This window comes from Stenotrophomonas sp. DDT-1, from assembly GCF_001580555.1.
In the GTDB taxonomy this organism is placed as follows: Bacteria; Pseudomonadota; Gammaproteobacteria; order Xanthomonadales; family Xanthomonadaceae; genus Stenotrophomonas; species Stenotrophomonas sepilia.
In genome coordinates, this window is sequence record NZ_LEKR01000002.1 from 112621 (window position 1) to 166991 (window position 54371).

Consider the following 54371-nt stretch of genomic DNA (forward strand, 5'->3'; position numbering starts at 1 on the left):
CCTTCTTTACAGCGGCAGGCGTGGCGGCCGGTTTAGCCGCAGCGACCTTCTTTGCTACGGGCTTGGCGACCGGCTTGGGTGCAGCCTTCTTCACCACCGCCTTCGGCGCCGGTTTGGCGGCTGCCTTCTTGACCACCGGCTTGGCGGCGGCCTTCTTCACCGGCGCGACCTTGCTGACGGTCTTCTTCACCGGCGCCTTCTTGCTGGCGGCGGCTGGCTTGGCCTTGGCGGGCGCAGCGGCCTTCTTCGCCACCGGCTTGGTTGCCTTGACCGGCGTTTTCTTTGCGGTGGCCTTCCTGGCCGCCGGTTGCGAGGACGCTGCCTTGGTCGCCGGCTTGCTGGCCGGCTTCTTGGCAACGGGCTTTGCCGCCAACTTCTTCACAACAGGCTTGGCGGTTTTCTTGGCGGCCGTTGCGGCCTTCTTTGCAGTTTTTTTAGCAGCCACGAAACGCTCTTCCTTGGATTTCCCGGGGCCCGGGAAAGCGGGCCTTTATAGCCTACCCGACCCGCAGCAGCAACCTTGGCACCCTGCTCCATTCAGTCCTGGAGCCAAGGCGCCCTGGAGGGCAGTCCGACGAACACGGACCGCCTTGCGCGGTACGGAACCTGGCCAGCACCCGACGGTGCTGGTACCGGTCGCAGGCCATCGGCGACATGCGACCAACGCCCCATCCTGCACAAATGCGTCCTTCATGCCAACTGGCATAAGATGACTGGGTGATCTCGCGCCTGCTCATTGCCCTGCTGCGCTTCTACAAGCGCTTCATCAGCCCCCTGCTGGGGCCGCGCTGCCGTTTCGTGCCGAGCTGTTCTGAATACGCGATGGACGCCATCTCGCGGCACGGCCCGCTGCGCGGCAGCTGGTTGGCTGCGCGCCGGCTGGGCCGCTGCCATCCGTTCCATCCCGGCGGCTTCGATCCCGTGCCCGAGTCCCCCAACGCCCCCTCTTGCCGTTGCACAGGAAAACACTGACATGTCCTCCACCCTCATCACCAACGCCCGCATGGTCAACGAAGGCCGCACCTTCGATGGTGACCTGCGCATCGAGAACGGCCGCATCGCGCAGATCGGCAGTGGGCTGGCGCCGCGCGACGGCGAGCAGGTGGTGGACGCGGCCGGGCGCTGGCTGCTGCCCGGCATGATCGATGACCAGGTGCACTTCCGCGAACCGGGACTGACCCACAAGGGCGACATCGCCAGCGAATCGGCGGCCGCCGTGGCCGGTGGCCTGACCAGCTTCATGGACATGCCCAACACCAACCCGCCGACGCTGGATTCAACCATCCTGGAAGCCAAGTACGAGCTCGCGCGCGGCCGCGCCTGGGCCAACTACGGTTTCTACCACGGTGCCAGCAATGACAACCTGGACGCGATCCGTGCCCTGGACCCGAAGAAGGCCCCGGGCGTGAAGGTGTTCATGGGTGCTTCGACCGGCAACATGCTGGTCGACAACCCGGAAACGCTGGACGCGATCTTCCGCGAATGCCCGACCCCGATCATCACGCACTGCGAAGACACGCCGATGATCGATGCCAACCTCAAGGCCTTCCAGGAAAAGTACGGCGATGCGCTGACCCCGGACATGCACCCGGACATCCGTTCGCGCGAAGCCTGCATCAAGTCGACCCGCCTGGCGATGTCGCTGGCACGCAAGCACGGCACCCGCCTGCACGTACTGCACATCTCCACCGCCGATGAGCTGGCGCTGTTCGAGAAGGGCCCGCTGATCCGAGCCGATGGCAGCCGCAAGCAGATCACCGCCGAAACCTGCGTGCACTTCCTGCACTTCGCGCGCCCGGACTACGCGACCAAGGGCAACCTGATCAAGTGCAACCCGGCGATCAAGGAAGTGTCCGACCGCGAGGCAATCACCGCTGCCTTGGCCGATGACGTGCTGGACGTGCTGGCCACCGACCACGCGCCGCACACCTGGGAAGAGAAGCAGAAGCCCTACGCGCAGGCGCCGTCGGGCCTGCCGCTGGTGCAGTACGCGCTGGTGGCCGCGCTGGAGCGGGTGCACGAAGGCAAGCTGACCCGCGAGCAGGTGGTGCAGAAATTCGCACATGCGCCGGCGCAGCTGTTCGACGTGGAAGAACGCGGCTTCCTGCGCGAAGGCTACTTTGCCGACCTGGTGCTGGTGGAGGACGTGCCGTTCACCGTCAAGCGCGAGGACGTGCTGTCCAAGTGCGGCTGGTCGCCGTTCGAAGGCACCACTTTCCGCTCGCGCATCGCCTCCACCTGGGTCAACGGCCAGCTGGTGTGGGACGGCAGCAAGCTGGTGGGTGAGCCCGCCGGCCAGCGCATGACCTACGACCGCTGATGCGTTCGGCACTGATGATCGGGGCGCTGCTGCTGGCCGCGCCCCTGTTTTCCTCTTCCCCTGCGCAGGCGCAGGATGGCATCGGCAGCCTGATCGACAGCCGCGTGGTGTTCCCGGCCAGTGCCTCGCAGGGCGCGCTGGTGATCGGCAAGGTGCCCGCAGGCAGTCGCGTGCAGTACGCCGGCCGCCAGCTGCGGGTGAGCGGCTACGGCAGCGTGGTGTTCGGCATCGGCCGCGACGAGAAGGGTCCGCTGCGCGTACAGGTGCAGCGCCCCGATGGTGGCAGCGAGACAGCCACCATTGCGGTAACGCCGCGCGACTGGCCCACCGAGCGGGTGAACGGCGTGCCGCCGAAGACGGTCAACCCGCCGCCGGCGATTGCCGAGCGGATCAAGCGCGAACAGGCGCAGGTGACCGCCGCACGTGCCCGCGATGACGACCGCACCGACTTCACCCAGACCTTCATCTGGCCGGTACAGGGCCGCATCAGCGGCCGCTTCGGCAATGCGCGCGTCTACAACGGGCAGCCGGGGGCCGGCCATTCCGGCATGGACATCGCGGTGCCGACCGGCACCCCGGTGAAGGCGCCGGCGGCCGGCATCGTGACCTTCGCTGGGCCGGACCTGTACCTGACCGGTGGCACGCTGCTGCTCGACCACGGCTTCGGGGTCAGTTCCAATTTCCTGCACCTTTCGCGCATCGACGTAAAAGTTGGCGACCGTGTGGAGCAGGGCCAGGTGATCGCTGCCGTCGGCGCCACCGGCCGTGCCACCGGCCCGCACCTGCACTGGGGCATGAACTGGTTCGACACCCGCATCGATCCGTTGCTGGTGCTGGAGCGGAAGTAACGCCCATCGCCCGGTGCGGTGGTGAGCCGCTGTTGTAGAGCCGAGCCCACGCTCGGCTGTCGCGCAGAGATGAGTCGAGCATGGGCTCGGCTCTACAGACAGCATTCAATCAACCGCGCGAGGTAGCGCCGGGCCATGCCCGGCGGAGCGCGGGATCAACCGCGCGCTGCCCACCACACGCGCAGCAACGTGCGCACCGGGGTGGCTTCGATTGGCTTGCCTGCGGCCTGCGCGGCAACGCGGGCGCGCGCCAGGCTCGACCACACGCGCCGCGGGCGCGGGCCCGGCACGCGGCTGCCCCATCCTTTCAGCAGGTACTGGGCCCAGCGCTGCGCGGCCGTGCTGGAATCCTCATCCAACAGGCTGCGCGGCACACCGGCTACGCCGGCATCCTGCAGGCGCTGGGCCAGCGTCTGCAGCTGCACCGCACGACCGGCGCCGGTGCGCGGCTTGTCGGCAAACAAGGCCGCTTCCACTGCGGCCACGGCCTCGGCGTAATTGGCCAGCGCACGCTCGGCACCGGCTGCATCCAACGCAACGGTACGCGCTTCAACAAGGTCCGGCAGCGCTTCGGCCAGTTGCACCCACGGCGCACGCACCGGCTCCAGCAGACGGCCCAGTGGATGGCGCGAACGATGCCCTGCCCAGCTGCGCAGTTCCTCGCCCCACCACGCCAGCTTGGCATCGGCCGGCAGCGGATCGCCGCTGGTGTTGAGCATGTCGTCAAACTCCTGCAGCAGCGCAAACCACGCCACTGCGAGCTCGCGTTGCGGTTCGGCCACGAACGGAGCGGCCACCGACCATTCCGGCCAACGGCTGCGCCACTTGTCGAGGAAACTGTCCAGCGCGGTACTGCTCACTACGGGATTCCTTACGGCTGGGCCGGGGCTGCCGGCCGGGTCGGCCAGAGACTGGCCAGTTGCAGAAGTTCAGCGTTCTCGACCAGCACGTCGGCCTGCCAGGCCAGCGGATCGTCGCTGTGCAGGCGGTAGCCCCACAGCGCCGCCACCGACGGCATCGCGGCAGCACGTGCAGCGATGATGTCGCGCTCGTCATCGCCCACGTACACGCAGTCTTCGGCGGCCATGCCAATGGCCTGCGCAGCGTGCAGCAGTGGAAGCGGGTGCGGCTTGCGCTCGGCCAGGCTGTCACCGCCGACCAGCACCGCGCAGCGCTGCTGCCAACCATGCTGCGGCAGGATCAGGCGCGCCAGGTACTCCGGCTTGTTGGTGACGATGCCCCATACCGTACCGGCCTCATCCAGCGCGGCGAGCATGCCGGCCACGCCGTCGAACAGCACCGCGTGCTGGCCGATCAGCGCTTCGTAGCGCTGCAGGAATTCCGGGATCAATGCATCGCGCGCAGCGGCATCCAGGTCCGGGAAAGCGGTCCCGACCATCGCGCGCGAGCCCTTGGAGACCACCGGCCGCAGCTGCGCCGGATCGATCGCTGCCCGGCCCCGCTCGGCCAGCATCGCATTGCAGGTGGCGACGAAGTCCGGCGCGCTGTCCAGCAACGTGCCATCCAGGTCGAACAGCACCGCACGCGGGAAGCGGGCGGAGGTCATGCCGGCTTGACCGCGTAGGCCAGGTAGTTGATGTCGGTGCGGCTGCTCAGGCGGGCATGGTTGCGCCACGGCTCGTAGGCCATGCCGCTGACATCCACGAGCTGCAGGTCGGCCTCGCGCAGCCAGCGCGCCAGCTCGGCCGGCTTGATGAATTCCTGGTAGTGGTGGGTACCCCTGGGCAGCAGCCGCGCCACGTACTCGGCGCCGACAATCGCCACCGCGAAGGCGGCCGCGGTGCGGTTGATCGTCGACAGGAACAGGTGGCCGCCCGGCTTCAGCAGGCGCTTGCAGGCGTCGATGATCGCGCCCGGGTCTGGCACGTGCTCCAGCATTTCCATGCAGGTGACCACGTCGAAACTTCCCGGCTGCTCGGCGGCCAGATCCTCGGCGGCCTGCACGCGGTAGTCGACCTTGGCGCCGCTTTCCAGCGCATGCAGGCGCGCGACCTTCACCAGTTCCGGGGCCAGGTCGATGGCGGTGACGTCGGCGCCGGCCTGCGCCAGTGCTTCGCTCAGCAGCCCGCCACCGCAGCCGATGTCGAGCACGCGCGCGCCACGCAACGGCACGCGGTCGGTCACGTACTTCAGGCGCACCGGGTTCAGCGCATGCAGCGGCTTCTGCGGGCCGTCAGCGTCCCACCAGCGGTTGGCCAGCGCGGCGAACTTGTCCAGCTCGGCCTGATCGAAATTGGAGGAAGCGTGAGGGGCAGTCATGAGGGGTCCTTGCGGCGCCAGGGATCAGGCGCGGATATGACGGATGCGCTCGCGCCACTGGCGCGCGTTGGCGATGATGCCCGGCAGGTCCATGCCGACCAGCTCGCGCTGCACCAGCTTCGGCTTGCCGGCGATCCAGACGTCGCTGACCTGCTGGCGGCCGGTGGCATACACCAGCTGCGACAGCACGTTGTGCAGCGGCTGGGTTTCCAGCGCCGACAGGTCGACGCAGACCAGGTCGGCCTGCTTGCCGACTTCGATCGAACCGATGCGGTCAGCAAAGCCCAGCGCACGGGCGCCGCCCAGCGTCGCTGCGCGCAGCGTGGTCGCCGCGTCCAGCGCGGTGGCATCATCGGCCACGGCCTTGGCCAGGATCGCTGCGGTACGGTTCTCGCTGAACATGTCCAGGTCGTTGTTGCTGGCGCAGCCATCGGTGCCGATCGCCAGGTTCACGCCGGCGCGCTGCAGGGCGCAGGCCGGGCAGAAGCCGGAGGCCAGCTTCAGGTTCGATTCGGGGCAATGCACGACGCTGACGCCGCGTTCGGCGCACAGGTGGATTTCCGCATCGGTCAGCTGGGTCATGTGCACCGCGATCAGGCGGTCGTTGACCAGGCCGAGCCGATCCAGCCGCGCCAGCGGGCGCTGGCCGTGCAGCTTGATCGAATCGTTGATCTCCTGCGCGGTCTCGTGGGTATGCAGGTGCACCTGCATGTCGAGCTGGTCGGACAGCATCCGCACCCGCTCGAAGTTGGCATCGTTGACCGTGTACGGCGCATGCGGCGCGAACGCGGTGCCGATCAGCGGATCGGTGCGCCACTGGTCATGCAGTTCACCGGCCTTGGCGAAGTATTCGTCGTCGGTCCTGGCCCAGGCGGTGGGGAAATCGATGATGACCGCGCCAACCAGTGCGCGGAAACCGTGCTTCTTGTAGACCGCAGCCTGCACGTCGCCGAAGAAGTAGTTCTCGTTGGCACAGGTGGTGCCGCCGCGCAGCATCTCGGCGATGGCCAGGGTGGTGCCGTCGGCGACGAACTCGGGGCCGATCACCGCCGCTTCCACCGGCCAGATGTGCTGCTGCAGCCAGGTCATCAGCGGCAGGTCGTCGGCGACGCCGCGCAGCAGGGTCATCGGGTTGTGCGTGTGCGCGTTGACCAGGCCCGGCATCAGCGCCGACTCGGGGCGGCTGACCACCTGCGCGGCACGGAAGCGTGCGCGCGCCTCGGCACGCGGCAGGATGGCCACGATCTCGCTGCCACGCACGGCAACGGCATGGTCTTCCAGCACCACCGCATGCGGCTCGATGGGAACGACATGACCGGCTTCGATGAGCAGGTCGCAGGCTTCGGGGAGGTGCGGGCTATCGCTCATGCGGGCTCACTGGCTGTTGGAGAAGGGCCTGGCGGGAGGCGGTAGCGCCGGGCCATGCCCGGCGGCTGTCCGCTGCGGCGCCATGGGCGCCAGCAACGGGTCCGGGCGGCGCCCGGAAAGCCGAGCGCGGGCTCGGCTCTACAGTGAGGTCGGCCAACCGCCGGAACCTTATTTGACGCGTGCGGAGTATTCGCCCGAACGGGTGTCGACACGGATCACTTCGTCCTGGTTGACGAACAGCGGCACGCGGACCACGGCACCGGTTTCCAGGGTGGCCGGCTTGCCGCCGCCGCCCGAGGTGTCGCCACGGACGCCCGGATCGGTTTCGGTGATCTTCAGTTCGACGAAGTTCGGCGGCTGAACGAAGATCGGCTCGCCATTCCACAGGGTGACCACGCAGGACTCTTCGCCCTTCAGCCACTTCTCGGCGCCGCCCATGCCGGCCTTGGTGGCCTGGACCTGCTCGAAGGACTCCGGATCCATGAAGTGCCAGTATTCGCCGTCGCTGTACATGAAGTTCATGTCGGTATCGACGACGTCGGCTGCATCCAGCGAGTCGGTCGACTTCATGGTCACTTCCTGGGTACGCCCGTCCTTGATCAGGCGGTACTTCACGCGGGTGAAGGCCTGGCCCTTGCCCGGCTTGACGTATTCGGTGTCGATGATGACGGCCGGTTGGTTGTTGACCAGGATCTTCATCCCGTTCTTGACGTCGTTCATGCCGTAGCTGGCCATGCGTAAACTCCTGAGTGGCAGAAACGCCGCGGGTGCGGCGAGCCGTTAGAATGGAAAGCCCACCGGATGCCGGTGGGCGACTGTTTTTCTGCCCCCATGATAACCGCAGGCCCCCTCTCCATGCAGCTTTCCGCCTTCCCCCGGCCCCAGTCGCCAGGCGCGCCCGCGCGCTGGCAGCAGCTCTGGCGCCAGGCGCTGCGCGACCCGCACGCCCTGCTGGCCCGGCTGCAGCTGGACCCGGCGGCGCTGGGTGTCTCGGAGGCGGCCATGAACCAGTTCGCATTGCGCGTGCCCGAGGGCTTCGTGGCCCGCATGCGCGTGGGCGATGCGGCCGACCCGCTGCTGCGCCAGGTGCTGCCGATCGGCGAGGAAATGCGCCCGGCGCCCGGGTTCAGCTTCGACGCGGTGGGCGATGGTGCCGCCAGGAAGGCTACCGGGGTGATCCAGAAGTACCGTGGCCGTGCTCTGCTGGTCGCCACCGGCAGCTGCGCGATCAACTGCCGCTACTGCTTCCGCCGCCACTTCGACTATGCCGCGGAAAACGCTGCCAAGGGCGGCTGGCAGGAGGCCGTAGCCGCCATCGCGGCCGACCCGGACATCGACGAGGTGATCCTGTCCGGCGGTGACCCGTTGTCACTGGCCACGCACAAGCTGGTCGAGCTGACCGACGCCCTGCGCGCGATTCCGCATATCCGCCGCCTGCGCATCCATACCCGGCTGCCGATCGTGCTGCCGGAACGCGTGGACGATGAACTGGTGTGCTGGCTGGGCAGCCTGCCATGGCCGCTGGCGATCGTGGTCCACGCCAATCACGCCAATGAATTCGACGCCAGCGTGGACGCGGCGATGGCCCGCCTGCGCGGCGTCGGCGCCCAGCTGCTGAACCAGGCGGTACTGCTGCGCGGGGTCAACGACAGCGTGCGGGCACTGCAGGACCTGAGCGAGCGCAGCTTCGCCGCCGGCGTGCTGCCCTACTACCTGCACCAGCTGGACCGGGTCGAAGGCGTGGCCCACTTCGAAGTGGACGATGCCCAGGCCAAGGCGCTGATTGCCGGCCTGACCGCACGCCTGTCCGGCTATCTGATTCCGAAACTGGTGCGCGAACTGCCCGGCGACCCGAGCAAGCGCCCGCTGTAATCCGGGGGCGGGGTCAGATCCCTTTTCCTGCGGAAAAGGGATCTGACCCCAGGACAACGGCAGCAGGTCAGAGGCCCGACTCGATCATCCGCACCACTTCGGTGGCGGTCACCGGGTGGCTCAGCCAGTAGCCCTGGCCGAGATCGCAGCCGCGCTGCACCAGCAGTTCGAACTGCGCCTGCTGCTCGATGCCCTCGGCCACCACGGTGATGCCCAGTGCGTGGGCCATGGCGATGATCGCCGTGGTCAGCGCCAGATCGTCGGGATCGCGCTGCATGTCGGCCACGAAGCTCTTGTCGATCTTCACGCCGTCCACCGGTACCTGGCGAAGATGGCTGAGACCGGAGAAGCCGGTGCCAAAATCGTCCAGCCAGACCTTCACGCCGGTGCGGTGCAGCTTGTCCAGCAGCTGCGCGGCAACCATTTCGTCGCCGATCACCGCGGTTTCGGTCAACTCCAGGTGCAGGCGCGACGCCGGCAGCCCGGACTCGTGCAGGCACTGCGCGACCAATGCCGGCAGTTCACCGCCGCGCAGCTGCCGTGGCGACACATTCACCGACACGAACAGATCATCGCCGCCCGCCCCGCGTGGCCACTGCGAGGCTTCCATGCAGGCCGCACGCAGCACCTTCGGGCCGATGAGCTCGATCAGCCCGCTCTGCTCGGCCACTTCGATGAACACCGACGGCGGAATCGTGCCCAGGGTCGGATGCTGCCAGCGCAGCAGCACTTCCACGCCGACCATGCGCCGGTCGCGCATGCGGAAGATGGGCTGGTAGGCCAGGCGCAGCTCGCCGCGCTCCCAGGCCCCGCGCAGCTCCTGCTCCATGTGCACGCGGCGCTCGACCGCGTGGTCCATCGCACGGCTGTAATAGCGGTAGCAGTTCTTGCCGGCCATCTTGGCCTGGTACATGGCGATGTCGCCGTTCTTCAGCAGCGTGGTCGCATCAGCGGCATCGTCCGGGAACAGGGTCACGCCGATCGAAGTGCCCAGGAACAGTTCCCGGCCCTGCACCACCAGCGGCTTGCCCAGCTCGCGCACCAGCACTTCGGCCAGCAGCCGTGCGTTGGCCGCCACGTCGCCATCACCGACCAGGATCACGAACTCGTCGCCGCCAAAGCGGGCCAGCAGGGCTTCATCGCCACCGGCCTCGGCAACCGCACTGCCGATGCGCTGCGCGAACTGCAACAGCGCTTCGTCACCGGCCTCATGGCCCAGGGTGTCGTTGACGCGCTTGAAATCGTCGATATCGGCAAACAGCAGGCCCAGCCGATGATTGGATGCGCGCGCGGCCATCAGGCGATGGTCCAGCGCTTCCCGGAATGCCAGCCGGTTGGTCAGCCCGGTCAGCGCATCGGTATAGGCCATGCGCCGCACCTCGCGGTCATGCCGGGCGATGGCATCGCGCATTCGGGCGAAGCCGCGCACCAGCTCGCCGACCTCGTCGTCGCGGGTGTTCTCGGCCAGCGGCGCCTGGTAGTCACCAGCTTCGATGCGGCGCGCCGCAGCGGCCAGGTCCCGGATCGGCGCCACCAGGGTGCGCTGCACGTACAGGATCACCACCACGCCGATCACCACCAGCAGGCCCAGCATCAGCAGCAGCCAGCCCAGGTGGCGGCTGCCGACCTGCTGCAGGCGCTCGCCAAGCGTGGCATTGGCGGCCTGTTCGCGCTGCTGCACCTCGTCCAGCGCCATGCCGACGCGGACCCCGCCGATGCGCTGGTTGCCGACCATGATCGGCATGGTGTTGTCGAGCACCTTGGGCGATTCCTGCACCACCAGTGCCTGCGCCACCGCGGCCTTGGGGGCCAGCGGGTCGGTCATCGGCTGGCCGAAGCCGGACACCTCGATCGAGCCGTCATGCACCAGCCGGCCGCGTTCGTCGAACACCAGCACATAGCGCACGACCGGTTGCCGTGCGGAGTTGCGCACCAGCGCACCGACCTGAGCCAGGTCGCGGTAGTACAGCGGGTTGGCCAGCGCGTCGGACAGCTCGCGCGCCATTGCTTCGCCGCGGCTGCGCACGCTGCGGTCGAACAGTTCATGGATGACGCCACCACTGAGGTTGCGCACCTCGCCCTGCATCGCTGCCTGCCGCCCCAGCAACACCGCCAGGATCGCCACCACCACGACCATCGCCCCGCCCATCGCCAGCAGGAACCGGGCCTGCATTCCCGAGCCGAGCCACTTCATTCCACTTCCATCCGCACGCGCGTCAATCCTTGTTTCAATTCATCCAGCCGCTGCTGCGCATGCGCATCGACGCGGTGGAAACCGGAAGTGCCGAAAAACCGATGCAGCGCCCCCTGTGCCTGCGGGTCGCTGGCCGCCTGCAGCAGGACGTCCTGCAGCCGGTCACGCACCCGCGGGTCAAGGTCGGCGCGAACCATTTCCACCGCCCGCGGGTAGGGTTCGGTGCGCAGCAGTTCGCGGAAGTCGCGCCGGAATGCCGCAGGCATCCGTCGCTCGTCATTCCAGTCCACGCTGCTCACCGCCCCCACTTCGACCATGCCCTTGTGCACGAACGTGGCGATGTTCAACTCGCTACGTGCGAACACGTACCCCACGCTGTCCCGGCCCGGCACGTCCCACACACCGGCCAGGATCTGCGGCGCCAGCCCTTCCTGCAGCAGCGTCATCACCGGCACCAGGTAGGCACTGGTGGACGCCGTGTTCTGCAGCGCCAGGCGATGCCCGCGCAGGTCCTGGATCCGCTGGATCGGACTGTCGCGACGCACGAAGAACACGGTCTGGTACTCACGCACGCCGTTGCGCTCGGTCAGCAGCAGCGGCCGCGCGCCACTGCGCTGGCCCAGTGCCACCGCCGTACCCGACGTTTCCGTGACCCAGTCGACCCGCCCCCGCCGCAGATAGCTGGCCATCTGCTGCGGGTCGCGTGCCATCAGGATCCGCCCTTCGGTGATGCCGACGTCGTGCATGCGTGCCACTACATAGTCCAGCAACGGTTGCAGCTGCTCGTAATGGGCCTTGGGATCATCGCTGATCCGGCCCAGCACCAGCACCGGGTCCGGTGCTGCATGCACCGTCCCGGCCAGCAGGATCATGACCAGGCTCAGCAGTCCCCTCTGCACTGCCCTTCGCAGACCCGACACAGGCTTCATCCCCCCTGGGTATCCGGACAGACTACCCGAAAAAATGAGAACGTCGTCAGCTGTCCTTGTTGCCCGCCTGTGCCAGCCGCGCCATCCGCTGGGTGTCGGCAAGGATGCCGCGCAACAGGCGCACTTCCTGCTCGCTCGGCTCGCTGCGCAGGAACAGGCGGCGCAGCTTGCGCATCGCCGATTCCGGGGCGCGGCCCTTGTGGAAATCGATCTCGTCCAGCGTGTCACCGAGCTGGGCGAAGAAGCTCTCCATCTGTTCATGGCTTGCTGCCTGTTCGCGGAAGCCGGGCTCGGCATTGGGGGCCGGCTGCGCGCCCAGCAGCTGCATGCGCGTTTCATAGGCCAGCACCTGTACGGCGGCCGCCAGGTTGAGCGAGCTGAACGCCGGGTCTGACGGGATGTGCACTGCGGCGTGGCAGAGCTGCAGCTCCTCGTTGGTCAGGCCAGTGCGCTCACGGCCGAACACCAGCGCCACCTCGGCGCCCTCGCCCGCCTTGGCCACCGCGCGAGCGGCGGCATCGGCCGGCAGGTACTCCTCCAGCTGCACGCGGCGGGCACGCGCGGTGCAGCCCAGCACCAGGCGGCAATCGGCCACGGCCTCGGCCAGGGTGGCCACCACCGGGGCGTCCCCCAGCACATCTTCGGCACCGGCCGAGCGGCGGAAGGCCTCCTCGTCCAGCGGTTTCTCGGGGGCGACCAGCACCAGGCGGGCCAGGCCCATGGTCTTCAGGGCACGGGCGGCGGCCCCCATGTTGCCGGGGTGCTGGGTACCGACCAGGACGAATCGGAGGCGGGTGGCGGCGGGAAACTGGGACATGAACAGGGAAAAGGTCGAGCTGGACGATGACCAATGGTAAACTGTGCGGCCGGCCACTGCGCCGGACCCGCTCTTTTCCCCCGCCAGTCCATCTCTTCTGCCTTTCCGGGAGCCCACGCCATGCAGAAACCCGCCGTCACCGTCATGGTCAAGGCCGCCCGCCTCGCCGGCAACGTCCTGTTGCGCAACATCAACAAGCTCGAGGCACTGAACGTGGTGCAGAAGGGCCGGATGGACTACGCCAGCGAAGTGGATGCGGACGCGGAAAAGGTCATCGTCAAGGAACTCAAGCGCGCTTACCCGGACTACGGCATCTTCGGCGAAGAAGGTGGCGTGCAGGGCGAGCGCCGCCAGATGTGGGTCATCGACCCGCTGGACGGCACCAGCAACTACCTGCGTGGCGTGCCGCACTACTGCGTGTCGATCGCGCTGGTAGAGAACGGCGAGCCGACCGACGCGGTCATCTTCGACCCGCTGCGCAATGAACTGTTCACCGCCAGCCGGGGTGCCGGCGCCGTGCTGAACGACCGCCGCATCCGCGTGGCCGACCGCAAGGATCTGGAAGGCACGATGATCCACACCGGCTTCGCCCCGCGCGAGCGCAGCCGTGCCAGCGCCCAGCTGAAGGCGGTTGACGCCCTGCTGGTGCACGGCGAGGACATCCGCCGCACCGGCTCGGCCGCGCTGGACCTGGCCTACGTGGCCTGCGGCCGTGCCGACGCCTACTTCGAGGCCGGTGTGAAGGCGTGGGACATCGCCGCCGGCCTGCTGCTGGTCCGCGAAGCGGGCGGCAAGGTCTGTGACTTCAAGGGCGCCACCCTGGGCCGCATGGACAACCGCGGCCCGGAGACCCACCAGATCGTGGCCGGCAACCTGAAGGTGGCCGAGTCGCTGCAGAAGGTGCTGGTGAACACCGGTTACGCGGCGGAGTTTGACGCGAAGTTCTGAGATTCCGTGTAAAGCGGTTCATGGAGACGGCGCCTGCGAGGGTGCCGTTTTCGTTTGTGCGCACGGAGATTCGTTTCCGCGACCGCGGGGGGTGTCACTTTCTTTGCGCGCAAAGAAAGTAACCAAAGAAACGCTCCGCCAGCCGCGAGCCGTCGCTACGCGCCGGTACCCTGCGCTTCTCGGCGAATCAGGGGACGGCGCCGAACTCGCTGCGCTCAGACACCGGCGCCTCTTCGCCCCTGATTCGCCTGCGATGCTCGGCTCGCTCAAGGCGGACCCAAGGTCAAATGCTACAGCTGCACCCCGTAGATTCACGCCATGCGTGGATGCTGTTGCTCTTGATCTTGACCTTCCAGTCCGCCTTCAAGCGAGCCGAGCACCGCAGGTCCGGCGAGGGCGAAGAGGTGCGGGTGTCTGAGCGCAGCGAGTTCCCGCACCGTCCCTCGGCGGGCCGAGGAGCACAGGGTACCGATGCGCAGCATCGGCTCGCGCCCCGGCGGCGTGTTTCTTTGGTTACTTTCTTTGCACGAGCAAAGAAAGTGACACCCCTCCGCGGTCGCGGAAATGACTCTCCGTGCGCGCAAACAAAAACGCCCGGCGCGAGGCCAGGCGTTCCTGCACTATCTTGAAAGCAGAAGCTTACGCCACCGTCGACGCCCGCAGCGCGGCAATGCGCTCTTCCAGCGGCGGATGGCTCATGAACAGCTTCTTCGCCGTCGAACCGGCAATACCGAACGCGGCGATCTGGGTCGGCAGCGTGCTCTGGCCATGGTTGAGCTGCAGGCGCTCCAGCGCGGCGATCATCTTCTGGCGACCGGCCAGCGCGGCACCGCCGGCATCGGCGCGGAACTCGCGGTGGCGCGAGAACCACATCGAGATCATCGTGGCGAACAGGCCAAACACCATCTCCAGCACGAACACGATGATGTAGTAGGCGAAGCCACGGCCGCCGCCTTCGCGGTTGCCCGACAGCGCGCTGTCGATGATGCCGCCGACCACGCGGGCCAGCACGATCACGAAGGTGTTCAGCACGCCCTGCAGCAGCGCCATGGTGATCATGTCACCGTTGGCGACGTGGGCGATCTCGTGGCCCAGCACGGCTTCAGCCTCGTCTTCGCTCATGTTGTGCAGCAGGCCGGTGGACACCGCCACCAGCGCGTTGTTGCGGTTGGCACCGGTGGCGAAGGCGTTGATCTCCGGGCCGTCATAGACCGCCACTTCCGGCATGCCGATGCCGGCGGCCTTGGCCTGGCGCTCGACCGTGGCCAGCAGCCAGCGCTCGGTCTGGTTGCGCGGCTCGGTGATCACCACCGCACCGGTGGAGCGCTTGGCCATCCACTTGGACAGCAGCAGCGAGATGAAGGAGCCACCGAAACCGAAGATGCCGGCCATCACCAGCAGGCCGCTCATCGAACGCGCGTCCACGCCCAGGATCGACATGACGATGCCGGCCAGGATCAGGACCGCGAGGTTGGTCGCCAGGAACAGGGCAATACGGGTGAACATGGGAAAATCCGGCTCGGAAGGGATCGATATCCGTCAATTTGCGGTGCGCTCAGCTTGAATTCAAGCGCCAACCTGACCGACGATTCAGCCTGCATGACCGCCATTGTTCCCTGCGGCCGCTTCGCGCCCTCGCCGACCGGCCTGCTCCACCCCGGATCCCTGCTTGCCGCCTTCGGCAGCTGGCTGCTGGCCCGCCACCACGGCGGCCTATGGCGGCTGCGCATCGAAGACGTTGACCCGCCGCGTACCGTGCCCGGCGCCGCGCAGTCACAGCTGCAGGCACTGGCTGCGTTCGGCCTGGTCCACGACGGCCCGGTCCTGTGGCAGAGCGCTCGAGGCGAGGCCTACCAGGCCGCGCTGGACGTGCTGCAGGCCAGCGACCAGGCCTTCATCTGCCACTGCAGCCGCAGCGAACTGGCTGCCAGCGGCGGCATCCACCACCGCTGCGTTGCGCGGCAACCGCGACCGGACCCCGCCGTCCGCTTCCGCGTGCCACCGGGCAGCGTCGTGCACTTCGACGATGGCCTGCGTGGCCCGCAGCAGCAGGACGTGCATGCCGAAGTCGGCGACTTCGTGCTGCGCCGTGCCGACGGCTGCTGGGCCTACCAGCTGGCGGTGGTAGTCGATGACGCTGCGCAGGGGGTGACCGAAGTGGTGCGCGGCGCCGATCTGCTCGATTCCACCGCGCGGCAGATCCTGCTGCAGCAGGCGCTGGGCCTGGCCGTGCCGCGCTACTGGCACCTGCCGCTGCTGCTCGACGCCCCCGGCCACAAACTGTCCAAGTCGCTGGCGTCGCTGCCGGTGGACAGTACAAGGCCGGTGCCGGTACTGCGCGCGCTCTGGCAGCTGCTGGGCCAGGCCCCTGCCGCACTGGACGGCGCCGATGACCGGGATGCGCTGCTGCACGCTGCGCAACGGGCATTCGACCCGGTTCGACTGCCGCGGACCGACATCCTGTTGCCGGCCGGCGCACTTTCCGCGCCGATGTTGCAGAATCCCCCTTCCCCCATCTGATTCCCGGACAGCACTCCATGACATCTCGCGTCGCACTGGTCACCGGCGGAACCGGCGGCATCGGTACCGCCATCTGCCAACGCCTGGCCGACCAGGGCCACCGGGTCGCCACCAATTACCGCGACGAGGACAAGGCCCGCGCATGGCAGCAGGCGATGACCGAGCGCGGCTACAACGTGTCGATCTTCCCGGGCGATGTGTCCGATCCAGGCAGCGCCGAGGCGCTGGTGCGTGCGGTCGAGGCCGAGCTGGGCCCGGTCGAGATCCTGGTCAACAACGCCGGCATCACCCGCGACACGACGTTCCACCGCATGCGCGCGGACCAGTGGCACGATGTGATCAACACCAACCTCAATTCGGTGTTCAACGTCACCCGTCCGGTCATCGAAGGCATGCGGCGCCGCGGCTGGGGCCGGGTCATCCAGATCAGCTCGATCAACGGCCTGAAGGGCCAGTACGGCCAGGCCAACTACGCCGCGGCCAAGGCCGGCATGCACGGCTTCACCATTTCGCTGGCCCGCGAGAACGCCGGCTTCGGCATCACCGTGAACACCATTTCGCCCGGCTACGTCGCCACCGACATGGTGATGGCGGTTCCGGAGGACGTGCGCGCCAAGATCATCGCCGATATCCCCACCGGGCGCCTCGGCAAGCCGGAGGAAATCGCCTATGGCGTGGCCTTCCTGGTGGCCGAGGAGGCCTCATGGATCACCGGCAGCAACCTGGACATCAACGGCGGCCACCACATGGGCTGGTAAGCCGCGCAGGGGCCGCTGCGGCGTGCGCTGACGGCCCCTGCCGATGGTCATGCTGCGCAGCACGCAAACCCTTGCTGCGCAACATGATCGCTGCTGAAAGCCAAGCCTGGCGGGGGCTGGGGCGGTTGCAACCGCTGCTGCACTGCGCCATGCTGCGCGTCTACTGTGACGAGTACCGCTTCATGGCTGCGACCCGCATCATCAAGAAGTATCCGAACCGCCGTCTCTACGACACCGAGATCTCCAGCTACATCACCATCGAGGACGTGCGCCAGCTGATCCTGGACGGTGAAGACTTCGAAGTCCGCGACGCCAAGAGCGGCGACGACCTCACGCGGTCAGTCCTGCTGCAGATCATCGCCGACCAGGAACAGGACGGCGAACCGATGCTGTCCACCCAGCTGCTGAGCCAGCTGATCCGCTTCTACGGCGACTCCCTGCAGGGCTTCATGGGCAATTACCTGGAGCGCAGCATGCAGGTCTTCCTCGACCAGCAGCAGCAGTTCCGCCAGCAGATGGGCAACCTGCTGGGGCAGACCCCGTGGGCGATGATGAACCAGCTGACCGAGCGCAACCTGGAGCTGTGGCAGGAATTCCAGCGCAGCATGGGCAGCGGCTTCGGTGGCCCGCGCCCGGGCGGCACCGGAACGGGAACCGGCAACAAGCCCGGCGAACCCGGCACCGGTACCGGCAGCAAGACCCGCCGCTGAGCTGCAGCAACGGCTGATACGAAAACGGCGCGCCCCTGGCGCGCCGTCTTGTTTGGCATCGCGCCAACCGTGCGTCAGCGTTTGGCCTTGCACCCCGTGCACACGCGCTCGACCTTGTAGCCCTTCGCCCTCAGCTTCTCGACCACGCCATCACTGCCCAGCAGGTGCAGCGTGCCGACCACCACCAGCGTACCGCCCTGCCCGGCCTGCAGGTACGGCTGCAGCTTCGGCACCCAGGCATCGTTGCGACCGGTGTTGATGCGCTGGTACAGCTGCGGATACTGCTGGCGCATCTCTGCCGCCATCTTGGTCCACAGCAGGCGCTCGTCGCCGCGACGCCATGCATCATGCAGCAGCCGCGCCTGCTCATCGGCCTTGCCGGCCTGGTCCAGTGCTTCGGCCAGCATCTGCCGCTGTTCCTGCACCGTCATCCCGTCCAGCATGCCGATCTGGGTATCGATATCTTCCAGTCCCGCGGTCTTGCGGCCGGTCTTCTGCGCGCGTTCCATGAAGTGGCGGTCCAGGCCCAGCGCCGGGTCCAGGCCCAGCTTCTGCATCTGCCCGATCGAAATGCTCAGACCGACGAACCAGGGCTTCATGCCCTGCATCTGCGCCAGCGGCAACTGGTTCTGGGCAGCAAAGGCCTGCAGTTTCTGCCAGGTGGCCGCATCCAGATCACGCTTCAGCTCGCTGCCATCGGTGCGGGTCGCAGCCTGCACCATGCGGCTGGCCAGCTGGGGCGATTGCATGTCTTCCGGCGACAGTTCGAACACCACCCGCTGCGAGGCTTCGAACGCCTGCTCGACATCGGGCGACAGCGGGTAGTCCTGCGGCTTCAGCAGATGGAACGATCCCAGCAGGTATACGCGTGCGTCGCCCGGGCCGGTGACTTTCCACAACAGGGGCACCGGCGGCTTGGCCGCCGTTGCGGCCGCGGCCGCGGCAGGGCTGGCCTGGCCATCGCGGGCCGTGGCCAGTGGCGCCACTGCGCAGGCCGCCAGCAGCAGCGCGGTACGGAACAGGTGTTTGATCGGCATGGTCAGCCTTCTCCTTCAGGCAGGTGGTAGGCCTTCTCGCCCGCTTCCACGCGCAGGTCCAACCGGTTTTCCGGCGGCGCCAGCGGGCAGGTCGCGTAGGCGGTGAACGCGCACGGTGGGTTGTAGGCATGGTTGAAATCGATGCGCACCGTGCCGTCTGCAGCGGGGGCCTCGGTATCCAGATAGCGCCCGGCCGGATAGCTGCCGCGGCCGCTGGTGCGGTCGGCGAAGATCAGGAACAGTGGCTGCCCGGGCGCACCGATGGCCTCCAGGCGCCAGCTGCGGCCATCACGTTCGAACTCCACCGCACCGGCATTGGGCATCTCGGTGGTCAGGCCAGTGATGTCGACGATCGGCAAGGTCTTCCCCGGCGGATGCGCGATGAAGCGCGCCTGCACCTGCCAGTCCGCGCCGCCCGGCCAGTACTGCAGGCCGGCGAAATCACGCCGCGCAGGTGCCTCGGCATGCTTGATCCGCAGCGCGTCCCGTGGCCCCCGGCGGATGATGCTGAGCTGGCCCTTGCCGCCATCGAAGGCCAGCAGCGTCGGCTGCGCGTCCTTGTCGGTGTCGACGCGGATGCGGCCACGCACCGGCTGGCCGTCGTGGCTGACATCGACACCGGCTTCAGGCGTGAACCACCACTGCGCCCCGTCGCGACGCAGCAGGCCCAGCCTGTCCGGGCCAACCGTCAGGCGGATGCCGTTGGTGGCGCCGCTGCCAACGAAATGGGATTTGTTCTGCAGCCAGTGCAGGCCGACCAGGGCCGTCCAGCCATCGGGCCGGGTCAGGTCCTGGTAGCGCGCTACACGCCATTGCTGCTGCGCGGCCGCGTAGGCCGGATCTTCAGCGACCGTCGGCGCCGGCGGTGTTGCCGGGCTGCAGGCGGCCAATACCACGGCGGCCAGCAGGCCCGCCACTCCCCGATAACGCATCGATGCTCCCCTCAACGTCCGCGCAGGAACCAGCGGTCGATCTCCGCCAGCGAAAAACGGGCCCAGGTCGGTCGGCCGTGGTTGCACTGGCCGGACCGTTCGGTGATTTCCATGTCGCGCAGCAGCGCGTTCATTTCCGGCACGGTCAGGCGCCGGTTGGCACGCACCGCGCCATGGCAGGCCATGGTCGACAGCAGCTCGTCGCGTGCACTGGCCACGCGGCGGCTCTGGCCATGCTCGCGCAGGTCGGTCAGCACGTCGCGCAGCAGTCCTTCCGGTTCGGCATGCGCCAGCAGTGCCGGAATGCTGCGCACGTGCAGCGACCCGGGGCCGGCCCGGGTCACCTCGAAGCCGAGCGCCGCCAGTGTGTCGGCTTCGCTTTCGGCGGTGTCGGCCTCGCGCTCGCCCACCGCCAGCGTGATCGGCACCAGCAACGGCTGCGACTGCAGGCCGATGCCATCGTGCGCATTCTTCAGGCGCTCGTAGCCGATGCGTTCGTGGGCCGCATGCATGTCGACCACGATCAGGCCTTCAGCGTTCTCGGCCAGGATGTAGATGCCATGCAGCTGCGCGATCGCGTAGCCCAGCGGCGGTACACCCGCGTCGGCACTGGTCACCGGCAACCCGTTCTCGCTCGGCATCGGCGGCAACGCCGCTGCGCGTTCGGCACCGGCCGGCGTGGCATACAGCGCGGCGTAGGCGGCCGGTGCATCGGCCACCTGCAGGCCCAGCGGCTGCTGCGGACGCCAGCCTGAAAATCCGCCACCACCACCTCCCGAGCCGGGCGCAGCCCCACGCACCAGCCCGAACCCCGACGCGCCGGCGCTCGATGCCGTCGGGACGGCGGCGGCGTCCGCCGGATGTGCGGGGCCGGCACCGATCTCCTGCGCCGACATGCCTGCACGGGTATCGGCCAGCGCATCCTTCAACGTGCGATAGACGAAATCGTGGACCAGCCGCGAATCGCGGAAGCGCACCTCGTGCTTGGCCGGATGCACGTTGACGTCGACGCGGGTCGGATCCAGTTCGAGGAACAGCACATAGGCCGGCTGGCGGCCGTGATACAGCACGTCGCCGTAGGCCATCTTCACTGCGTGGGCGACGCTGCGGTCACGCACTGAGCGACCGTTGACGTACAGGTACTGCTGGTCGGCGCTCGCGCGCGAATAATGCGGCTGCGCAATCCAGCCATGCAGGCGCAGGCCGGCGCCGCTGTGGTCCACGCGCACGGCCTGGTTGGCGAAATCCTCGCCCAGCGTTTCGGCAAGGCGTGCATCGGAATACAGATCGCCCGGCTTGTAGCGCCGCGAGGCCTTGCCGTTGTGCGACACGCGCAGCTCGACATCCGGCCGCGCCAGCGCCAGCGAACGCAGCCACTCTTCGATATGGCCCAGTTCGGTACGCTCTGCGCGCAGGAACTTGCGCCGCGCCGGCACGTTGTAGAACAACTCACGCACTTCCACCGTGGTGCCCGGCGCATGCGCGCGCGGGGTCACCTCGCCGATCTTGCCGCCTTCGATCTGCAGTGCCGAACCGTGCTCGTCGTGCGCGCGGCGCGAGCACAGGGTGAAGCGGCTGACCGATGCGATCGACGGCAGCGCTTCTCCCCGGAAACCGAGCGTGGCCACCGATTCGAGATCGTCAAGATCGGCGATCTTGCTGGTGGCATGGCGCGATACCGCCAGCGGCAGCTGTTCCGGTGCGATGCCACTGCCGTTGTCGCGGATGCGGATCAGGCGTACACCGCCCTCTTCAAGATCGATATCAACGCGGCTGGCGCCGGCGTCGATCGCGTTCTCGACCAGCTCCTTGACCACCGACGCGGGTCGTTCGACCACTTCGCCGGCGGCGATCTGGTTGATCAGGATCTCCGGCAACGGCCGGATCGGGCGCGGATGGGTAGCAGACGTCATGCGGGGATGATAACGGAGCGGCCGAGGGTAGAGTCGAGCCATGCTCGACTGACGGGCTACCGGCAAGGCCCAGTCGAGCGCGGCTCGACTCTGCAGAAAGCAGAAACCCGCCTTCGGCGGGTTATTTGCTGCCGCCGGCCATGGTGGCTGCGGCGTCGATCTCGGCCTGCGCGCGGGCAGCATACAACGTGCCCGGCGGCGGTTGGCGGCTGAAGAAGGTGTGCACGCCATCCAGCACAGCGCCAGCGACCTTGCGCTGGTAAGCCGGGTCCGTCAGGCGGCGCTCTTCATCCGGATTGGAGATGAACGCCGTTTCCACCAGCATCGCTGGCATGTCCGACGTGCGCAGCACCGCGAAGTTCGCGCGCTCGATGTTCGGCTTGTGGTTGTTGCCGATCCGCTTCAGGCCGCCCAGCACGTGGCCGGCGGCGTCTTCGGACGCCTTCATGTAGCCGCTCTGCGCCAGGTCCAACAGCACATTGGCAAGCGTGCCCTCGGTCTGCTGCAGGCGAACGCCACCGACCAGATCGGCCGCGTTTTCCTTGTCTGCCAGCCAGCGGGCGCGCTGCGAAGAGGCACCCTTGGTCGACAGCACGTACACCGACGAACCCGTGGCCGAACGGTTCTCGGCCGCGTCGGCATGGATCGAAATGAAGATGTCCGCCTTGTTCGCACGCGCCTTCTGCGCACGCATCGGCAGCGGGATGAACACGTCGCTGTCGCGCGTCAGGTAGGCCTTCAGGCCCGGCGTGGCGTTGACCTGGCGGGCCAGCTCACGCGCCACGGCCAGGGTGACATCCTTCTCGCGCTTGCCGGTCGGGCCGATCGCACCCGGGTCCTGACCACCATGACCGGGATCGATCGCCACCACAAGGTGGCGCATGCCGGGCTGCATGCGGATGCGCGATGCATCGCTGGGCATGGCCGGACGCGGCGGCTCGGCCGGCGTCGGTGCCGGTGTAGGGGCCGTTGCCGGCGGCGTGGTCACCACCGCAGCAGTGCGCTGGCCGGCGAGGATTGCAGCCGGCGAGGATGAAGGCGTGCTGCTGGCCGCGACACCTGCCGCAGCAACCTGGGCCGGCGCGCTGGTCGGTGCGGGGGTCGGCGTGGCGGGTGCGGCAGCGCTGGCGCTGGCCTGCTGCTGCACCTGTGCGGTCAGCAGGGCGGTGGCCCGCGCAGCATCGGTGCGTGACTGCGCGTTCTCGGCCGGCGTGGGCGCGACTGAGCCCCCCGCAGCGGCCGCCTGCGGCTGCACGGCCGGTGGCGTCGCCGGGCGGCTGGTGGTGGCCACGGCAGGGCCATCACCCGGCCATTCGATCACCAGCTTGGATTCATTGCCCTCGCGCTGCATCTGCGGGCGGAACGGCGCCACCGATTCGGCAAGGTCGAACACGACACGGAAAGTGCCCGGGACCGGCTGTCCGGTACGCACCGCCGTGACCACGCCCTGCGCGGCCGGCATCTTCAGGTTGCGTACGGCGCTGGAGTCGGGGAAATCGACCACCAGGCGGTTCGGGCCGGCCAGCGACAGGGTCTTGTAGCCGCCACTGCCGACCAGTGAGATCTCGGCACGGGTGCCGGTCGCGCCGGTGTTCAGCAGCACCTGGCGGACTTCACCCGCCCACGCACTGACGCTCGCCAGACCCAGTCCGACGGCGGCACAGATGGCGATGAGACGGTTCCCCGGGCGCATGGCTCAGGATTCAATCACCGCGCTGAACGGAATGCAACACCTTTTTCCTTAATAATCCGTAACCTGCCGATCTTTGTTCTCGTCAGCCGACAGAAATGGCCTGCAAGTCGCCCCCTTGGGGCAGCCGTTTCAGCCATTCATGTCCAACGTCGCTGCCCGCGGTGAGACTGGCGCGGCGCCCATGTCCTTCGATCTCCAGTGCCACCACCAGGTCGGTCGGCGGCAGCGCGCCGGCGCCCCGTTCCGGCCATTCGACCAGCCACAGCACCGCGCTGCCTTCGTCCAGGCCGAGGAAATCCAGCTCACCGGCCTGGCCGATGCGGTACAGGTCCAGGTGCCACGCCTCACTGCCACTGGCCAGCGGATAGCGCTCGACCAGGGTGTAGGTGGGGCTGCGGATCGCGCCCTGCACGCCCAGCGCCCGCAGCAGCGCGCGGGCCGTGGTCGACTTGCCGGCGCCCAGGTCGCCGCGCAGTTCGATCAGCGCCTGCGGGGGCCGGGTGGCCGCCAGCCACTGCCCGAGCAGTTCGGTGGCGTCGCTGTCGGCAAGGAAGAAATCGGTCATGGGAAGCGTTCCGGGTTGGCCAGTCGCCGCAGCGGCGCCAGCAGATCAGTAGGAAGCAGGCCGCGTGCGCCGTCAGCGGCAGCCGCGTCGCCGGCCAGCGCATGCAGCAACGCGCCCGCCGCGGCGGCATCGAAGGCGGCCAGGCCCTGCGCACGCAGGCCGGCGATGATGCCGGTGAGCAGGTCGCCCATGCCCCCCACGGCCATGCCGGGATTGCCGGCGGCGATCAACCGGGGCGTTTGCCCGGGCGCCGCCACGATGCTGCCGGCGCCCTTCAACACCACCACCGCATGGAAACGCTCGGCGAGCGTCTGCGCACAGGCGTAGCGATCGGCCTGGATGTCGCTGGTGCTGCAGCCGAGCAGGCGTGCGGCCTCGCCCGGGTGCGGTGTGAGGACGGCGCCGGGCAAGGCACGCGGATCCTGCGTCAGCAGGTTCAGCGCGTCGGCATCGACCACCAGTGGTCTGGCGCTGGCCAGCACCCGCGCAAACAGTGCGCGTGCCCATTCGTCCTGGCCCAGACCGGGCCCGATCGCCACCACCTTGGCCCTGTCAAGCAAGGCCGGCAGCGCTTCGCCGTCTTCCAACGCGTGGGTCATCGCCTCGGGCAGCCGAGCCAGCAGTGGACCGACGTGGTCGCGGCGGGTGCCCAGGCTCAACAGCCCCGCCCCTGCGCGCAAGGCGGCCTCGGCTGCCATGGCGATGGCACCGCCGCTGCCGTGGTTGCCGCCGACGCACAGCACGTGGCCGGATTCACCCTTGTGGGTATTGGCGCGGCGCGGCGGCAACAGGGCCGGCAACCGTGCCTGCGTCCAGTACTCCACGGCAGGCGACACGCTTTGCCATGCGGCCGCGGGCAACTGCAGGGGTGCCAGGGCCTTGTGCCCGCAATGATCCAGCGCGTCGCCGGTGTACAGCCCGCGATGGGCCACGATGAACTGCAGGGTCCGCGCAGCGCGTACTGCCGCGCCGGGTACCGCACCGCGGTCGGCATCGACGCCACTGGGCACATCCAGGGCCAGCACAGGTGCCGCCTGCGCATTGATCGCAACGATCAGCGCCTGCGCCGCGCCCTCCGGCGCGCGATCGAAACCCAGCCCGAACAGGGCATCGACCCAGAGGTCGGCCTCGGGCAGCGCGCCGTCGAACTCGGTGATGGCGCCGCCGTCGGACCTGAATTCCGATGTTGCACGCTGCGCCAGCGCCGTCGATGGCGCCCGGCCCGGCAGGACGATCACCCTCACCTCGCGCCCGGCCTGCAACGCGTGGCGAGCCAGCACGAGGCCGTCGCCGCCATTGTTGCCCGCACCGACCACCACGCCGATGCGCTGCGCCTGCGGCCAATGCTGCAGCAGGCACTGCCAGGCGGCCTGGCCGGCCTGCGCCATCAGTCCCCAGCCAGCATCCCCCGCCAGGGTGGACGCCTGGGCATCCAGCGCACGCGCGGCAGCGGAATCGAACAGATCGGCGAGGTTGGCCATGCAGGGATTTTATACTGGTGCGCATGTCCCTCGCCCCCTCCCCCGTCGATCCAGCCCAGGCCGTGCAGCGCATCCGCGAACTGGCCCGCGCGCATGGCTTCCAGCGCTGCGGCATCGCCGGTATCGAGCTCGGCGAGGACGAGGCGCACCTGGCCGACTGGCTGGGCCAGGGCCTGTACGGCACGATGGACTGGATGGCGCGCCACGGCACCCTGCGCGCACGACCGGCCGAGCTGTTGCCCGGCACTGTGCGCGTGATCTCGGTGGGCATGGACTACAGCCACAAGGATGACACCGAAGCGTGGGCGACGCTGGCCGACCCGGGCCGCGCCTACGTGGCGCGCTATGCGCTGGGCCGCGACTACCACAAGCTGATGCGCAACCGCCTGCAGAAGCTGGCCACGCAGATCAACGACGAAGTCGCGCCACTGGGCTACCGCGTGTTCGTCGATTCCGCCCCCGTCCTGGAGCGCGCACTGGCCCGCAACGCCGGGCTCGGCTGGATCGGCAAACACACCTGCCTGATCGACCGCCATGGCGGTTCCTGGTTCTTCATCGGCGAGATCTACATCGACATCCCGCTGCCGATCGATACGCCGGCCACGGCGCACTGCGGCACCTGCACGCGCTGCATCGATGTCTGCCCGACCCAGGCCATCACCGGCCCGCAGCGGCTGGACGCGCGGCGCTGCATTTCCTACCTGACCATCGAACACGACGGCGCCATTCCCGAACAGATGCGCCCGCTGATCGGCAACCGCATCTATGGCTGCGACGACTGCCAGCTGGTCTGCCCCTGGAACAAGTTCGCCAAGCGCACCGACGAAGCCGATTTCCGTGCGCGCAACAACCTCGATACCGCGCGCCTGGACCAGCTGTTCGCCTGGGACGAAGCCGAGTTCCTGCGCCGCACTGAAGGCAGCCCGATCAGGCGCAGCGGCCATGAGCGCTGGCTACGCAACATCGCCGTGGCGCTGGGCAATGCGCCGTCCTCGGCCGAAGCGCTGGCTGCGCTGCAGACCCGCATCGACGATCCCTCGCCGCTGGTGCGTGAACACGTGCAGTGGGCACTGGGCCAGCACACAGCGCGCTGACGTGCGATCCTGAGCCCCCGTTCCGCCCGCAGCACGCCGTTTCCATGCAGCCACGCAACAACGACATCCTCACCCCCAGCCAGCTCAACACCCTGGCCCGCGACCTGCTGGAAGGCAGCTTCCCGGCGATCTGGGTCGAGGCCGAACTGGGCAGCGTGGCGCGTCCTGCCTCCGGACACCTCTACTTCACCCTGAAGGACGCGCGCGCGCAGCTGCGTGCGGCGATGTTCCGGATGAAGGCGCAGTACCTGAAGTTCGTGCCGCGCGAAGGCATGCGCGTGCTGGTGCGCGGCAAGGTGACCCTGTACGACGCCCGTGGCGAGTACCAGATGGTGCTGGACCACATGGAGGAAGCCGGCGAAGGCGCGCTGCGCCGCGCCTTCGAGGAGCTGAAGGCACGGCTGGAGGCCGAGGGCCTGTTCGACCCGGCACGCAAGCGGCCGCTGCCGGCGCACGTGCAGCGCCTGGCCGTGATCACCTCGCCCACCGGCGCCGCCGTGCGCGACGTGCTGAGCGTGCTCGGCCGGCGCTTCCCGCTGCTGGAAGTGGACCTGCTGCCAACCCTGGTACAGGGCAGCAGTGCCGCCGCGCAGATCACCCGGCTGCTGCAGGCCGCCGATGCCAGTGGCCGCTACGACGTGATCCTGCTGACCCGCGGTGGTGGTTCGCTGGAAGACCTGTGGGCCTTCAACGATGAAACACTGGCCCGTGCGATCGCCGCCAGCCGCACGCCGGTGGTCTCGGCGGTGGGCCACGAAACCGACTTCAGCCTGAGCGACTTCGCCGCCGACCTGCGTGCACCAACGCCCTCGGTGGCGGCCGAGCTGCTGGTACCCGACCAGCGCGAACTGGCCCTGCGCCTGCGCCGCACGGCCGCCCGCATGGTGCAGCTGCAACGGCATGCGATGCAGCAGGCGATGCAGCGCGCCGACCGCGCCCTGTTGCGCCTGAACGCCCAGAGCCCGCAGGCACGACTGGACCTGCTGCGTCGACGCCAGCTCGATCTGGGCCGGCGCCTGCATGCCGCGTTCAACCAGCAGCAGGAGCGCCGTGCCGCGCGGCTTCGCCATGCAGCGGCGGTCCTGCGCGGGCACCATCCACAGCGCCAGCTCGACACGATGCAACGCCGCCTGGCCACCCTGCGCGGACGACCGCAGGCAGCGATGCAGCGTCTGCTGGAGCGCGATGCACTGCGACTGCGCGGGCTGGCACGTTCACTTGAAGCAGTCAGCCCGCTGGCGACCGTGGCGCGTGGCTACAGCATCCTGACCCGCAGCGATGATGGCACCCTGGTGCGGAAGGTTGATCAGGTACAGCCCGGTGACGCCCTGCGGGCCCGCGTCGGCGACGGCGTGATCGACGTGCAGGTCAAGTAAAGGGGTTCGGCAGGGCTGCGCCCTGCACCTGCCGGAGCTTCAATCAAAGGTCGAAGCAACAGCAAAAGCCGGCTATCCGTGGATGGCGGGGCGATGTCGGAGTGCGGGGACGCCGCAAGTACATCCCTGTAGGCTTGGCAGCCGCTTGCTAGTGTGCGCTTTCCTGCGCACACGGCAAGACCAGGGTTGGGCGTCCTGCCCAACCCGCCCGAGGCATGCCTCGGGCCCATGCGGCTGACACCCCGCACTCCGACACCGCCCCACCTCTGACAGTTTTCCGCGATCGTGTAGATCCACGCCATGCTGGATGACTCTCCATCGGAATCGAATATTTCGAATCGAGATCGAAAAGCATCCACGCATCGCATGGATCTACCGTGTCGACCAAGGTCGACACCTACCAACAGCAGCAGAAATCTGTCGAAGGCGGGGTGGGTCCGGTTGCGGGGGCGTGAGCCGCATGGATGCGGCGACCGAGCTTACATGGGTGAGGGCGCTTTGCTTGCGAAGCACTGCTTCGCAAGCGCCCGAACGCACAGCCGCCCGCGGCTGGGCCGGGCCCCGGAGGGGGACTTGCAGCGGCCCCCGCAACCGGACCCACCCCGCCACCCCACGGAATGCACGCTGTTGCTGTTGCTGTTGCTGTTGCTCTGGCTTCGGCAGGTGCAGGGCGCAGCCCTGACGAACACCCCCCTACTTTGCCTGCTCGCAGAACTTCTGCCGGTACTCGAGCGCCTTCGGCATCAGTGCCTGCAGGTTCTGGATGCGGGTGCCCGGATTCGGGTGGGTGGAGGCGAACTCCGGCGGCGCCTGGCCGCCACTGGCCTGGCCCATGCGCTGCCACAATGGCACTGCCTCGCGGGGATCGAAGCACGCCGCTGCGGCCAGCATCAGCCCCACTTCGTCGGCCTGCGTCTCGTGGCTGCGCGCATAGGGCAGCAGATAGCCGTAGCCCATCGCCGACATCATCATCTGTTGCTGCTGCGCATCCATGCCGCTGGCGGCACCGGCCATCTGCCCGATCTGGGTCAGCTTCTGCTGCGCCATCCGCTGCGCACCATGGCGCAGCAGCGCGTGGGCGATCTCATGGCCCATCACCACCGCCATCGCATCACGCGTACGCGCCACCGGCACCAGGCCGGTGTAGACCGCCATCTTGCCGCCCGGCAGGCAGAACGCATTGGCCTGCTCGGACGGGATCACATTCACTTCCCACTGGAAATCCCGCGCGAAATGCGCCGGCTGCACGCCGTGCTCCTGTGCCAGCGCGGTCTCCACCACATCCACCTTGGCGATCAGGCGCTGCGCGATGTCGCGCACATCGCGCGCGATCGGCGCATTCGGATCCATCGGCCGTTCCTGTGAGAGGATCTGCTGGTAGGCCTGCAGACCGAGCGCGGTCTCCTGGCGCGCATCCAGGCTGCTGTCGATCATCACCTTCTCGCCGGTGTAGGGATCGACGGTGCGATTGGAGAACCAGTAGAACACCGCATAGCCCGCCGCCAGCAGCAGCACCCACCAGCGGATGTTGCCGAACAGGCCGCGTCGCTGCGGGCCTTGGGGCGAGCGGGAAAAGGGATCGTTGCGCATCGGTGGTCTTCCAGCAGACCCCGCCGGCTGGCGGGCACGGCGCAATCTTAGTGCGCGGACGCCAGCAGCGGGTGAAGCCCGATGCCGCTCAGATGCCGCGCACCAGACGGAAGCCGATGCGCGCATTGGTGGTGTCCGAATCCTGCGATTGCCGCCAGGCCGCACGGGTCTGCTCGGGCGCATTGGCCCAATTGCCGCCCCGGATCACCCGTGACCGGCAGCCCGGGTTGAACCAGGCGACACCGTCGGACGGCGCACGCCGGTAGCTGGCGTGCCAGCAGTCGGCCACCCATTCGCTCAGATTCCCGGCCATGTCGTGCAGGCCGAAAGCATTGGCCTGGAAACTGGCCACCGGCGCCGGTCCCCACCAGCCATCGCCATAGCCGATGAAAGCGTTGTGCCAGTGCCGACCCGAAGGCGAGACGTCCTTGCTGCCGGTGAAATTGCCGCTGCCCGGCGGCGGCGTACCCGCGTCTCCCCAGGGGTAGCGGCCACTGCTCCCGGCGCGCAGCGCATATTCGAATTCGGCCTCGCTCGGCAGCCGGTAGCTGCGTCCGGTCTGCTCGGACAGCCATGCCGCGTAGTTCTCGGCATCCCGCACGCTGACATGCATCACCGGCGAGTTGCCCAGTGCGCGCGCGCCATCGTAATCCGAACGCCAGTCGACGCCGCTGCGGCGGATGAAATTGCCGCTGCGCTCGTCATAGACCACCGAGTGGCCGCGCCGGGTCGCACGTGGTCGTGCATTGGTCGACTTCACATAGCGCTCGAAATCGCCGACGGTAACCTCGGTGATCGCCATCGCGAAGCCGCGGTCAAAGCGAACGTAATGGGAGGGGCGCTCGGCGTCGGTGGAGCCGGGCTCGGCATCACCCGCGCCCATCTGGAAGCCGCCATGCGGCACAACCACCATCTGCGGACCGCGCCCACCATCACGCATCGCGTCGCTGAACACCTGACCCGGGCGGAAGCTGCCATAATGGGTGGCCAGATCGATGCGTTCGCGCAGCTGGGCCACCACCGCATCCCCCGGCAAGGCGATGCGCAGGGCCTCGGCCAGCTTTTCGCGCGCCGGCTTCAGCCCCTGCGGCGTCGCCAGCTCGCGCAGGCCCTCATCACGCAGCTGCAGCAGCGCGGCGGCGCGGATCTGCTCGATGCGCTCGAAGGCATCGGCAATGGTCGGTGACGAGTCACGGACCTTGCTGGCTTCGGCCAGCCAGGTGCCCGCACTGGCAAAGTCGCGCACGCGCGCGGCGTCCTCGGCCCGGCGGATCAGGCCACTTTCGGCCGCCGCCAGGCCCTGCCGCGCCCGGCTGTTGTGTTCGTCCAGAGCCAGCGCTTCACGGAAGTTGCCGATCGCACCGTCGCCGTCCTCACCGATCCGCCCCGACCGCAGGTCTTCCTCGCCAGCACGGTTATAGGCCACCACGCGCTGGGCGAGCTCTACCCGGCCCTGCAGCGCGCGCACCTTCTCATCCTTCGGCGCCAGGGTCAGCAGCACCAGCGCCTGGCGACTCGCCTCGGCCAGCGCCTCGCGCTGCCGCAGTGGCCGAACCAGCAGGGCATCGGCCTGCTGCTGCAGGCGCTGGCGAGCACGCTGCAGGCCGCTGCGGGCGAGGCGGTCATCCGGGTCTTCCTCCTGCACCGCCAGCCACAGCGGAACCGCCGCGTCGGCGTCCTCGTACAGGTGCCCTTCGCTGAACGCCTTTTCGGCTGCGCGGCGCAGCTGGGCGACGCTGCGGCCCTGCCGGTCGACCCGCGGCGGTGTCCACCGCTGCACGTCCTCGGTGGCATCCTCACCGGCAATGGTGACGCTGCCCTGCCCGGTCCCCGGTGTCGGCTCCGCCAGTGAGCCTTCCTGCGGCCGCGCGTCTTCGCCAGCAGCCGGCCCCGGCTCCGGTGTCGCCGAGGGCGACGGTGTGCAACCGGCCAGGGCCACGGCCAGAGCGGTGCACAGCACGGACGACAGCGGAAAACGCAAGCAGGATCTCCTTCGGCACGGACGCGGACCGACGTTAGGCTATTCTCCCCTGCCTGAGCAAACCCGAGTAGTAGGCCCTGACCCGTGGCAACCTGGATCACCACCCCCGCCGAGCTGGATGCGTACTTCCAGCAGCGTCCGGCCCGCATCGGCCTGGACACCGAATTCATCCGTGAACGCACGTTCTGGCCGCAGTTGGCTCTGGTGCAGATGGCGGTCGGGCAGGACATCCTGCTGATCGATCCGCTGATTCCCGGTATGGCCGAGGCACTGGCGCCGTGGCTGGCCGATGAGTCGATCACCAAGGTGATGCACAGCGCCAGCGAAGACCTGGTTGCCTTCAAGTGGACCTGCGGCGTGTTGCCGCGACCGCTGTTCGACACACAGATCGGCGCCTCGCTGGCCGGCATTGGTGGCGGCATGGGCTACCAGAAGCTGGTCGCGGAAATCACCGGCGTGGCGCTGGCCAAGGGTGAAACGCGCTCGGACTGGATGCGCCGTCCGCTCTCGGAGTCGCAACTGCAGTACGCCGCCGACGACGTCGAGCATCTGTTCGCGCTGCATGACGCCATTGATGCCAAGTTGCAGGCGCTGGGCCGCCAGCAGTGGCTGCACGACGACGGCGAGCGCCTGCTGGCCAGCGTCGCCAATGACGAGGACCGCTGGCCGCATCTGGCGATGCGCTCAGCGCAGTTTCTCGATGCTCCCGCGCAGCGCCGCCTGCTGCGCCTGCTGCGCTGGCGTGATGTGCAGGCACGCAGCAGCGACCGCCCGCGCAGCTGGATCCTGGACAACGAACTGGCCGCCACGCTGGCACGCACGCCACCGGCCGATGCCGCCGCGCTGGCCACGCTGTTTGAACAGTTCCCGAAGGCACCGCGCAAACTCGCTGGCGCCGTGTGGCAGGCGCTGGACACACCGCTGGCCGATGAGGCCGAGGCACCGCTGGCGCTGCCGGCCAACGACAGCAACAAGCAGGCACTGAAGAAGCTGCAGGACGCGGTCGCCGAGCGCAGCCGCGAACTGGGCCTGCCGGATGGCGTGCTGGCCTCGCGCAAGCACCTGGAAAGCTATCTGGAACGTCGCCAGTGGCCGGCCGCACTGGCGGGCTGGCGCCAGCAGGAGCTGGAGTCGCGGCTGCAGGCGCTGCTGCCGGCACGTTGAAGCGCCGAGCACGGCGCCGGATTGCGATCCGGCTACCGTGGAAGGCCATGAAAAAGGGCGACCCGGATCACCGGGCCGCCCTTTGCATTCCAGCAGTGCGATGGCGGGAAGACCCGCCACCGTCGCAACGCCTTACCAGTTCATGTTCAGCGAGACACCGACGGTGCGCGGTTCGTTGTAGACCGCAGCCATATAGTTCTCGATCACACCCTTGAGGTTCTTCTCGTTGGTGATGTTGCGCGCGAACAGCGCCACTTCGTAGGCACCGTAGTTGCCCGAGTAGCCGATCTTCAGGCCGCCTTCGAAATCACCCTTGGAGTTGAACTCCTTGCTGTCGTACAGCACGAAGCTGGTGTAGCCCTGCTTGTTCCAGTCGGTGGAGACGAACATGGTGCCGGCGTCGCTGACCGGGAAGTCGTAGCGGGCGGCCAGGTTGACGTTGTACTTCGGCGCGTTCGGCAGCGGGTTGCCGTCGATCTGCGCGAAGGTGTTGGCACCGACCTTGATGGTCGGGTCATTCACCGTGCACACCACCTGGCCGTTGAGGCCGCAGACCTGCGCGTAGACGCGCTTGTCCTTGATCTCGCTGTGCAGCAGGCTCAGGCCGGCGCTCAGGGTCAGGTTCGGGATCGGGCGCAGCTCCATGTCCGCTTCGAAACCATAGGCCTTGGCCTTGTCGGCGTTGAACAGCACGCCGTTGCCGTCCGAATCGTTGCCGTTGAGCTGGATGTCGTTGACGGTGTAGGTGAACGCGGTGGCGTTCAGGCGCAGGCGGTTGTCCCACAGGCTGCTCTTCACGCCCGCTTCCCAGGACAGGATGGTCTCGGAATCGGCGGTGGTGAAGTCGGCATTGAACACGGCCGAGCGGCCCTGGATGGTCGGGCCGCGGAAGCCGCGGGCGACCTTGGCATAGACGCTCACGTCCGGCGTGATCTGATACATCGCGCTCAGATCCCAGCTCGGGGTGGTGTCGGACATCTTGACGTCGGTGCGGCCCTTGTAGGTGACCACGCCAGCGGCAGTGTCAGCCGTCTTCAGCAGGCGGGTGTGCTTCTCGTCCCGGGTCTGGCGCAGGCCGGCCGTGACGGTGAACTTGTCGGTGAAGGCATAGCTCAGCTGGCCGAAGCCGGCCCACGAGGTGTTCTTGTTGCGCAGGCGCACCCAGTTGTTCGGGTTGCGGGCCGCGCCCTGCAGGAACCAGGCGCGCTGGTAGAAGTCGGTGGTGTCGCTGCCGTTGAAGTAGAAGGCACCGGCCTGCCACTGCAGCGCGCTGTCGTCATGGCTGGCCAGGCGGAATTCCTGGGTCCACTGGTCCAGGTCACGGATGCGGCCCATCGACTGGCCGTAGCCGTTCGGCACGCCGTTCACCGGGAAGTTCACCGCGGCGCCACCGTCGGTGTCGCCACGGCTGTAACCGGAGGTGGTCTCGTAGGCGGTGATCGAGGTGAAGTCGATCGCGCCGAAGTCGTAACGCGCCTTCACCGAGCCGCCGTAGGTCTTGTAGGCCTGCGGGTTGTTGTCGGCTTCGTCGTAGGCGACCTGGTCGCGCGGCACGTCGGTCTTGTTCGAACCCTTGGTCAGCGCACCGCGCAGGAACAGGGTCGAGGTGCCTTCGTAGTCACGGGCGTGGGCCGAGGCCAGGATCGAGAACTGGTCGCTCGGGGTCAGCAGCAGCTGCGCGCGTACGTTGCGGTCATCGAAGCCGCCCATCGCGTTCTTCTTCGGGCTGACCGTGCCGTCGGCACTCGGGCCCTTGTAGGTGTTGTCGACGTAGTCATCGCGGTGCTGGTACAGCGCCGACACGCGGAACGAAGCGATGTCGTTGATCGGGCCGCCGAAGCCGCCGTCGATCGACACGCTGTTGTAGGTCGCGTAGCTGGCGCTGACCCGGCCGGTGTAGTCCTGGGTCGGCTTCAGGGTGTCGAACTTGACGATGCCGGCGGTGGTGTTGCGGCCGAACAGCGAGCCCTGCGGGCCACGCAGCACTTCCACCTGGTCCACGTCATAGACCGGGTTGGACTTCAGCACCACGTGCTCCAGCACCACATCGTCCTGGATGATCGACACCGGCTGCGAGGCACCCAGGTAGAAGTCGATATTGCCCAGGCCACGGATATAGAAGCGCGGGAAGATGCGGCCGGTGGTGGTTTCCGCATACAGGCTCGGCACGCGGCCGGACAGTGCCAGCAGGGTGTCGTCGCCGCCGGCGGTGAAGTCGCGCATGCGCTCGCCCTGCACCACGCCCACCGAAACCGGCACTTCCTGCAGGTTCTGCTCACGGTGTTCGGCGGTCACGGTGATCGTGTCCAGGCCGGTCGGGGTCGGCGCGCTGTCCTGCGCGGCGGCACCGAAGCTGCCGACCAGGGCCAGGCCGGCACAGGCCAGGGCCAGCGGATGGCGGCGGAAGGAAGCGAAGGAAGACGACAGACCCGACAGGCGGCGGGAATCGGAATGGGAGGGCATGGAATGCTCTGAGGAGGCGTCCGTGCGGCCTGCGCGAGCCGGGCGGCAAAAAGGGGGAAAACTGCGCAAGCGGCCATTATCCCCCAAATTGTTACGATTTCGTTGCGCGGCACCCGAACCCGGCGAAACAAGCGGTTTCGGCACAGTCCGCCGGCACCACCTTGGGGTCAGCTCCGTTCTCCCAAGGAAAACGGATCTGCCCCCGAAGCTCCTGGCAGCCGGGTCAGCGCGACATCGACCCTCGCAAGTCGCCCGCATGCGCGCTGCGAAACCAACTCTCGCCTTTACTTCTACGGCGCCACGGCTTCGCGGAACGACTGCTCATTGCTGCCGCCCCCGGCATTGCCTTGCGCAACGCCTGGTCTCTGTCGAATTCGCCCTGCTGCGCCAAGCACTGGCCCGAATCCGGCCGGCACGGCGGTGGATCCAGGCCTTGCGTCGTCCCTGCCCGGTGCTTGGCAAGCCCGGCAGGCAGCGCTACACTGCAGCCTTGCCGTGGGGCCATAGCTCAGCTGGGAGAGCGCGTCGTTCGCAATGACGAGGTCAGGAGTTCGATCCTCCTTGGCTCCACCACTATTCAGAAGAACCCGTAGATCCTGGCGATCTACGGGTTTTTTCTTGTCTGGAATCCGCCTAGCCGGGTTCCTGGCCGCCATCCTTGCGGCGCGGGCTGCGCGAATGCGCATCACGCACCTGTTGGTCGCACTGGCCCGGCCGCTGCTTCGCCACGTTGTCCTGCTTCCGGTCCTGGCGGCTTTCCTGGATGCCCTGCTTCGGGTCCTGATCCTTGTCTGGCTCGTTCATCTGATTACTCCCTCATCGGCATCAGGCCGACGTTCTGCCCCACGCTAGAGGCCGGCGGGTAATCCACAGGTCAGTCCCGCGCCAACAGCGTGTGCACGAACCCACTTGCTGCGACGGTGAACACACGCCCAGAATCCGATGCAGCACGAATTCCGCGGACACCCATGCCCCCGCCCGCCCAGCACGCGACGCCCACCGTGCCGATGAACTTCAATCCAACCGACGGCAGCATCCAGCTCGGCACGCTGCCGAACCTGATCCGTCCCAGCCTCTCACTGCAGGAGGCGCGCATCGCCTTCGCCACGCTGACGCATGGCGAGCGCGATGTCGGCACCGGCTACGTCTGGCTGAGCCTGCAGCGGCTCAGCCTGGGCGGTGCGCCCGCTGGCATCAGCCTGGGCTTCCACGGGCAACAGCTCGACAGGGTGACGATGGGTGTCGATCTGCCTGATGCGACACTGGAAGACGGCTGGCCGACCCAGGCCGCGATCGATGCCGAAGTGGCTTTCATGCGGCGCACGCTGGGTGCAGCGCTGGGTCGCACGTTGAGCGGCGGCCACGTCCGCTTCAGCTGGGGCGAGGCCTGGGCCCGGTTCGACCCGAAGGGATTCATGGCCAGCAGCGGCATCCGCTACTCGCCTCGCACGTGACGGCGCTCAGGTTCGGGTGATCGACACGCCGCCTTCAACGCGCATTGCGGTACCGGTAACGAAGCTGCTTTCATCGCTGGCCAGGAACAACGCCGCATTGGCGATCTCTTCCGGCTCGGCCATGCGCTTGAGTGCATGCAGCGAGCGCACGAAGTCGCGGGCATCGCCGGTCGGTGCGGCCTGCCGGCCCATTTCGGTATCGGTGCCCCCGGGCAGCAGCACGTTGCTGCGCACGCCGCGCGCGCCGTACTCGGCCGCAATCACCTGGCTCAGGCCGATCAGCCCCGCCTTGCTCGACGCATAGGCCGCCATGCCCGGGAAGCCGACGGTGTGGCCGACGAAGGTGCCGACAAACACCAGCGAGCCACCGCCGCGTGCCAGCAACGCCGGCAACTGGGCGCGTGCGGCGTGGAAGGCGGCATCGAGATTGGTGGCCATCACCTCGCGCCACGCATCCACCGGGAACTCTGCTGCCGGTGCACCGGGCCCGAGCATGCCGGCATTGTTGAGCGCGATGTCCAACCCACCGAATGACTGCTGGGCCAGTTCCACCAGCGCCGGTGCCGTGGCCGGATCAGCCACGTCCGCGGCATGCACCACCACCTCGCCACCGGCGGCGCGGATCTGCTCGGCCAGCACCTGCAGCGGCTGTGGGCGTCGTGCATTGAGCACCAGCTTTGCCCCTTCGGCAGCAAAGCGCAGCGCGCTGGCGCGGCCGATGCCAGCACTGGCACCGGTGATGAGGGCGATCTTGTTGTTCAGGCGCATGAGGGTGGTACCGGTTGTGGAGTGGCCACCACGATGCCGCGCCTCTCGCCTGCCGACACTCCGTTTCCGGGCCTCCCGACCCGGTGCAGGAAACGGAGTTTCCGTAGAACCGGCACGTGCCAGAATCCATCCATGGACAGCACCGCCACCACCGCTCCCGATGCCCGCGTCGAACGGGTCTGCCGCCATCTGCAGGCCAGCCTCGACGAGCCCTCGCTGCAGGCGTTGGCCGCCATCGCCGGCTGCAGCCCGACCCGGCTGCATCGCCTGTTCAAGCAGGCGACCGGGTTGACCCCGAAGCAGTACGCTGCAGCGCTGCGCGCCGATCGCCTGCGCAGCGAACTTCAGCAGAAGGAACGCATCACCGACGCCTTCCACGATGCCGGCTTCGGCTCCAGCGGACGCTTCTACGAGAACGCGCCGAAGCTGCTGGGCATGACGCCGAAGCAATGGCGTGCCGGTGGTCGCGGCGAAGTCATCCACTTCGCGCTTGCCGAAAGTTCGTTGGGCAGCGTGCTGGTGGCCAGCAGTGCCACCGGCGTGGTCGCGATCCTGCTCGGCGACGATCCGGAAGCGCTGCTGCAGTCACTGCAGCAGCGCTTCCGCCAGGCCGAACTGGTCGGGGCCGACAGCGGCTATGAGCAACTGGTGGCACAGGTGGTGGGCCTGGTCGAGGATCCCTCGCGGGGCGCCACGCTGCCGCTGGACATCCGCGGCACGGCTTTCCAGCAACGTGTATGGCAGGCGCTGCAGCAGATTCCGCGCGGACAGACGGCCTCATATGCCGAAATCGCCGCGCGTATCGGCGCGCCGCGATCAAGCCGCGCGGTGGCACGCGCCTGCGCAAGCAATCCGCTGGCCGTGGCGGTGCCCTGCCACCGGGTGGTGCGCCGCGACGGCGACCTGTCCGGCTATGCCTGGGGCGTGGCACGCAAGCGCGAACTGCTGCGCCGGGAAAAGGTCGCCAACGGCTGACGCGACCCGCAAGCCGCCGACCTTGTCCGGCACCGGCCAAGCCCTCAGTCCAGCTTCACCACCAGCTTGCCGAAGTTGTGCCCCAGCAGCAGCCCGAAGAACGCCTCCGGTGCATTTTCCAGCCCTTCCACTACATCCTCGCGGTACTGGATGCGGCCCTCACGCAGCCACTGCGCCATCTCGCGCTCGAAGTCCGGCCACAGGTGCTTGAAGTCATGCACGATGAAACCGCGCACGGTCAGGCGCTGGCGCAGGATCTGGCTGAACAGCGCCGGCAGGCGGTCCGGGCCAGGCTGCGTGACACCACGATCGTTGTAGGTGGCGATGGTGCCGCACACCGGAATGCGGGCGAAGTCGTTGAGCAACGGCAGCACCGCGTCCAGTACATGACCCCCGACGTTCTCGAAGTACACGTCGATACCCGCAGGTACCGCCGCGCGCAGCTGCTCGGCAAAATCAGCCGCGCGATGATCCAGCGCCACGTCCACGCCCAGCGTCTGCAGATAGGCACGCTTGGCCTCGCCACCGGCGATAGCCACTACGCGCGCGCCCTGCAGCTTGGCCAACTGCGCCACGGTCGCGCCGACCGGCCCTGTTGCGGCGGCCACCACCAGCGTCTCTCCCGGCTGCAGGCGGGCGATTTCATGAAGGCTGGAGTAGGCGGTGAAGCCCGGCATGCCATACACCCCCAGCGCCGTACTCAACGGCAGCCCGGCCGGGTCCAGGCGGCGGCCCAGCGCCTTGGCCGGCAGCACGGCGTGGGTCTGCCACCCGCCCGGCGCCAGCACCCGTTCGCCCACTGCGACCCCCTCGGCCCTGGATTGCACCACCTCGGCCACGGTCTGGCCTTCCATCACAGCCCCCACTGCCACCGGCGCGGCATACGACGGTCCCTCATCCATGCGTCCACGCATGTACGGGTCCAGTGAGAGATAGCGATTGCGCAGCAGCACCTCGCCGTCGCCCAAGGGCGGCAGCGCGGCCTGCTCCAGGCGGAAATTGGCTGCGGTGGGCGCCCCCTGCGGACGCGACGCCAGCACGATGCGGGTGGTGGTCGATGAGTCGGACATGACGACGGTCTCTGCTGTTGCCAGCATCAGGAAAGGAACGCCGACACTACGCTGCAGCGTTCCCCCATGGCGGTCACGAAAACAGCGTTCCATGTCCGGTATCGGTGCCGTCCACGCGCAGGCCGCGCCACGCCGCGTTTGTCGATCACCGTGGCCCGCTGAATTCCGCCGCACGCGATGATCACCGCGCCGCCGCGCCCGGTTGAATCGGCATCCAGCGCGCCCCCGCTCCGCGACGGCGGATCAAGTACTTGCGCCTGCGCAGACGGCAATGTGAAGGTTTTTTGCCAAAATGCTTGCCGTAGGCGGCTGACCTCCGTAATATGCGCGTCCTTGGCAGCGACCTCGCTGCAATGAACTACGTGGCCGAGTAGCTCAGTTGGTAGAGCAGGGGATTGAAAATCCCCGTGTCGGCGGTTCGATTCCGTCCTCGGCCACCACGTTCGACAGCCTGCAGAAATGCAGGTCTTTTTTTCGGGAATCACGGTTGATCGTGATTGCCACACAGTTTGGCCGAGTAGCTCAGTTGGTAGAGCAGGGGATTGAAAATCCCCGTGTCGGCGGTTCGATTCCGTCTTCGGCCACCATCTTTCGAGACCTGCAGAGATGCAGGTCTTTTTTTGTCCGTGCTTCGCGCACTGCACGAGTGGCGGATGCGGCGCCTGCGCACACGCCCGGTTGACGAAACATTTACACCGGCATGCGCGGCGGCACCTACGCTCCAGACTCCTGCCTGGAGCCTGACGATGCCTCTGCGCCCCGCCCTGTTCGCCTGCCTGCTGCTGGCCGCTTTCCCGGTGATCGCCACTGAACCTGTGCGCGCGGTCGAGCGCCTGGACATCGATCGCTACGCCGGCCAGTGGCACGAGATTGCGCATCTTCCGGTCTCGTTCCAGAAGCAGTGCGTGGGCGAGATCACCGCCAACTACGGACTGCGCAGCGATGGCCGCATCAGTGTCACCAACGCCTGCCGCAACGGCGACGGTGAGCGCGTGGTCGCCGAAGGCGTGGCTCGCGCGGTGGCCGGCCATCCCGGCCAGTTGCAGGTGCGCTTCGCGCCGGACTGGCTGAGCTGGGTCCCGCTGGTCTGGGCCGACTACTGGGTGCTGGCGCTGGATCCGGACTATCAGTGGGCGCTGGTCGGTGAACCGGACCGGAAGTACCTGTGGATCCTCTCGCGCCTGCCGGAAATGGATCGCGCACGCTTCGAAGCGCTGAAAGAAAAGGCCGAGGCCATGGGCTACGACCTGCGCCCGCTGCGCCTGATGGCCCCGCTTCGCGATACGCCCGCCGATTGAACCGCGTCGCAACCGCGGCGCCGCGCACGCCCGGCCACCATCTTCACGCGCTACCCTCTGCGACGGGTCGCCACAGGCGATCCAAACGACCATACGCCGTAGTATGCTTATCCAAACGCACCCCTCCAGAGGACTTGCGCCCATGCTCCACCGTTTCCGTATCGCCTTGATTGTCCTGTGCACCCTCGCCCTTGTTGCCTGCAACAACGGCATCGTCAAGCGTGTTTCGGAACCGGCGGCCAGCCTGCAGCAGCTGACCGTGCGTGCCGACGGCAACTGGACCGTGGCCCTGCGCCTGCAGAACTTCAGCTCGATGCCGATGACCTTCGATGACGTTTCGCTGGCGCTGACCGTCGGCGACAACGAAGCGGGCACCCTGCAGGCCAAGCCCGGCATCTCCATCGGCGGCACCTCCGCCGACGTCATCAATATCGACCTCGTGCCCAGCTCGGCCGCGCGCCTGGTGGTGGCCGATGCGCTGGCCAGCAACCGCACCCTGGCCTATGGCCTGAAGGGAACGGTGGCGGCCACGCCGCAGGAGAAGAAGCAGCGCAGCTTCGACATCAGCAGCCGCAGCACCCTCAACCAGGCCCCCGGCCTGCCCGGCGTGCTGCGCTGAACCCGCCTTTCGTGGCGGCGCCCGGCGCCGCTCTCCCCTGCCCTGATCAAATCGAGACGTACCGATGAGCAGCTACACCGCCCCGCTTTCCGACCTCCGTTTCGCCCTGCATGACGTGCTCAAGGTCGAACCCCTGTTCGCCCGCCTGGGCTTCACCGACGCCACCGCCGACGTGGTCGATGCCGTGCTGGAGGAAGCCGGCCGCTTCAGCGCCACCGTGCTGGCCCCGCTCAACAGCGTCGGCGACGAGATCGGCTGCGTGCTCGACCAGGCCACCGGTGAAGTGACCACCCCGCCCGGCTTCAAGCAGGCCTACGACCAGTTCGTCGATGGCGGCTGGACCGGCCTGACCGCCTCGCCGGAGCTGGGCGGCCAGGGCCTGCCGCACACCCTGGGCGTGCCGCTGAACGAAATGATCAACGCCGCCAACCTGGCGTGGGGCAACTTCCCGCTGCTCTCGCACGGCGCGATCGAAGCGCTGAAGCAGCACGGCGAGGCCTGGCAGCACGAGGCTTTCCTCAAGCCGCTGATCGAGGGCCGCTGGACCGGCACCATGTGCCTGACCGAACCGCACTGCGGTACCGACCTCGGCCTGCTCAAGACCAAGGCCGAGCCGAACGCCGATGGGAGCTATTCGATCACCGGCACCAAGATCTTCATCACCGCCGGCGAGCATGACCTGACCGGGAACATCGTGCACCTGGTGCTGGCCAAGCTGCCCGACGCTCCCCCGGGTGCCAAGGGCATCTCGCTGTTCGTCACCCCGAAGTTCAAGGTCGACCGCGACGGCAACGTCGGCGAGCGCAACGCACTGCGCTGCGGCTCGATCGAGCACAAGATGGGCATCAAGGGGTCGGTCACCTGCGTGATGAACTTCGATGGCGCGCAGGGCTACCTGGTTGGCCAGCCGCACAAGGGCCTGCAGGCGATGTTCACCATGATGAACACCGCGCGCCTGGGGGTCGGCCTGCAGGGCATCGGCCTGTCCGAGCGCGCCTACCAGAACGCGCTGAAGTACAGCCGTGAGCGCCTGCAGTCGCGCGCCCTGAGTGGTGCCAGGTTCCCTGACAAGCCGGCCGACCCGATCCTGGTCCACCCGGATGTGCGCCGCATGCTGCTGACGGTGAAGTCGCTGGTCGAAGGCAGCCGCCTGCTGGCGCTGCACGCCGCAACCCTGATCGACGTCGCCCACCATGCCGAAGATGCGGCCGAGCGCGAGCGCGCCGACACCCTGGTGAGCTTCCTGACCCCGATCTCCAAGGCCTGCCAGACCGAATGGGGCATCGAGAACACCTACAACGCCCTGCAGTGCTTCGGTGGCCACGGCTACATCCGCGAACACGGCATGGAACAGCTGGCCCGCGATGCCCGAATCACCACGCTGTATGAAGGCACCACCGGCATCCAGGCGCTGGACCTGATCGGCCGCAAGACCGCGTCCAGCCAGGGCGCCGGCCTGAAGCTGATGCTGGCCGAGATCGAAGCCTTCGCCAAGGAACACGAGGGCAACGAAGCGCTGGCCGAGTTCATTGGCCCGCTGCGCGCCAAGGCCGCCGAATGGGGCAAGCTGACGATGGACGTGCTCCAGCGCGCGGCCGGCAATCCGGACGAACTGGGCGCGGCCAGCTACGACTACCTGTTCTATTCGGGTTACGTGGTGCTGGCCTACTGGTGGGCCCGCAGCGTGGCCGCCGCCGATGCCAGCGCGCACGGCGCCGCCTTCGCCCAGGGCAAGCGCGAGACTGCGCGGTTCTACTTCGCCCGTGTGCTGCCGCGCACGCTCAGCCACGCCGCCGCGATCCAGTCCGGCGCCGCCCCGCTGATGGCGATGGACGACGAGCGATTCGGCGTCTGAGCCGGGCTGCCGCCCGGCACCCGCGGTAGTGCCGGCCGCTGGCCGGCAACCGCAACAGCAACAGCTGCATCCCGGTGGATGGCGGGGCGGTGTGGCCTGGCAGGACACACCGTAAACCCATCCATGGGGCTCGATGGCGCCATCCATGGCGCCAACGGTCCTGCCACCCCACACCGCCCCGCCTCTGACAGTTCCCCGCGAACTGCGTAGATCCACGCCATGCGTGGATGAGAACCACCGGAATCCATCTGGAGAAAAGCCCCCTTTGTTAAGGGGGCGCACCGACAGGTGCGGGGGATAGGAGGAATGCGCGGACCTGAATGTTGACGATTTGCGTATCGCCGACGGGCGATACACAAATCGTCAACATTCAGGTATAAGCTGTTCTCCCGATGGAGACAGACACTACACGCTTGGGTCTGATCGAAGCCGGAGCTCCGTTTTCTGCTCCGGGCGCCGAAGCATCGCCCAACGCCACGACGCTGCATCGCCCCGGTTCGGTCCGGCTGCTCTCGCTTGATGCCCACGGACGCGTACTGGACTGGATCACCTGGCAGGATGCGGCCTGCCTCTACGCCCGCGAGGCAGTGGCCTGGACGCTTGGCGATCCCTGCCTGCACATCCACGGTGGCACCAACCGCTTCAGCGGCCTGCAGAGCGGCATGGACCTGCACCCGATCATCGCTGCCCGCGGCCACGCCCGCTCCCGCGCGATCGACCCGACGCCGAACCTGACCAACCAGGCCCTGTTCGCCCGCGACGCCCATCTGTGCATGTACTGCGGCCAGCAGTTCACCCGCCCCACGCTCACCCGCGACCATGTCATGCCGCTGTCCAAAGGTGGCCTGGACTGCTGGGAAAACGTGGTCACCGCGTGCTTCCACTGCAATTCGCGCAAGAGCGACCGCACCCCGCAGCAGGCCGGCATGCCCCTGCTGGCAGTGCCCTACCGGCCCAGCTGGATCGAGCACCTGATCCTGTCCAACCGCAACATCCTGGCCGACCAGATGGCCTTCCTGAAGGCGCAGTTGCCCAAGCGCTCGAAACTGAGCACCTGAACGCCCGAACATGCAACCCTCACCGTCCTGTCACGGACGGCGGCGTTTGCTTGCCCCACCCCCGTTTGAGGGCGAAAATGGGCGTTCAGAAAAAGTGCGAACATGATGATCGACTCTGCCCGCTATCCCCGCCTCGCGCGCATCCAGACACCGGATGACCTGCGCACGTTCGACGAATCCGAATTGAGGGCGGTCGCCGACGAACTGCGCGCCTACCTCATCGAATCGGTGGGCAAGAGCGGAGGCCACTTCGCCGCCGGCCTGGGCGTCATCGAGCTCACCGTGGCCCTGCACTACCTGTACCAGACCCCGGTCGACCAGCTGGTGTGGGACGTCGGCCATCAGACCTACCCGCACAAGATCCTGACCGGTCGCCGCGACGAGATCCATACCGTCAAGCAGAAGGACGGTGTCGCGCCGTTCCCGAAGCGCGAGGAAAGCGAGTACGACACCTTCGGCGTCGGCCACTCCTCCACCTCGATCTCGGCCGCGCTCGGCATGGCCATCGCCCGCCAGTCCGAAGGCGACGACCGCAAGGTCGTGGCGGTGATCGGTGACGGCGCGATGACTGCCGGCATGGCGTTCGAGGCGCTGATGCACGCTGGTGGCATGGAGCCGGAGCCGAACCTGCTGGTGATCCTCAACGACAACAACATGTCGATCTCCGAGGCAGTGGGCGGCCTGACCAAGATGCTGGGCCGAGCGACCGGCAGCCGTACGCTCAACGCGCTGCGCGAAGGTGGCAAGAAGATCCTCGGTGACAAGAAGAACAACCCGGCGCGTTTCGTGAAGCGCTGGGAAGAACACTGGAAGGGCATGTTCGTGCCCTCCACGATGTTCGAGGAAATGGGCTTCCACTACACCGGCCCGATCGACGGCCACGACATGCCGGCGCTGTTGTCCACTCTGAAGACGCTGCGCGCCTCCAAGGGCCCGAAGCTGCTGCATGTGATGACCACCAAGGGCAAGGGCTACGAGCCGGCGGAAGGCGATCAGATCGGTTACCACGCCGTGGGCCCGTTCGATCCGGACAAGGGCCTGGTGGCCAAGGCCGGGGCCAAGAAGCCGACCTATACCGATGTATTCAGCGACTGGCTGTGCGATGCCGCCGCCGCCGAGCCGCGCCTCTACGGCATCACCCCGGCGATGCGCGAAGGCTCCGGCCTGGTGCGCTTCAGCAAGGAGTACCCCCAGCGCTATTTCGACGTGGCGATCGCCGAGCAGCACGCGGTCACCCTCGCCGCCGGCATGGCCACCCAGGGTGGCAAGCCGGTGGTGGCGATCTACTCCACTTTCCTGCAGCGTGCGTACGACCAGCTGGTGCACGACGTGGCGATCCAGGATCTGGACGTGCTGTTTGCGATCGACCGCGCTGGCGTGGTCGGTCCGGACGGCGCGACCCACGCCGGCAACCTCGACCTCAGCTTCCTGCGCTGCGTGCCGAACATGGTGGTGATGGCACCCTCCAATGAAGCCGAGTGCCGGCAGATGCTCAGCACCGGCCTGCAGCACCCGGGTCCGGCTGCCGTGCGCTACCCGCGCGGTACGGGTACCGGCGTTGCGGCCGGCACCGACCTGTCGACCCTGCCGATCGGCAAGGGCGAGCTGCGCCTGCAGGGCAACCGCATCGCCCTGCTTGCCTTCGGCAGCACCGTGCCCGCCGCCGAGCAGGTCGGCCGCGAACTGGGCCTGAGCGTGGTCAACATGCGCTTCATCAAGCCACTGGATCGCGAGCTGGTGCTGGCCATGGCCGCCCAACACGAGGGCCTGGTCACGATCGAAGACAACGTCGTGGCCGGCGGTGCCGGTTCCGGTGTCGGTGAACTGCTCAATGCCGAAGGCGTGCTGCGTCCGATCCTGCACCTGGGCCTGCCCGACAGCTACCAGCACCACGCCAGCCGCGAGGACCTGCTGGCCGAAGCCGGTATCGATGCGGCCGGCATCCGCGCCGCCGTGCTCAAGCGTTGGCCACAGCTGGCCGCAGGCAGCCCGCCGCTGAGTGCCGCGGGCTGAGGCCGATCAGGAATCCACGCATCACGGGAAGGTGCAGCCGAAGGCTCGCACCTTCCACGGTGGAAGCAGGTGGTTCCACGCCATGCGTGGATGGCCGAACCCCGCAGGCCTGCCCCGGCAGGCGCCCCACGCTCAACCGTAACTGACCGCTTCCACGAACGCCCCGCTGGCCTCCACGCGCACGGCGGCGCGCTGCCCGGTGTCGACGAAGTGCAGGCGGGCCAGGGTCTCGGCAAAGTCATAGGCTCGTGCGCCATCACGGAACTCGATCGGCTCCGGCCTATCCGGGTGCAGCACGCGCCACTGGCGCTGTTCGCATTGCAGGCGGATCAACATGCAGCTCACTCCTTGAGGCAGCGTATCGACGGCGGCGCGATGCTGATGCCGGCTACGGCAATCGACATCACCGGGTATCAGGGCACGCAGGGCGCCCTGGTCACAGACGATACGTCGTTCAAAATGTGAGCTGTATCAGATTATTCTGATTTTCACGGGTTGAACCCGTAAAGCTCAGTTCACCTGGAACTGCGCCCTGCAGCCATCGCTCACCCAGATGCCGCGGCGATCCCAGCCCCAGCTCTGACCTTCGATGCAGGCACTGCGCGAGTCCTGGCGGATCAGGCGCACGCCCCGGCGGATGCGGGCATCGCAGTACTCCTGCCGGTGGCCATTGGAATGGCAGGTGACCACATCGCCACCACCCCATCCATTGCCGTTGCCCCAGCCGCCGCCATTGCCGCCCCAGCCGCCGCCGCGGCGGTATTCACCGACGAATTCGGCACGGCACCCCTGTGTGACCCAGACGCCGTTGCGCGACTGGCCCCAGGTCTCACCTTCCACACAGGGCGAACCGGACAATTGGCGGATCAACCGCGCGCGGCCATCCAGGCGGCACTCATTGCTGCGGTTCTTGACCGACTCGCAGCGCACGATGCCACTGCCATCGCGGCCGCCGTAGCGGTCGTCGTCGTAGCCGTAGCCATAGCTCTGCGCCTGGGCGCCGCCGGCGGCCGCCAGCATCGGCAACAGGATGCAGGCCAGGGTGCGCCAGGTGAGTGCCTTGCCCATCGAGATCTCCAGATGAATACGATGGCGCAAGCATCCGGGATTCACGGCGCGGCGCACAGAGGGAGGCGCGATGGCAGTTGTTCCCCCATTCAAACAACTCAACCGGACCTGACTGGACCGCCGTGAACTCATGGGCCCCCGTTTGCTGCCCCACTGGCCATGCCACCGGCATTGCCCAGGCGTTCCTCGAACGCATAGGCGAACAGCTCGGCATCATTGCTGATGCCCAGTTTCCTCATCGCCGAAATGCGTTGCCGGCTGATGGTACTGACGGTGCGCCGCAGCTTCCCGGCGATCTCTGTGATCGAAGGTCCCGACACATACAGCCGCAGAACCTCCAGCTCCTTGGGCGACAACACCGAAAGCGATCGCTCACGCCCACCCTCCTGCAGGCAGTGCGCCAACTGGGGGTCCAGGTAGATCCCCCCGCTCAACACGGTATCGACCGCCTTGCGGGTGCCATCCACGCAACTGCACTTCCACACCAGTCCGCGCACACCGGTACGCATTGCCATGTTCAAGGTGGTGGCGTTGGTGACCATCGTGACCAGGATCACCGGCACCTTGGGGTAATTGCGACTCAGCGCCTGCAGCATCGCCTGACCGTCCGAGCGGCCGACATCCGGCATCGAAAAATCAGTCACCACCAGATCCACCGGCTCTTCGGCCAGGATGGCCAGCAGGCTTTCTGCACATCGCGCCTCCGCCACCACGCGATGCTGCCCACCGGCCTCGATCACGATGCGCGTGCCTAGCAAGACCAGTGGATGATCATCCGCAATGGCAATTCGAGTGAGCATGCTGATTACCCGTCAATAGTCACGCCGCAGTGCGCAGTGGAGACGCTAGTAATCATTCCAGGTTACGTCAACTTAATAATCGCTCACTGCAATTGATGTCATTGCAGCAGTAACTTCCGGCCAATTCCATTAATTGCAGAGAGCATCAAAAATACGAATTACACAGCAGTTTTCCCAATAGTTTCATTCCAGAAAGCCAGCGGGGCCGCTTACAAAGTCACCTCCGATCACTCGCCGCACTGGACACCCCATGGTCCGATTCCGTCGTCAATCGTTTGAGGATCTGCAAGAGCCCTTTGAAGCAGAGCCACTGGCGCCGGCCGCATTGCCAACTGCCGCATTGCCGTTCGTACAGCAGTTGCGACTGCATCTGGCGAGCGACAGCACGCCGTCGCGGCGGCCGGCCCATGCCGCGATCATTCACGACGGGGCCACCGTGTGCTGGCTGGACGCCAGGAACGACCGGATGATGACCACCGCACCCGCGCCGATCACGCTGACACTGCTGCAGAGACTACTGGGCGACGCAGACTCTCGACTGAGCCTAGTACCGGTGACACAGGAGGTCTTCGTGCAGCGTGCGACGGTGTGCAGCAATGTTCCGCTGCGCCTGACGCTGTGGAACGTTGCCCTGGTCACGGACGGGCCCGGCGTGCCGATCCCGCCCCTGCAAGACTGCACGAAGTTGCGCCTGCGGCGTTGGCCAGACTTCCGCATCCTGGCCCATCGTCCCGATCACTTCCGACTGTGCGCGCTGCTGATCAAGCAGGGCGCGTCCGTGCGCGCATGCTGCGACATCCTGGATCTGCCACGCCAAACCGTGCAGTCGTTCTTCAACGCAGCGTTCCTCACCGCCTATGCCTTTCCCGTTGTGGGCGAGGACGCACCTGTGCGCCCCTCGCCCGCCGACAGCCTCGTCAATCTGTGGCGACAACTTCGCATCCGCTGGAGTGCATGACCGTGCGTGAGCACAAGATCGTAGTGATGGGCCCACTCGGCGCGGGCAAGTCCACCCTCGTGCAGACCCTGACCCAGGGCACGGCGGTGGTGACGGAAGCCCGCAATACCGACCCTTCCGTGGGCAAGCAATACACCACCGTGGCCATGGACTATGGCGACATCGACCTGCCAGGCGGCGACCGCCTGCGCCTGTACGGATCGCCGGGGCAGGAACGTTTCTCCTACATCTGGCCGATCCTGCTGGCCGGTGCAGAAGGTGCCATCGTTCTGATCGATGGCAGCGCCAGCGTGGGCGCCACGCTGGCCGGGCGGCATCTGCGAGCTATCGCCGAAAGCGCACCGGGGCTGCCCGTCGTCATCGGCTTCACCCGATGCGGTAGCACCGATGATCCGGTACAGCCGCACTGGCAGGACTGGTTGCAGGACCATGCGCCACACCTGCCGGCATTGCCGCTGGACCCACGCGACATGGCGCAGGCCATCATGGCGATGGACCTGCTGATGAGTCAGATCGAATGCAATGCCACGGCGGCCGCCCATGAATGACATCGACCGCACATTGGCACTCGACGCGCTCGTACACGATGTCACCGGCATCCAGGCGCTCGTCGTTGCCAGCACTGATGGTTTCGCACTGGCCCAGGCCGGCCCGAAGGGCCATGTCGCCGATCGCCTGGCCGCGATGACCAGCTCGATGCTCGGCCTGGCCAGTGCGCTGGGTCGCGAACTGCACTTTGGTGAACTCGACACACTCATCCTCGATGCCGCCAACGGCAAGGTTTTGATGCTTGCCATTCCCGGAACACAGCCCCGCCTATTGATGACCGCATGCGACCACAGCTGTGTCATCGGCAACGTGCTGTGGCATGCCAAGCAGTGCGTACGGGCCCTGACCGACAACCCGAACTGATGCATGCCCTCTCACTGATCAGACGGCTCTTCAACTCCTCACACCCGCAACGGACCACTGAAATGAACATCGCCATCAACAAATGCCTGGACACGCTCATGCAGATCAACGGCGCACAAGCCGTTGCCCTGGTCGACTACGAAAGCGGCATGCTGCTGGGTGAGGCCGGCTCAGGCGTGGACATGGAGCTGGCGGCCGCAGGAAACACCGAGGTGCTGCGCGCCAAGATGAAAGCGGCTGAAGCGCTGAAGCTCAACGACAGCATCGAGGACGTGCTGATCACTCTGGGTCGCGCGTACCACGTGCTGCGCCCGGTGTCGGCCAAGAAGGGCCTGTTCTTCTATGTGGTACTGGATCGGCAGAAGGCCAATCTAGCTCTCGCCCGGCGCATGGTGCTGGACGTGGAAAGCTCGCTGGCGCTGTAGCGCACGACAACGATAGCCAGGGGATGCGAATGCCGGGGCTGCTCTGGGGAGAGCGGCCCCGGCCTGTGGTTGCACCGCGCGCCCTTCTCGACAACGGGAGCCGCCCTCCATGCGCCCTCGATCAACCACACAGGCGGCACCTCGCCGACGCCACTACCGGCCCTGGGCGTCGGTCTGCATCGTCGCCGGACTGACAGCCGTCTACGCGCTACTGTTGTGTGCGCCCTCGGCAGATGACGCTACCGGCCGCACCCGGCCGCGCGACGCGGCCAGCGTGCTGGGCGGCGCCATCGCCGCCGTGGAAAGCAGTTACGCCGAAGGTGATCTCACCGTGACCGACCAGCACCTGGGACTGCCTGCCAGCGCCGCGCATTGCGTGCACCTGCGCGCCTCGCTCCCCGACACCGGCCGCGCGGTGCTGACCTGCGATCTGCGCCAGGACGGCCGCCTGCAATGGTGGCGAACCCCTGCCGGAGAATGGCGATGCAATGCGGGCAAGGCCGATGTGCAGGCAGTGCCTGGGCCATGCCCAACGCAATTGCGGCGCACTTTCTGATTATTCGCAAAACAGTCGCGCGGCCATTCAACACGCTCGACTTTACCAGTTCTTGAATATACCCACTGCCGTGCACGTGATTTCCTATGACTGCGCCACGAATGCTTGTTTCCGGGCCAGACCAATGAAACCACCACGCCACAGAGGATTATCATGAACACCGCAATCGGCCGTACACGCCACGCAGGCAAAAGCGCATCCCGGCAGAAGGGCTTTTCCCTTATTGAACTCATGGTGGTGGTGGCGATCATCGGGATTCTGGGGATGATTGCCCTGCCGCAGTATCAGCGGTTCGCGGCCAAGGCAAAGTTGGCGGGCGCCCTCGCAGAAGTTGCCGGTGGAAAAGTTGGCGTTGAATCACTCCTCGCCGAGGGCAGCGAGGTCACCACGCCGGCATCGATTGGCCTGCCCGAGTCGAGCTCCCGCTGTACCTGGATTACGGTGACAAGCGATGTCACGAATGGAGCTACGAGCATCAACTGCGAGCTCAAGAGCGACGCTGCAATCGGCAGTGGTAGCCTGACCCTGGATCGCGACTCGCAGGGAGCTTGGCTCTGCAAGGGCGACATTCCGGACCGGAGCCTCCTTCCCCAGGTCTGCCTGAACTGATCGCACGCGCATGCCCCTACATAGATCGCCGGGCCTGTATACAGTTGCGCGCGTCTCTCCCATTGCGTGCGCCAGCCATGATTCAAAGTTGATTTCCTCATGGAGGAACCTATGAGAAAGAAAATCTCAAGGGCCGGTCACGCGTTGAGGCATACACGCCGGCAACGAGGATTCTCTCTGGTCGAACTCATGGTGGTCGTCGCCATCATTGCAGTTCTTTCCCTGATCGCAGTTCCGCAATACAAGAAGTTCTCTACCAAAGCCAAGCTGGCGGCGGCGTTGGCCGAACTGGCTGGCGGGAAGGCTGGAGTGGAGGCGTGGCTGGCCGAACGGGGGGATTTCTATGGCTCGGACAACCGCAAGCTGGGAGTACCGGAGAGCAGTGAGCGCTGTGAAACCATCACGGCAAAGTATCGTGCAGATGGCGGCTTCGAGATCGATTGCCTGCTGCGATTCGATGCTGGCTACAACGTGGGGACATGGCGGCGCAATCTGGTGCTGATCATGGACACGCGCAGCCGTGAATGGCGCTGCTGGACTGCCATCCCCTATTACGACCTCCTGCCCAAAGGCTGTGGCCCCGACAATCCATAGCCTGCTATGCAGATACTTCAAGCTGTTCACGCTTTGCCACTCCAGTCAGGCAGTGGCGCCTGCGAAAGCCGGCCGTCCCCCCTCCCCTCCCTCGTCATCGCCGATGCAAACCCCTGGATCCGACGCGAACTGATACGCAGACTCCAGCCCCATCTGGACGGCAGAACCCTCGGCGAAGCGCGTTCGCCCGCAGAGGTTCTGACCCAGATCGCCAGCCCGCGCTGCAACGCACTGATCATCGATCCCTGCATGCCGACTGTGGGCCAGGCTGACGGCATGCCACTGCTGCGCCGCATCTGCTGCCTGCGCAGGGATCTGCTCATCCTCGTGCTGGCCCAACAGCCCTTGCGCGTACTGCAGGATCGCGCCCTGCCGGCACAGATCGGTCATGTCTATGCCAAAACGGTGAATCCATCGTGGCTGCGCCATGTCGTAAGCCAGGCACTGCACGGGGGATCCTCCGGCGTTACGCCACCGGCGCAGGACGCAGGCCGGTAACCGGCCCCGAGGCGGTTGCCATCGCCTCGAAATGCACGGCATCCACGCTGCTACCCAGCGCCTCCACGCGCACCGTGCTGCCCTGGCCGGTCCGGCGATGGTGGGCGCTGGCCAGGCCAACCGCGGCATCGAACGCTGCGGCCCCGGAGTTGAATGCTTCGGCGACGCCTGCGGCCGGATCCAACAGGGACCACTGCGCGGCACTGCACTTGACGGTAATGACCATGGGACGCTCCTTCTGGGAAAGGCGCAGGGGGCACTAGACCCTCTGCTGATGCCGTCACCCTAGCCATGCCATCAGGGTGGTCCCATCAGAAAAGTACGAAAAGTCCGCGCCAGTGCGTCAGAACCCCACCCTCATCACATCCCTGAGTCCGTTTAGCCCGTTCATTCCGTGATCCTTGTCACGGAGTCAGGCTGGCTTCACACTACCGTCATCAACAGGGGCCCCTTCCACATGCGCACCTTCTTCTCGCACCAGCGTTCGACGTTGCTGAAGTTCTATTTCGTGGCCAGCTATCTGATCCTGATCGAAGAGTTGATCCGCGCCGCCGTGCATTGAGCGCTTGCTGGCGAGCTATTTGCGACAGAAAATGTCGCTTTACGCACGGAGCTCGCGCATGAAGGTGCTTCTTCTGATCCCGGCCCTGCTGGCTCTGGCCGGCTGTGCCAGCCAGGACACGGCGACCGCGCGCGCTGATGCGGCTGAGGCGTCGCCAGCGACACCGGTGGTGGGGGGCGACCGTGATGCGCACGGCTGTATCGGCTCTGCCGGCTATCAGTGGTGCGAACACAGCCAGCGCTGCGAGCGCCCCTGGGAACTGGCGCAGGCGCAGGGCCTGGCCAACACGGCCGAGGCCATCGACGCGTACTGCGCCAAGCCCGCCAGCCCGACGCGCAAGTGAGCACGCCCTGCCATGGCTGAGCTGACTCCCCTGCCCGATCTCGCCCGTGGCCGGTATCGCCACTTCAAGGGCGGCGAATACGAGGTGCTCGACATCGTCCGCAGCAGCGAGACGTTGGAACCGATGGTGCTTTATCGCGCACTCTATGGCGAAGGCGGCCTGTGGGTACGCCCCTACCCGATGTTCATCGAGCAGGTTCCGGGCGAACACGGCCCGCAGGCGCGCTTCGCTCGCATCGACGATTGATCCGGTGCGACCCGCAGTGACCCGGAGCCCGCGATGAACCCCTATATCTACCTGGCCGCCGCCATCGTGCTGGAAGTGATCGCCACGTCACTGCTGAAAGCCTCGGACGGCATGAGCCGGCTGTGGCCGACAGTGGGCGCACTGGTTGGCTATGGGCTGTGCTTCTACCTGCTATCGGTCACCATGAAGTCGGTGCCGACCGGCATCGCCTATGCAATCTGGTCCGGCGTCGGCATCGTGCTGATCTCGCTGATCGGCCTGGTGGTCTTCAAGCAGCGGCTGGATGCACCGGCATTGATCGGGATCGGCCTGATCTGCGCCGGCGTACTGGTGATCAATCTGTTCTCGCGCAGCAGCGCGCACTGAAGACGCTGCTGCGCGACTGGCGCTAGCTGACCTTCTTCGCCACGCTCATGCCGATCAGGAACAGGACCACGGCGATGATGATGCCTGCCCAGAACAGGAACTTGGCGATGCCCACGGCGGCGCCAGCGATGCCGCCGAAGCCCAGCACGCCAGCGATGATGCCGATGATGGCGAAGATGATGGCCCACTTGATCATGTCGATCCTTTCCCTGCAGGGAATGCAAACGGTGCGATCAGGCTAGGCCGCCACCGATGCGGCGCTCGTGAACGGGCCGCGTGTGCGGCGTGAATCAACGCGGCCGGAAGCGCAGCAGCGCCACTGCGAAGGCCAGGAACACGCTTCCCACCAGCCGCTCGAACCAGCGCCGTGCGAATGGCTTGGCAAGCCAACGGCGCAGGCCGTGGCCACCGGCCGCATACATCACGTACCAGAACAGTTCGCAGGCCGCGAAGGTCGCCACCAGCGCGCTG

57 protein-coding genes and 3 tRNA genes (2 of these 60 only partly in view) are annotated in these 54371 nt (G+C 67.2%); 31 read left to right on the forward strand and 29 right to left on the reverse strand.

The genetic code is table 11. The annotated features are described in order from the left end of the window. Positions 1-445 carry the beginning of an RNA polymerase-binding protein DksA gene (gene dksA / locus AB839_RS01560; protein ID WP_061478047.1) on the reverse strand. It extends 782 nt beyond the left edge of the window, so the window shows 445 of its 1227 coding nt (coding positions 1-445); it begins with the start codon at positions 443-445; its stop codon lies beyond the left edge, outside the window. A 272-nt stretch (positions 446-717) separates the two neighbouring features. Here dksA and yidD point away from each other — a divergent pair, with 272 nt between their 5' ends. Genes yidD through AB839_RS01575 form a run of 3 tightly spaced genes read left to right on the forward strand, consistent with a single transcriptional unit; the run spans position 718 to position 3168 of the window. Next, the gene (gene yidD / locus AB839_RS01565) at positions 718-972 is read left to right on the forward strand and encodes a membrane protein insertion efficiency factor YidD (protein WP_014037867.1); all 255 of its coding nucleotides are present in this window, start codon (positions 718-720) and stop codon (positions 970-972) included. Between the two features lies 1 nt (position 973). After that, complete coding sequence (locus tag AB839_RS01570) at positions 974-2320, forward strand: dihydroorotase (protein ID WP_061478048.1); 1347 nt, start codon at positions 974-976, stop codon at positions 2318-2320. Continuing rightward, on the forward strand, positions 2320-3168 hold the full coding sequence (locus AB839_RS01575) for a M23 family metallopeptidase (RefSeq protein WP_061478049.1): 849 nt from the start codon (positions 2320-2322) through the stop codon (positions 3166-3168). Before AB839_RS01570 ends, AB839_RS01575 begins: the two co-directional genes overlap by 1 nt. 155 nt (positions 3169-3323) lie before the next feature. Here the strand turns inward: AB839_RS01575 and AB839_RS01580 are convergent, their stop codons facing one another. The 5 genes from AB839_RS01580 to efp all read right to left on the reverse strand — a co-directional run bounded on the left by AB839_RS01580 (position 3324) and on the right by efp (position 7551). Continuing rightward, positions 3324-4028, reverse strand: coding sequence for a squalene/phytoene synthase family protein (locus AB839_RS01580; protein WP_061478050.1), 705 nt, complete (start codon positions 4026-4028; stop codon positions 3324-3326). A gap of 11 nt (positions 4029-4039) precedes the next feature. Then, on the reverse strand, positions 4040-4735 hold the full coding sequence (locus AB839_RS01585; protein ID WP_061478051.1) for a phosphoglycolate phosphatase: 696 nt from the start codon (positions 4733-4735) through the stop codon (positions 4040-4042). Further along, positions 4732-5448 (reverse strand): bifunctional 2-polyprenyl-6-hydroxyphenol methylase/3-demethylubiquinol 3-O-methyltransferase UbiG, encoded by a 717-nt coding sequence (ubiG, locus tag AB839_RS01590; protein WP_061478052.1) that lies wholly within the window; start codon positions 5446-5448, stop codon positions 4732-4734. The genes AB839_RS01585 and ubiG overlap by 4 nt, the downstream gene beginning before the upstream one ends. 24 nt (positions 5449-5472) lie before the next feature. Further along, the gene (locus AB839_RS01595; RefSeq protein WP_053500540.1) at positions 5473-6816 is read right to left on the reverse strand and encodes a TRZ/ATZ family hydrolase; all 1344 of its coding nucleotides are present in this window, start codon (positions 6814-6816) and stop codon (positions 5473-5475) included. A 168-nt stretch (positions 6817-6984) separates the two neighbouring features. Continuing rightward, positions 6985-7551: an elongation factor P gene (efp, locus tag AB839_RS01600; protein WP_005410381.1), complete on the reverse strand. Its 567-nt coding sequence runs from the start codon at positions 7549-7551 to the stop codon at positions 6985-6987. A 120-nt stretch (positions 7552-7671) separates the two neighbouring features. On the opposite strand from efp, the gene epmB reads away from it, so the two are divergent. Beyond that, positions 7672-8688 (forward strand): EF-P beta-lysylation protein EpmB, encoded by a 1017-nt coding sequence (epmB, locus tag AB839_RS01605; RefSeq protein WP_061478053.1) that lies wholly within the window; start codon positions 7672-7674, stop codon positions 8686-8688. A 67-nt stretch (positions 8689-8755) separates the two neighbouring features. On the opposite strand, the gene AB839_RS01610 is transcribed toward epmB, so the two are convergent. The 3 genes from AB839_RS01610 to AB839_RS01620 form a co-directional block, all read right to left on the reverse strand. Then, positions 8756-10882: an EAL domain-containing protein gene (locus AB839_RS01610; RefSeq protein ID WP_061478054.1), complete on the reverse strand. Its 2127-nt coding sequence runs from the start codon at positions 10880-10882 to the stop codon at positions 8756-8758. Next, the gene (locus AB839_RS01615; RefSeq protein WP_229298570.1) at positions 10879-11754 is read right to left on the reverse strand and encodes a phosphate/phosphite/phosphonate ABC transporter substrate-binding protein; all 876 of its coding nucleotides are present in this window, start codon (positions 11752-11754) and stop codon (positions 10879-10881) included. The genes AB839_RS01610 and AB839_RS01615 overlap by 4 nt, the downstream gene beginning before the upstream one ends. 103 nt (positions 11755-11857) lie before the next feature. After that, positions 11858-12628, reverse strand: a complete 771-nt coding sequence (locus AB839_RS01620; RefSeq protein ID WP_061478056.1) for an RNA methyltransferase — start codon at positions 12626-12628, stop codon at positions 11858-11860. A gap of 120 nt (positions 12629-12748) precedes the next feature. Here AB839_RS01620 and AB839_RS01625 point away from each other — a divergent pair, with 120 nt between their 5' ends. Continuing rightward, positions 12749-13576: an inositol monophosphatase family protein gene (locus AB839_RS01625; RefSeq protein ID WP_005417749.1), complete on the forward strand. Its 828-nt coding sequence runs from the start codon at positions 12749-12751 to the stop codon at positions 13574-13576. A 639-nt stretch (positions 13577-14215) separates the two neighbouring features. Here the strand turns inward: AB839_RS01625 and htpX are convergent. Further along, positions 14216-15082, reverse strand: coding sequence for a protease HtpX (htpX, locus tag AB839_RS01630; protein ID WP_061478057.1), 867 nt, complete (start codon positions 15080-15082; stop codon positions 14216-14218). Between the two features lie 93 nt (positions 15083-15175). On the opposite strand from htpX, the gene gluQRS reads away from it, so the two are divergent. The 3 genes from gluQRS (at position 15176) to phaR (ending at position 17564) form a co-directional block, all read left to right on the forward strand. Then, positions 15176-16096 carry a tRNA glutamyl-Q(34) synthetase GluQRS gene (gene gluQRS, locus AB839_RS01635; protein ID WP_061478058.1) on the forward strand — a complete coding sequence of 307 codons (921 nt, stop codon included), beginning with the start codon at positions 15176-15178 and terminating at the stop codon, positions 16094-16096. Between the two features lie 17 nt (positions 16097-16113). Continuing rightward, positions 16114-16854 carry an acetoacetyl-CoA reductase gene (gene phbB / locus AB839_RS01640; RefSeq protein WP_061478059.1) on the forward strand — a complete coding sequence of 247 codons (741 nt, stop codon included), beginning with the start codon at positions 16114-16116 and terminating at the stop codon, positions 16852-16854. A gap of 182 nt (positions 16855-17036) precedes the next feature. Further along, positions 17037-17564 carry a polyhydroxyalkanoate synthesis repressor PhaR gene (phaR, locus tag AB839_RS01645; RefSeq protein WP_061478101.1) on the forward strand — a complete coding sequence of 176 codons (528 nt, stop codon included), beginning with the start codon at positions 17037-17039 and terminating at the stop codon, positions 17562-17564. Between the two features lie 74 nt (positions 17565-17638). On the opposite strand, the gene AB839_RS01650 is transcribed toward phaR, so the two are convergent. From AB839_RS01650 to AB839_RS01675, 6 genes are all read right to left on the reverse strand, one after another. After that, positions 17639-18601, reverse strand: a complete 963-nt coding sequence (locus tag AB839_RS01650; RefSeq protein WP_005417757.1) for a TraB/GumN family protein — start codon at positions 18599-18601, stop codon at positions 17639-17641. A 2-nt stretch (positions 18602-18603) separates the two neighbouring features. Then, complete coding sequence (locus AB839_RS01655) at positions 18604-19533, reverse strand: DUF1684 domain-containing protein (RefSeq protein ID WP_061478060.1); 930 nt, start codon at positions 19531-19533, stop codon at positions 18604-18606. 11 nt (positions 19534-19544) lie between these two features. Beyond that, positions 19545-21446, reverse strand: coding sequence for a DNA mismatch repair endonuclease MutL (mutL, locus tag AB839_RS01660; RefSeq protein ID WP_061478061.1), 1902 nt, complete (start codon positions 21444-21446; stop codon positions 19545-19547). Positions 21447-21567: 121 nt separating this feature from the next. Next, the gene (locus tag AB839_RS01665) at positions 21568-23139 is read right to left on the reverse strand and encodes an N-acetylmuramoyl-L-alanine amidase (protein ID WP_061478062.1); all 1572 of its coding nucleotides are present in this window, start codon (positions 23137-23139) and stop codon (positions 21568-21570) included. A gap of 82 nt (positions 23140-23221) precedes the next feature. Then, positions 23222-23704, reverse strand: a complete 483-nt coding sequence (gene tsaE, locus AB839_RS01670; RefSeq protein WP_061478063.1) for a tRNA (adenosine(37)-N6)-threonylcarbamoyltransferase complex ATPase subunit type 1 TsaE — start codon at positions 23702-23704, stop codon at positions 23222-23224. Further along, the gene (locus AB839_RS01675) at positions 23701-25185 is read right to left on the reverse strand and encodes a bifunctional ADP-dependent NAD(P)H-hydrate dehydratase/NAD(P)H-hydrate epimerase (RefSeq protein WP_061478064.1); all 1485 of its coding nucleotides are present in this window, start codon (positions 25183-25185) and stop codon (positions 23701-23703) included. Before AB839_RS01675 ends, tsaE begins: the two co-directional genes overlap by 4 nt. Positions 25186-25208: 23 nt before the next feature. Between AB839_RS01675 and queG the strand changes: the two genes are divergently transcribed. Further along, positions 25209-26279, forward strand: coding sequence for a tRNA epoxyqueuosine(34) reductase QueG (queG, locus tag AB839_RS01680; RefSeq protein WP_061478065.1), 1071 nt, complete (start codon positions 25209-25211; stop codon positions 26277-26279). A 44-nt stretch (positions 26280-26323) separates the two neighbouring features. Then, a complete protein-coding gene (xseA, locus tag AB839_RS01685) occupies positions 26324-27655 on the forward strand; it encodes an exodeoxyribonuclease VII large subunit (RefSeq protein WP_061478066.1) in 1332 nt (443 codons plus the stop codon). 693 nt (positions 27656-28348) lie between these two features. Here the strand turns inward: xseA and AB839_RS01690 are convergent. Further along, a complete protein-coding gene (locus AB839_RS01690) occupies positions 28349-29245 on the reverse strand; it encodes a M48 family metallopeptidase (RefSeq protein WP_005417787.1) in 897 nt (298 codons plus the stop codon). A gap of 88 nt (positions 29246-29333) precedes the next feature. Then, on the reverse strand, positions 29334-31226 hold the full coding sequence (locus AB839_RS01695; RefSeq protein ID WP_061478067.1) for a formylglycine-generating enzyme family protein: 1893 nt from the start codon (positions 31224-31226) through the stop codon (positions 29334-29336). A gap of 84 nt (positions 31227-31310) precedes the next feature. Between AB839_RS01695 and rnd the strand changes: the two genes are divergently transcribed. Continuing rightward, a complete protein-coding gene (gene rnd, locus AB839_RS01700) occupies positions 31311-32390 on the forward strand; it encodes a ribonuclease D (RefSeq protein ID WP_061478068.1) in 1080 nt (359 codons plus the stop codon). 132 nt (positions 32391-32522) lie between these two features. Here the strand turns inward: rnd and AB839_RS01705 are convergent, their stop codons facing one another. Beyond that, positions 32523-34853 (reverse strand): TonB-dependent receptor, encoded by a 2331-nt coding sequence (locus AB839_RS01705; RefSeq protein WP_061478069.1) that lies wholly within the window; start codon positions 34851-34853, stop codon positions 32523-32525. A 497-nt stretch (positions 34854-35350) separates the two neighbouring features. On the opposite strand from AB839_RS01705, the gene AB839_RS01710 reads away from it, so the two are divergent. Beyond that, positions 35351-35426, forward strand: a tRNA-Ala gene (locus tag AB839_RS01710). Positions 35427-35486: 60 nt separating this feature from the next. Here the strand turns inward: AB839_RS01710 and AB839_RS21650 are convergent. Further along, on the reverse strand, positions 35487-35657 hold the full coding sequence (locus tag AB839_RS21650) for a hypothetical protein (protein ID WP_005417792.1): 171 nt from the start codon (positions 35655-35657) through the stop codon (positions 35487-35489). 164 nt (positions 35658-35821) lie between these two features. On the opposite strand from AB839_RS21650, the gene AB839_RS01715 reads away from it, so the two are divergent. Continuing rightward, entirely contained in the window at positions 35822-36307 is a 486-nt protein-coding gene (locus tag AB839_RS01715) for a hypothetical protein (RefSeq protein WP_061478070.1), read from the forward strand. A gap of 6 nt (positions 36308-36313) precedes the next feature. Here the strand turns inward: AB839_RS01715 and AB839_RS01720 are convergent, their stop codons facing one another. Then, the gene (locus AB839_RS01720) at positions 36314-37075 is read right to left on the reverse strand and encodes an SDR family oxidoreductase (RefSeq protein WP_061478071.1); all 762 of its coding nucleotides are present in this window, start codon (positions 37073-37075) and stop codon (positions 36314-36316) included. 132 nt (positions 37076-37207) lie between these two features. Here AB839_RS01720 and AB839_RS01725 point away from each other — a divergent pair, with 132 nt between their 5' ends. Beyond that, positions 37208-38050, forward strand: a complete 843-nt coding sequence (locus tag AB839_RS01725) for a methylated-DNA--[protein]-cysteine S-methyltransferase (protein ID WP_061478072.1) — start codon at positions 37208-37210, stop codon at positions 38048-38050. A gap of 44 nt (positions 38051-38094) precedes the next feature. Here the strand turns inward: AB839_RS01725 and AB839_RS01730 are convergent, their stop codons facing one another. After that, positions 38095-39120: an NADP-dependent oxidoreductase gene (locus tag AB839_RS01730; protein WP_061478073.1), complete on the reverse strand. Its 1026-nt coding sequence runs from the start codon at positions 39118-39120 to the stop codon at positions 38095-38097. A gap of 364 nt (positions 39121-39484) precedes the next feature. Here AB839_RS01730 and AB839_RS01735 point away from each other — a divergent pair. From AB839_RS01735 to dxs, 7 genes are all read left to right on the forward strand, one after another. Continuing rightward, positions 39485-39560 (forward strand) — tRNA-Phe (locus AB839_RS01735). Positions 39561-39631: 71 nt separating this feature from the next. Continuing rightward, positions 39632-39707, forward strand: a tRNA-Phe gene (locus tag AB839_RS01740). Positions 39708-39866: 159 nt separating this feature from the next. After that, the gene (locus tag AB839_RS01745) at positions 39867-40418 is read left to right on the forward strand and encodes a lipocalin family protein (protein ID WP_005417806.1); all 552 of its coding nucleotides are present in this window, start codon (positions 39867-39869) and stop codon (positions 40416-40418) included. A gap of 142 nt (positions 40419-40560) precedes the next feature. Then, complete coding sequence (locus AB839_RS01750; protein ID WP_061478074.1) at positions 40561-41037, forward strand: LEA type 2 family protein; 477 nt, start codon at positions 40561-40563, stop codon at positions 41035-41037. 64 nt (positions 41038-41101) lie between these two features. Then, positions 41102-42892, forward strand: coding sequence for an acyl-CoA dehydrogenase C-terminal domain-containing protein (locus AB839_RS01755; RefSeq protein WP_061478075.1), 1791 nt, complete (start codon positions 41102-41104; stop codon positions 42890-42892). A gap of 392 nt (positions 42893-43284) precedes the next feature. Further along, entirely contained in the window at positions 43285-43950 is a 666-nt protein-coding gene (locus AB839_RS01760; protein ID WP_032954353.1) for an HNH endonuclease, read from the forward strand. Between the two features lie 105 nt (positions 43951-44055). Further along, positions 44056-45963, forward strand: a complete 1908-nt coding sequence (gene dxs / locus AB839_RS01765) for a 1-deoxy-D-xylulose-5-phosphate synthase (protein WP_061478102.1) — start codon at positions 44056-44058, stop codon at positions 45961-45963. A gap of 132 nt (positions 45964-46095) precedes the next feature. Here the strand turns inward: dxs and AB839_RS01770 are convergent, their stop codons facing one another. From AB839_RS01770 to AB839_RS01780, 3 genes are all read right to left on the reverse strand, one after another. Beyond that, entirely contained in the window at positions 46096-46299 is a 204-nt protein-coding gene (locus AB839_RS01770) for a hypothetical protein (protein ID WP_005417823.1), read from the reverse strand. Positions 46300-46473: 174 nt separating this feature from the next. Then, positions 46474-47031: a DUF3011 domain-containing protein gene (locus tag AB839_RS01775; RefSeq protein ID WP_061478076.1), complete on the reverse strand. Its 558-nt coding sequence runs from the start codon at positions 47029-47031 to the stop codon at positions 46474-46476. Between the two features lie 128 nt (positions 47032-47159). Further along, entirely contained in the window at positions 47160-47831 is a 672-nt protein-coding gene (locus AB839_RS01780) for a response regulator transcription factor (RefSeq protein ID WP_049413639.1), read from the reverse strand. A 250-nt stretch (positions 47832-48081) separates the two neighbouring features. Between AB839_RS01780 and AB839_RS01785 the strand changes: the two genes are divergently transcribed. From AB839_RS01785 to AB839_RS01815, 7 genes are all read left to right on the forward strand, one after another. Continuing rightward, positions 48082-48789 carry a hypothetical protein gene (locus tag AB839_RS01785; RefSeq protein ID WP_061478077.1) on the forward strand — a complete coding sequence of 236 codons (708 nt, stop codon included), beginning with the start codon at positions 48082-48084 and terminating at the stop codon, positions 48787-48789. Continuing rightward, positions 48786-49337, forward strand: a complete 552-nt coding sequence (locus AB839_RS01790) for a GTP-binding protein (RefSeq protein WP_049413642.1) — start codon at positions 48786-48788, stop codon at positions 49335-49337. The genes AB839_RS01785 and AB839_RS01790 overlap by 4 nt, the downstream gene beginning before the upstream one ends. Beyond that, positions 49330-49701 (forward strand): roadblock/LC7 domain-containing protein, encoded by a 372-nt coding sequence (locus AB839_RS01795; RefSeq protein WP_061478078.1) that lies wholly within the window; start codon positions 49330-49332, stop codon positions 49699-49701. Before AB839_RS01790 ends, AB839_RS01795 begins: the two co-directional genes overlap by 8 nt. A gap of 98 nt (positions 49702-49799) precedes the next feature. Beyond that, entirely contained in the window at positions 49800-50126 is a 327-nt protein-coding gene (locus AB839_RS01800) for a hypothetical protein (protein WP_197467660.1), read from the forward strand. Between the two features lie 109 nt (positions 50127-50235). Continuing rightward, positions 50236-50682: a pilin gene (locus AB839_RS01805; protein ID WP_061478079.1), complete on the forward strand. Its 447-nt coding sequence runs from the start codon at positions 50236-50238 to the stop codon at positions 50680-50682. Positions 50683-50835: 153 nt separating this feature from the next. Continuing rightward, positions 50836-51291 carry a pilin gene (locus tag AB839_RS01810; RefSeq protein WP_061478080.1) on the forward strand — a complete coding sequence of 152 codons (456 nt, stop codon included), beginning with the start codon at positions 50836-50838 and terminating at the stop codon, positions 51289-51291. Positions 51292-51402: 111 nt separating this feature from the next. Further along, a complete protein-coding gene (locus AB839_RS01815) occupies positions 51403-51885 on the forward strand; it encodes a prepilin-type N-terminal cleavage/methylation domain-containing protein (RefSeq protein WP_082783263.1) in 483 nt (160 codons plus the stop codon). A 45-nt stretch (positions 51886-51930) separates the two neighbouring features. Here AB839_RS01815 and AB839_RS21655 read toward each other — a convergent pair whose 3' ends face one another. Then, positions 51931-52335 (reverse strand): hypothetical protein, encoded by a 405-nt coding sequence (locus tag AB839_RS21655; protein WP_061478082.1) that lies wholly within the window; start codon positions 52333-52335, stop codon positions 51931-51933. Positions 52336-52351: 16 nt separating this feature from the next. Beyond that, a complete protein-coding gene (locus tag AB839_RS01825; RefSeq protein WP_061478083.1) occupies positions 52352-52609 on the reverse strand; it encodes a hypothetical protein in 258 nt (85 codons plus the stop codon). Between the two features lie 394 nt (positions 52610-53003). On the opposite strand from AB839_RS01825, the gene AB839_RS01830 reads away from it, so the two are divergent. From AB839_RS01830 to AB839_RS01840, 3 genes are read left to right on the forward strand one after another with little or no spacing between them, the layout of a single operon-like run. Beyond that, the gene (locus AB839_RS01830) at positions 53004-53288 is read left to right on the forward strand and encodes a hypothetical protein (protein WP_061478084.1); all 285 of its coding nucleotides are present in this window, start codon (positions 53004-53006) and stop codon (positions 53286-53288) included. 12 nt (positions 53289-53300) lie between these two features. Next, entirely contained in the window at positions 53301-53534 is a 234-nt protein-coding gene (locus tag AB839_RS01835) for a DUF1653 domain-containing protein (RefSeq protein WP_061478085.1), read from the forward strand. A 33-nt stretch (positions 53535-53567) separates the two neighbouring features. Next, complete coding sequence (locus AB839_RS01840) at positions 53568-53900, forward strand: SMR family transporter (protein WP_053499229.1); 333 nt, start codon at positions 53568-53570, stop codon at positions 53898-53900. A gap of 22 nt (positions 53901-53922) precedes the next feature. Here the strand turns inward: AB839_RS01840 and AB839_RS20905 are convergent, their stop codons facing one another. Then, a complete protein-coding gene (locus AB839_RS20905; RefSeq protein WP_005417836.1) occupies positions 53923-54096 on the reverse strand; it encodes a DUF1328 domain-containing protein in 174 nt (57 codons plus the stop codon). Between the two features lie 94 nt (positions 54097-54190). Beyond that, on the reverse strand, positions 54191-54371 hold the 3' end of the coding sequence (locus tag AB839_RS01845) for a LysE family translocator (RefSeq protein ID WP_061478086.1). Its footprint extends 461 nt past the window's final position; the window shows 181 of its 642 coding nt (coding positions 462-642); the start codon falls outside the window, past its right edge; the stop codon is at positions 54191-54193.

Bases quoted from the DNA above. Each gene is read 5' to 3' on its own strand.
- AB839_RS01570 (WP_061478048.1), top strand. From the start codon at position 974: ATGTCCTCCACCCTCATCACCAACGCCCGCATGGTCAACGAAGGCCGC.
- AB839_RS01575 (WP_061478049.1), top strand. From the start codon at position 2,320: ATGCGTTCGGCACTGATGATCGGGGCGCTGCTGCTGGCCGCGCCCCTG.
- AB839_RS01585 (WP_061478051.1), bottom strand. From the start codon at position 4,735: ATGACCTCCGCCCGCTTCCCGCGTGCGGTGCTGTTCGACCTGGATGGC.
- ubiG (WP_061478052.1), bottom strand. From the start codon at position 5,448: ATGACTGCCCCTCACGCTTCCTCCAATTTCGATCAGGCCGAGCTGGAC.
- AB839_RS01595 (WP_053500540.1), bottom strand. From the start codon at position 6,816: ATGAGCGATAGCCCGCACCTCCCCGAAGCCTGCGACCTGCTCATCGAA.
- efp (WP_005410381.1), bottom strand. From the start codon at position 7,551: ATGGCCAGCTACGGCATGAACGACGTCAAGAACGGGATGAAGATCCTG.
- epmB (WP_061478053.1), top strand. From the start codon at position 7,672: ATGCAGCTTTCCGCCTTCCCCCGGCCCCAGTCGCCAGGCGCGCCCGCG.
- AB839_RS01610 (WP_061478054.1), bottom strand. From the start codon at position 10,882: ATGAAGTGGCTCGGCTCGGGAATGCAGGCCCGGTTCCTGCTGGCGATG.
- AB839_RS01615 (WP_229298570.1), bottom strand. From the start codon at position 11,754: ATGATCCTGCTGGCCGGGACGGTGCATGCAGCACCGGACCCGGTGCTG.
- AB839_RS01620 (WP_061478056.1), bottom strand. From the start codon at position 12,628: ATGTCCCAGTTTCCCGCCGCCACCCGCCTCCGATTCGTCCTGGTCGGT.
- AB839_RS01625 (WP_005417749.1), top strand. From the start codon at position 12,749: ATGCAGAAACCCGCCGTCACCGTCATGGTCAAGGCCGCCCGCCTCGCC.
- htpX (WP_061478057.1), bottom strand. From the start codon at position 15,082: ATGTTCACCCGTATTGCCCTGTTCCTGGCGACCAACCTCGCGGTCCTG.
- gluQRS (WP_061478058.1), top strand. From the start codon at position 15,176: ATGACCGCCATTGTTCCCTGCGGCCGCTTCGCGCCCTCGCCGACCGGC.
- phbB (WP_061478059.1), top strand. From the start codon at position 16,114: ATGACATCTCGCGTCGCACTGGTCACCGGCGGAACCGGCGGCATCGGT.
- phaR (WP_061478101.1), top strand. From the start codon at position 17,037: ATGGCTGCGACCCGCATCATCAAGAAGTATCCGAACCGCCGTCTCTAC.
- AB839_RS01650 (WP_005417757.1), bottom strand. From the start codon at position 18,601: ATGCCGATCAAACACCTGTTCCGTACCGCGCTGCTGCTGGCGGCCTGC.
- AB839_RS01655 (WP_061478060.1), bottom strand. From the start codon at position 19,533: ATGCGTTATCGGGGAGTGGCGGGCCTGCTGGCCGCCGTGGTATTGGCC.
- mutL (WP_061478061.1), bottom strand. From the start codon at position 21,446: ATGACGTCTGCTACCCATCCGCGCCCGATCCGGCCGTTGCCGGAGATC.
- AB839_RS01665 (WP_061478062.1), bottom strand. From the start codon at position 23,139: ATGCGCCCGGGGAACCGTCTCATCGCCATCTGTGCCGCCGTCGGACTG.
- tsaE (WP_061478063.1), bottom strand. From the start codon at position 23,704: ATGACCGATTTCTTCCTTGCCGACAGCGACGCCACCGAACTGCTCGGG.
- AB839_RS01675 (WP_061478064.1), bottom strand. From the start codon at position 25,185: ATGGCCAACCTCGCCGATCTGTTCGATTCCGCTGCCGCGCGTGCGCTG.
- queG (WP_061478065.1), top strand. From the start codon at position 25,209: ATGTCCCTCGCCCCCTCCCCCGTCGATCCAGCCCAGGCCGTGCAGCGC.
- xseA (WP_061478066.1), top strand. From the start codon at position 26,324: ATGCAGCCACGCAACAACGACATCCTCACCCCCAGCCAGCTCAACACC.
- AB839_RS01690 (WP_005417787.1), bottom strand. From the start codon at position 29,245: ATGCGCAACGATCCCTTTTCCCGCTCGCCCCAAGGCCCGCAGCGACGC.
- AB839_RS01705 (WP_061478069.1), bottom strand. From the start codon at position 34,853: ATGCCCTCCCATTCCGATTCCCGCCGCCTGTCGGGTCTGTCGTCTTCC.
- AB839_RS21650 (WP_005417792.1), bottom strand. From the start codon at position 35,657: ATGAACGAGCCAGACAAGGATCAGGACCCGAAGCAGGGCATCCAGGAA.
- AB839_RS01715 (WP_061478070.1), top strand. From the start codon at position 35,822: ATGCCCCCGCCCGCCCAGCACGCGACGCCCACCGTGCCGATGAACTTC.
- AB839_RS01720 (WP_061478071.1), bottom strand. From the start codon at position 37,075: ATGCGCCTGAACAACAAGATCGCCCTCATCACCGGTGCCAGTGCTGGC.
- AB839_RS01725 (WP_061478072.1), top strand. From the start codon at position 37,208: ATGGACAGCACCGCCACCACCGCTCCCGATGCCCGCGTCGAACGGGTC.
- AB839_RS01730 (WP_061478073.1), bottom strand. From the start codon at position 39,120: ATGTCCGACTCATCGACCACCACCCGCATCGTGCTGGCGTCGCGTCCG.
- AB839_RS01745 (WP_005417806.1), top strand. From the start codon at position 39,867: ATGCCTCTGCGCCCCGCCCTGTTCGCCTGCCTGCTGCTGGCCGCTTTC.
- AB839_RS01750 (WP_061478074.1), top strand. From the start codon at position 40,561: ATGCTCCACCGTTTCCGTATCGCCTTGATTGTCCTGTGCACCCTCGCC.
- AB839_RS01755 (WP_061478075.1), top strand. From the start codon at position 41,102: ATGAGCAGCTACACCGCCCCGCTTTCCGACCTCCGTTTCGCCCTGCAT.
- AB839_RS01760 (WP_032954353.1), top strand. From the start codon at position 43,285: ATGGAGACAGACACTACACGCTTGGGTCTGATCGAAGCCGGAGCTCCG.
- dxs (WP_061478102.1), top strand. From the start codon at position 44,056: ATGATCGACTCTGCCCGCTATCCCCGCCTCGCGCGCATCCAGACACCG.
- AB839_RS01770 (WP_005417823.1), bottom strand. From the start codon at position 46,299: ATGTTGATCCGCCTGCAATGCGAACAGCGCCAGTGGCGCGTGCTGCAC.
- AB839_RS01775 (WP_061478076.1), bottom strand. From the start codon at position 47,031: ATGGGCAAGGCACTCACCTGGCGCACCCTGGCCTGCATCCTGTTGCCG.
- AB839_RS01780 (WP_049413639.1), bottom strand. From the start codon at position 47,831: ATGCTCACTCGAATTGCCATTGCGGATGATCATCCACTGGTCTTGCTA.
- AB839_RS01785 (WP_061478077.1), top strand. From the start codon at position 48,082: ATGGTCCGATTCCGTCGTCAATCGTTTGAGGATCTGCAAGAGCCCTTT.
- AB839_RS01790 (WP_049413642.1), top strand. From the start codon at position 48,786: ATGACCGTGCGTGAGCACAAGATCGTAGTGATGGGCCCACTCGGCGCG.
- AB839_RS01795 (WP_061478078.1), top strand. From the start codon at position 49,330: ATGAATGACATCGACCGCACATTGGCACTCGACGCGCTCGTACACGAT.
- AB839_RS01800 (WP_197467660.1), top strand. From the start codon at position 49,800: ATGCAGATCAACGGCGCACAAGCCGTTGCCCTGGTCGACTACGAAAGC.
- AB839_RS01805 (WP_061478079.1), top strand. From the start codon at position 50,236: ATGCGCCCTCGATCAACCACACAGGCGGCACCTCGCCGACGCCACTAC.
- AB839_RS01810 (WP_061478080.1), top strand. From the start codon at position 50,836: ATGAACACCGCAATCGGCCGTACACGCCACGCAGGCAAAAGCGCATCC.
- AB839_RS01815 (WP_082783263.1), top strand. From the start codon at position 51,403: ATGAGAAAGAAAATCTCAAGGGCCGGTCACGCGTTGAGGCATACACGC.
- AB839_RS01825 (WP_061478083.1), bottom strand. From the start codon at position 52,609: ATGGTCATTACCGTCAAGTGCAGTGCCGCGCAGTGGTCCCTGTTGGAT.
- AB839_RS01830 (WP_061478084.1), top strand. From the start codon at position 53,004: ATGAAGGTGCTTCTTCTGATCCCGGCCCTGCTGGCTCTGGCCGGCTGT.
- AB839_RS01835 (WP_061478085.1), top strand. From the start codon at position 53,301: ATGGCTGAGCTGACTCCCCTGCCCGATCTCGCCCGTGGCCGGTATCGC.
- AB839_RS01840 (WP_053499229.1), top strand. From the start codon at position 53,568: ATGAACCCCTATATCTACCTGGCCGCCGCCATCGTGCTGGAAGTGATC.
- AB839_RS20905 (WP_005417836.1), bottom strand. From the start codon at position 54,096: ATGATCAAGTGGGCCATCATCTTCGCCATCATCGGCATCATCGCTGGC.